At 73.0% G+C, this 53,543-nt stretch carries 54 protein-coding genes and 2 pseudogenes (1 of these 56 cut by a window edge); 25 read left to right on the top strand and 31 right to left on the bottom strand.

All coding sequences use genetic code 11. From position 1 onward, the window contains the following. Positions 1-363: 363 nt before the first annotated feature. From ACFWJB_RS20380 to ACFWJB_RS20370, 3 genes and pseudogenes are all read right to left on the bottom strand, one after another. Positions 364-594 (bottom strand): annotated as a pseudogene (locus ACFWJB_RS20380) (DNA-3-methyladenine glycosylase); the annotation flags it as partial. 38 nt (positions 595-632) lie between these two features. Then, entirely contained in the window at positions 633-1,244 is a 612-nt protein-coding gene (locus tag ACFWJB_RS20375) for a DNA-3-methyladenine glycosylase (protein ID WP_386923779.1), read from the bottom strand. 14 nt (positions 1,245-1,258) lie between these two features. Then, a pseudogene (locus tag ACFWJB_RS20370) lies at positions 1,259-1,504 on the bottom strand (DNA-3-methyladenine glycosylase); the annotation flags it as partial. A 145-nt stretch (positions 1,505-1,649) separates the two neighbouring features. Between ACFWJB_RS20370 and ACFWJB_RS20365 the strand changes: the two are divergent. The 3 genes from ACFWJB_RS20365 (at position 1,650) to ACFWJB_RS20355 (ending at position 3,736) form a co-directional block, all read left to right on the top strand. Beyond that, entirely contained in the window at positions 1,650-2,432 is a 783-nt protein-coding gene (locus ACFWJB_RS20365; protein WP_385467531.1) for a sporulation protein, read from the top strand. Between the two features lie 49 nt (positions 2,433-2,481). After that, on the top strand, positions 2,482-3,021 hold the full coding sequence (locus tag ACFWJB_RS20360; RefSeq protein ID WP_386923777.1) for a YbhB/YbcL family Raf kinase inhibitor-like protein: 540 nt from the start codon (positions 2,482-2,484) through the stop codon (positions 3,019-3,021). Between the two features lie 208 nt (positions 3,022-3,229). Further along, positions 3,230-3,736, top strand: coding sequence for an HNH endonuclease (locus ACFWJB_RS20355; protein WP_385467537.1), 507 nt, complete (start codon positions 3,230-3,232; stop codon positions 3,734-3,736). Positions 3,737-3,867: 131 nt separating this feature from the next. On the opposite strand, the gene ACFWJB_RS20350 is transcribed toward ACFWJB_RS20355, so the two are convergent. The 3 genes from ACFWJB_RS20350 to ACFWJB_RS20340 form a co-directional block, all read right to left on the bottom strand. Then, positions 3,868-4,827: an SPFH domain-containing protein gene (locus ACFWJB_RS20350; protein ID WP_385467539.1), complete on the bottom strand. Its 960-nt coding sequence runs from the start codon at positions 4,825-4,827 to the stop codon at positions 3,868-3,870. 173 nt (positions 4,828-5,000) lie between these two features. Next, entirely contained in the window at positions 5,001-5,432 is a 432-nt protein-coding gene (locus ACFWJB_RS20345; RefSeq protein ID WP_385467542.1) for an NfeD family protein, read from the bottom strand. Between the two features lie 53 nt (positions 5,433-5,485). Continuing rightward, positions 5,486-6,283: an ABC transporter ATP-binding protein gene (locus tag ACFWJB_RS20340; RefSeq protein WP_385467545.1), complete on the bottom strand. Its 798-nt coding sequence runs from the start codon at positions 6,281-6,283 to the stop codon at positions 5,486-5,488. A 152-nt stretch (positions 6,284-6,435) separates the two neighbouring features. Here ACFWJB_RS20340 and ACFWJB_RS20335 point away from each other — a divergent pair, with 152 nt between their 5' ends. Next, the gene (locus tag ACFWJB_RS20335) at positions 6,436-7,224 is read left to right on the top strand and encodes a hypothetical protein (protein WP_386923774.1); all 789 of its coding nucleotides are present in this window, start codon (positions 6,436-6,438) and stop codon (positions 7,222-7,224) included. A gap of 308 nt (positions 7,225-7,532) precedes the next feature. On the opposite strand, the gene chpE is transcribed toward ACFWJB_RS20335, so the two are convergent. From chpE to ACFWJB_RS20320, 3 genes are all read right to left on the bottom strand, one after another. Then, on the bottom strand, positions 7,533-7,778 hold the full coding sequence (chpE, locus tag ACFWJB_RS20330; protein ID WP_386923772.1) for a chaplin ChpE: 246 nt from the start codon (positions 7,776-7,778) through the stop codon (positions 7,533-7,535). Between the two features lie 173 nt (positions 7,779-7,951). Further along, positions 7,952-8,593, bottom strand: coding sequence for a response regulator (locus tag ACFWJB_RS20325; RefSeq protein WP_385467553.1), 642 nt, complete (start codon positions 8,591-8,593; stop codon positions 7,952-7,954). Next, entirely contained in the window at positions 8,586-9,764 is a 1,179-nt protein-coding gene (locus ACFWJB_RS20320) for a GAF domain-containing sensor histidine kinase (RefSeq protein WP_385467556.1), read from the bottom strand. The genes ACFWJB_RS20325 and ACFWJB_RS20320 overlap by 8 nt, the downstream gene beginning before the upstream one ends. A gap of 224 nt (positions 9,765-9,988) precedes the next feature. Between ACFWJB_RS20320 and ACFWJB_RS20315 the strand changes: the two genes are divergently transcribed. From ACFWJB_RS20315 to ACFWJB_RS20305, 3 genes are all read left to right on the top strand, one after another. Further along, positions 9,989-10,687 carry an SDR family NAD(P)-dependent oxidoreductase gene (locus tag ACFWJB_RS20315; protein ID WP_386923770.1) on the top strand — a complete coding sequence of 233 codons (699 nt, stop codon included), beginning with the start codon at positions 9,989-9,991 and terminating at the stop codon, positions 10,685-10,687. Further along, a complete protein-coding gene (locus tag ACFWJB_RS20310; protein WP_386923768.1) occupies positions 10,684-11,796 on the top strand; it encodes an S-adenosylmethionine:tRNA ribosyltransferase-isomerase in 1,113 nt (370 codons plus the stop codon). Before ACFWJB_RS20315 ends, ACFWJB_RS20310 begins: the two co-directional genes overlap by 4 nt. Before the next feature lie 354 nt (positions 11,797-12,150). Continuing rightward, positions 12,151-12,900 carry a transglycosylase SLT domain-containing protein gene (locus ACFWJB_RS20305; RefSeq protein ID WP_385467563.1) on the top strand — a complete coding sequence of 250 codons (750 nt, stop codon included), beginning with the start codon at positions 12,151-12,153 and terminating at the stop codon, positions 12,898-12,900. A gap of 95 nt (positions 12,901-12,995) precedes the next feature. On the opposite strand, the gene ACFWJB_RS20300 is transcribed toward ACFWJB_RS20305, so the two are convergent. Further along, positions 12,996-15,584: an FHA domain-containing protein gene (locus ACFWJB_RS20300; RefSeq protein WP_385467566.1), complete on the bottom strand. Its 2,589-nt coding sequence runs from the start codon at positions 15,582-15,584 to the stop codon at positions 12,996-12,998. 241 nt (positions 15,585-15,825) lie between these two features. Between ACFWJB_RS20300 and ACFWJB_RS20295 the strand changes: the two genes are divergently transcribed. Together ACFWJB_RS20295 and serB are read left to right on the top strand one after the other, a co-directional pair. Further along, entirely contained in the window at positions 15,826-17,637 is a 1,812-nt protein-coding gene (locus ACFWJB_RS20295; RefSeq protein WP_386923765.1) for a streptophobe family protein, read from the top strand. Positions 17,638-17,846: 209 nt separating this feature from the next. After that, positions 17,847-19,088 carry a phosphoserine phosphatase SerB gene (serB, locus tag ACFWJB_RS20290; RefSeq protein WP_386923763.1) on the top strand — a complete coding sequence of 414 codons (1,242 nt, stop codon included), beginning with the start codon at positions 17,847-17,849 and terminating at the stop codon, positions 19,086-19,088. Between the two features lie 101 nt (positions 19,089-19,189). Here serB and ACFWJB_RS20285 read toward each other — a convergent pair whose 3' ends face one another. The 4 genes from ACFWJB_RS20285 to ACFWJB_RS20270 all read right to left on the bottom strand — a co-directional run bounded on the left by ACFWJB_RS20285 (position 19,190) and on the right by ACFWJB_RS20270 (position 21,704). Next, the gene (locus ACFWJB_RS20285; protein WP_385467574.1) at positions 19,190-19,708 is read right to left on the bottom strand and encodes a SixA phosphatase family protein; all 519 of its coding nucleotides are present in this window, start codon (positions 19,706-19,708) and stop codon (positions 19,190-19,192) included. Positions 19,709-19,831: 123 nt separating this feature from the next. Next, positions 19,832-20,038 carry a hypothetical protein gene (locus tag ACFWJB_RS20280; RefSeq protein ID WP_385467577.1) on the bottom strand — a complete coding sequence of 69 codons (207 nt, stop codon included), beginning with the start codon at positions 20,036-20,038 and terminating at the stop codon, positions 19,832-19,834. A gap of 171 nt (positions 20,039-20,209) precedes the next feature. Next, positions 20,210-20,326 (bottom strand): SGM_5486 family transporter-associated protein, encoded by a 117-nt coding sequence (locus ACFWJB_RS20275; RefSeq protein WP_385467579.1) that lies wholly within the window; start codon positions 20,324-20,326, stop codon positions 20,210-20,212. A gap of 34 nt (positions 20,327-20,360) precedes the next feature. Continuing rightward, a complete protein-coding gene (locus ACFWJB_RS20270) occupies positions 20,361-21,704 on the bottom strand; it encodes a CynX/NimT family MFS transporter (RefSeq protein ID WP_385467581.1) in 1,344 nt (447 codons plus the stop codon). Positions 21,705-21,775: 71 nt separating this feature from the next. Between ACFWJB_RS20270 and ACFWJB_RS20265 the strand changes: the two genes are divergently transcribed. Continuing rightward, positions 21,776-22,489: a FadR/GntR family transcriptional regulator gene (locus ACFWJB_RS20265; RefSeq protein ID WP_386923760.1), complete on the top strand. Its 714-nt coding sequence runs from the start codon at positions 21,776-21,778 to the stop codon at positions 22,487-22,489. Between the two features lie 166 nt (positions 22,490-22,655). On the opposite strand, the gene fabI is transcribed toward ACFWJB_RS20265, so the two are convergent. Both fabI and fabG read right to left on the bottom strand, forming a co-directional pair. After that, a complete protein-coding gene (gene fabI / locus ACFWJB_RS20260; RefSeq protein ID WP_350725015.1) occupies positions 22,656-23,423 on the bottom strand; it encodes an enoyl-ACP reductase FabI in 768 nt (255 codons plus the stop codon). A gap of 5 nt (positions 23,424-23,428) precedes the next feature. Beyond that, positions 23,429-24,133 (bottom strand): 3-oxoacyl-[acyl-carrier-protein] reductase, encoded by a 705-nt coding sequence (gene fabG, locus ACFWJB_RS20255; RefSeq protein ID WP_385467588.1) that lies wholly within the window; start codon positions 24,131-24,133, stop codon positions 23,429-23,431. Positions 24,134-24,407: 274 nt separating this feature from the next. On the opposite strand from fabG, the gene ACFWJB_RS20250 reads away from it, so the two are divergent. From ACFWJB_RS20250 to tyrS, 3 genes are all read left to right on the top strand, one after another. Next, the gene (locus ACFWJB_RS20250) at positions 24,408-25,931 is read left to right on the top strand and encodes a TldD/PmbA family protein (RefSeq protein WP_386923757.1); all 1,524 of its coding nucleotides are present in this window, start codon (positions 24,408-24,410) and stop codon (positions 25,929-25,931) included. Positions 25,932-26,099: 168 nt separating this feature from the next. Continuing rightward, a complete protein-coding gene (locus ACFWJB_RS20245; protein ID WP_385467594.1) occupies positions 26,100-27,494 on the top strand; it encodes a metallopeptidase TldD-related protein in 1,395 nt (464 codons plus the stop codon). 43 nt (positions 27,495-27,537) lie between these two features. After that, positions 27,538-28,806: a tyrosine--tRNA ligase gene (tyrS, locus tag ACFWJB_RS20240; protein ID WP_386923755.1), complete on the top strand. Its 1,269-nt coding sequence runs from the start codon at positions 27,538-27,540 to the stop codon at positions 28,804-28,806. A 57-nt stretch (positions 28,807-28,863) separates the two neighbouring features. Here the strand turns inward: tyrS and ACFWJB_RS20235 are convergent, their stop codons facing one another. Then, positions 28,864-29,145, bottom strand: a complete 282-nt coding sequence (locus ACFWJB_RS20235; RefSeq protein ID WP_385467600.1) for a GlsB/YeaQ/YmgE family stress response membrane protein — start codon at positions 29,143-29,145, stop codon at positions 28,864-28,866. Positions 29,146-29,406: 261 nt separating this feature from the next. Here ACFWJB_RS20235 and ACFWJB_RS20230 point away from each other — a divergent pair, with 261 nt between their 5' ends. After that, positions 29,407-29,805 carry a DUF3099 domain-containing protein gene (locus ACFWJB_RS20230; protein WP_385467603.1) on the top strand — a complete coding sequence of 133 codons (399 nt, stop codon included), beginning with the start codon at positions 29,407-29,409 and terminating at the stop codon, positions 29,803-29,805. A 234-nt stretch (positions 29,806-30,039) separates the two neighbouring features. Then, a complete protein-coding gene (locus ACFWJB_RS20225) occupies positions 30,040-30,261 on the top strand; it encodes a hypothetical protein (protein ID WP_385467606.1) in 222 nt (73 codons plus the stop codon). Here ACFWJB_RS20225 and moaA read toward each other — a convergent pair. The 3 genes from moaA to ACFWJB_RS20210 form a co-directional block, all read right to left on the bottom strand. After that, complete coding sequence (gene moaA, locus ACFWJB_RS20220; RefSeq protein WP_385473653.1) at positions 30,258-31,247, bottom strand: GTP 3',8-cyclase MoaA; 990 nt, start codon at positions 31,245-31,247, stop codon at positions 30,258-30,260. The two genes, ACFWJB_RS20225 and moaA, sit on opposite strands and share 4 nt — an antisense overlap. A gap of 157 nt (positions 31,248-31,404) precedes the next feature. Next, positions 31,405-33,039, bottom strand: a complete 1,635-nt coding sequence (locus ACFWJB_RS20215) for a cation acetate symporter (protein ID WP_385469277.1) — start codon at positions 33,037-33,039, stop codon at positions 31,405-31,407. Then, positions 33,036-33,392 (bottom strand): DUF485 domain-containing protein, encoded by a 357-nt coding sequence (locus ACFWJB_RS20210; RefSeq protein WP_386923751.1) that lies wholly within the window; start codon positions 33,390-33,392, stop codon positions 33,036-33,038. The genes ACFWJB_RS20215 and ACFWJB_RS20210 overlap by 4 nt, the downstream gene beginning before the upstream one ends. 441 nt (positions 33,393-33,833) lie before the next feature. Between ACFWJB_RS20210 and ACFWJB_RS20205 the strand changes: the two genes are divergently transcribed. The 8 genes from ACFWJB_RS20205 to ACFWJB_RS20170 all read left to right on the top strand — a co-directional run bounded on the left by ACFWJB_RS20205 (position 33,834) and on the right by ACFWJB_RS20170 (position 42,878). Then, positions 33,834-35,351 (top strand): S8 family serine peptidase, encoded by a 1,518-nt coding sequence (locus ACFWJB_RS20205; protein ID WP_386923748.1) that lies wholly within the window; start codon positions 33,834-33,836, stop codon positions 35,349-35,351. Positions 35,352-35,406: 55 nt separating this feature from the next. After that, a complete protein-coding gene (locus tag ACFWJB_RS20200; RefSeq protein ID WP_386923746.1) occupies positions 35,407-36,789 on the top strand; it encodes a CoA transferase in 1,383 nt (460 codons plus the stop codon). A 56-nt stretch (positions 36,790-36,845) separates the two neighbouring features. After that, on the top strand, positions 36,846-37,853 hold the full coding sequence (locus tag ACFWJB_RS20195; protein WP_386923744.1) for a CopD family protein: 1,008 nt from the start codon (positions 36,846-36,848) through the stop codon (positions 37,851-37,853). 221 nt (positions 37,854-38,074) lie between these two features. Next, positions 38,075-39,088, top strand: a complete 1,014-nt coding sequence (locus tag ACFWJB_RS20190; protein ID WP_385469287.1) for a DEDDh family exonuclease — start codon at positions 38,075-38,077, stop codon at positions 39,086-39,088. Between the two features lie 63 nt (positions 39,089-39,151). Beyond that, a complete protein-coding gene (locus ACFWJB_RS20185; RefSeq protein ID WP_385469289.1) occupies positions 39,152-39,385 on the top strand; it encodes a hypothetical protein in 234 nt (77 codons plus the stop codon). A gap of 88 nt (positions 39,386-39,473) precedes the next feature. Beyond that, positions 39,474-40,265 (top strand): SURF1 family protein, encoded by a 792-nt coding sequence (locus ACFWJB_RS20180; RefSeq protein WP_385469291.1) that lies wholly within the window; start codon positions 39,474-39,476, stop codon positions 40,263-40,265. Between the two features lie 67 nt (positions 40,266-40,332). Continuing rightward, positions 40,333-42,117 carry a glycoside hydrolase family 15 protein gene (locus ACFWJB_RS20175; protein WP_386923741.1) on the top strand — a complete coding sequence of 595 codons (1,785 nt, stop codon included), beginning with the start codon at positions 40,333-40,335 and terminating at the stop codon, positions 42,115-42,117. Between the two features lie 5 nt (positions 42,118-42,122). Beyond that, positions 42,123-42,878, top strand: coding sequence for an SDR family oxidoreductase (locus ACFWJB_RS20170; RefSeq protein ID WP_385469295.1), 756 nt, complete (start codon positions 42,123-42,125; stop codon positions 42,876-42,878). Between the two features lie 42 nt (positions 42,879-42,920). On the opposite strand, the gene amaP is transcribed toward ACFWJB_RS20170, so the two are convergent. Genes amaP through ACFWJB_RS20145 form a run of 5 tightly spaced genes read right to left on the bottom strand, consistent with a single transcriptional unit; the run spans position 42,921 to position 45,207 of the window. Beyond that, positions 42,921-43,508, bottom strand: coding sequence for an alkaline shock response membrane anchor protein AmaP (amaP, locus tag ACFWJB_RS20165; protein ID WP_386923739.1), 588 nt, complete (start codon positions 43,506-43,508; stop codon positions 42,921-42,923). Continuing rightward, positions 43,505-44,155, bottom strand: coding sequence for a DUF6286 domain-containing protein (locus tag ACFWJB_RS20160; protein WP_386923737.1), 651 nt, complete (start codon positions 44,153-44,155; stop codon positions 43,505-43,507). The genes amaP and ACFWJB_RS20160 overlap by 4 nt, the downstream gene beginning before the upstream one ends. Next, positions 44,152-44,535 carry a hypothetical protein gene (locus tag ACFWJB_RS20155; RefSeq protein WP_385469301.1) on the bottom strand — a complete coding sequence of 128 codons (384 nt, stop codon included), beginning with the start codon at positions 44,533-44,535 and terminating at the stop codon, positions 44,152-44,154. The genes ACFWJB_RS20160 and ACFWJB_RS20155 overlap by 4 nt, the downstream gene beginning before the upstream one ends. After that, positions 44,532-44,717, bottom strand: a complete 186-nt coding sequence (locus tag ACFWJB_RS20150) for a hypothetical protein (RefSeq protein WP_356203858.1) — start codon at positions 44,715-44,717, stop codon at positions 44,532-44,534. Before ACFWJB_RS20150 ends, ACFWJB_RS20155 begins: the two co-directional genes overlap by 4 nt. A 28-nt stretch (positions 44,718-44,745) precedes the next feature. Further along, the gene (locus ACFWJB_RS20145; protein WP_385469303.1) at positions 44,746-45,207 is read right to left on the bottom strand and encodes an Asp23/Gls24 family envelope stress response protein; all 462 of its coding nucleotides are present in this window, start codon (positions 45,205-45,207) and stop codon (positions 44,746-44,748) included. Between the two features lie 86 nt (positions 45,208-45,293). Between ACFWJB_RS20145 and ACFWJB_RS20140 the strand changes: the two genes are divergently transcribed. Beyond that, positions 45,294-46,037, top strand: a complete 744-nt coding sequence (locus ACFWJB_RS20140) for a nucleopolyhedrovirus P10 family protein (RefSeq protein WP_386923734.1) — start codon at positions 45,294-45,296, stop codon at positions 46,035-46,037. A 66-nt stretch (positions 46,038-46,103) separates the two neighbouring features. On the opposite strand, the gene ACFWJB_RS20135 is transcribed toward ACFWJB_RS20140, so the two are convergent. The 3 genes from ACFWJB_RS20135 to abc-f all read right to left on the bottom strand — a co-directional run bounded on the left by ACFWJB_RS20135 (position 46,104) and on the right by abc-f (position 49,216). Further along, positions 46,104-46,907 (bottom strand): enoyl-CoA hydratase/isomerase family protein, encoded by an 804-nt coding sequence (locus ACFWJB_RS20135; protein WP_386923732.1) that lies wholly within the window; start codon positions 46,905-46,907, stop codon positions 46,104-46,106. Between the two features lie 154 nt (positions 46,908-47,061). Beyond that, positions 47,062-47,283 (bottom strand): helix-turn-helix domain-containing protein, encoded by a 222-nt coding sequence (locus tag ACFWJB_RS20130; RefSeq protein WP_018567695.1) that lies wholly within the window; start codon positions 47,281-47,283, stop codon positions 47,062-47,064. 334 nt (positions 47,284-47,617) lie between these two features. Beyond that, positions 47,618-49,216, bottom strand: coding sequence for a ribosomal protection-like ABC-F family protein (gene abc-f / locus ACFWJB_RS20125; RefSeq protein ID WP_385469309.1), 1,599 nt, complete (start codon positions 49,214-49,216; stop codon positions 47,618-47,620). A gap of 278 nt (positions 49,217-49,494) precedes the next feature. Between abc-f and ACFWJB_RS20120 the strand changes: the two genes are divergently transcribed. Next, positions 49,495-49,908, top strand: coding sequence for a VOC family protein (locus tag ACFWJB_RS20120; protein ID WP_386923729.1), 414 nt, complete (start codon positions 49,495-49,497; stop codon positions 49,906-49,908). Between the two features lie 38 nt (positions 49,909-49,946). Here the strand turns inward: ACFWJB_RS20120 and ACFWJB_RS20115 are convergent, their stop codons facing one another. From ACFWJB_RS20115 to ACFWJB_RS20105, 3 genes are all read right to left on the bottom strand, one after another. Then, positions 49,947-51,374 carry a hypothetical protein gene (locus ACFWJB_RS20115; RefSeq protein ID WP_385469313.1) on the bottom strand — a complete coding sequence of 476 codons (1,428 nt, stop codon included), beginning with the start codon at positions 51,372-51,374 and terminating at the stop codon, positions 49,947-49,949. Between the two features lie 168 nt (positions 51,375-51,542). Beyond that, positions 51,543-52,673, bottom strand: coding sequence for an alpha/beta hydrolase family protein (locus ACFWJB_RS20110; RefSeq protein ID WP_385469314.1), 1,131 nt, complete (start codon positions 52,671-52,673; stop codon positions 51,543-51,545). 237 nt (positions 52,674-52,910) lie between these two features. After that, on the bottom strand, positions 52,911-53,543 hold the 3' portion of the coding sequence (locus ACFWJB_RS20105) for a class II aldolase/adducin family protein (protein ID WP_386923781.1). 27 nt of this gene lie beyond the right edge of the window; the window shows 633 of its 660 coding nt (coding positions 28-660); its start codon lies beyond the right edge, outside the window; the stop codon is at positions 52,911-52,913.

Genomic DNA, 53,543 nt, shown 5'->3' with positions numbered 1-53,543 from the left:
TGCGTTTCCGACTCTATCAGATCCTTTTCCGATCCGATTTCCTCGGTGCTTTCCAGGTTCCCGCTTTCGCGTTTCCCTTTCCGGCGGTTCCGACTCTATCAGATCTTTTCTGACCCGATTCCCGGTCGGCGGGATTTGTCAAGGACTTCGGGCTTTCGTCCGTCGTCCTTTCGACATTCACTACGTTAGCCGATCTCCCTGCCGACTCATAATCGAGCCGACCGGTTCGAATTCGGACGTGCGAACACGTCGAAATCCGCCCCGCCAGGGGAATCGTTGTAGTGGGTTGGCCGCTCCGGCTGCAGGCGATCGCCGTACCCGGTCCAGCGGCTCGGGCCACGTTACGCGCCTCGGAGGGGAGAGTCAACTCCGGCGGCGCCGGGGCACATGCGCCCGGTACGGACTGACCGTCGGGTCGTCCGCGACCCAGTAGCGCCAGGGGTGGACGCCTCCCTCGCCGGCCACGCCGGTGCGCGGACCGTTGCGTACCCGGCCGCGCGGCACGGGGGCTCCGGTCAGTATCCGTAGCGGGCTGTCGTCGTCGGTGCACGCGTCCGTGCCGTTCAGGGCGCGGTCCACGCCGAGGGCCCGCGCCGACTCACCGGCGAGCCGTGAGCGAGGCGCACAGCGGCTCAGGCTCCCGCGGACGGTTTGGCTCTCGGACTCAGTCGGTACGCCGAGACAGTCGGATCACCGGCAAGGTAGAACCGGTGCTGCCAGTCGTGGGCCTTGCTCACGCCCACCCTAGGACCAACCTGGATGAGCGCGGCAGGTGCAGACTCGCCCTCGGACAACGTGACCGAGGCACCTGCCAGGAGGTCTGCGCCGTTGTGCTCCCCCGTGATGCCGAGTGCCTGGCAGAAGTTCCCCGGCCCTCGGGCAAGGCGTGGACTCTCGACCTTCTCCCCTCGCCGCTCGCGTGCCAGGTTTTCCCCCTCGATGACCCTGCCTGCCCTGATGAGGACGGCCGAGGCGATGCCGTCCGTCCCTGTGACGATGTTGGCGCACCAGTGGAGGCCGTGGGACCGGTAGACGTACAGGTGTCCTGCGGGTCCGAACATGACGGCGTTACGGGGTGTCCGGCCTCGGTAGGCGTGGGAGGCTGGGTCAGCCGTACCGGAGTACGCCTCGGTCTCCGTGACGGCGATGCTCACGGTTCCCTCGGGGGTCTTGCAGGTGAGGACGCTCCCGAGCAGCCTGGGGGCGACCTCTTCGGCAGGATGAGCGAGGACGTCGACGTTCATGCCGACCGCCTTGACATGTAGACGTACACGTGTCCGGGGGGACCGAACATGACGTCGTTACGGGGTGTGCGTCCTCGGTAGGCGTGGGAGCCGGGGTCGTTCTGGCCGTCGTAGGCCTCGACCTCCGTCAGGCGGACGGCGATCGGACCGTCCGGGGTGTTCCGCACGAGGGTGCGGCCCAGGAGGTCGGGGGCCACCTCCAGGACGGGGCGGTCGAAGAATTCCCGGGGCAGGGGCGTACGGTCGGGGGTCGCGATCATGCCGTCCGAGCGTAACGCAGGCGGCCCGGTTCGCAGGGGTGGTCAGCGGGCGCCCGCCTTGTCAGGGTGAGGGGCGCGGAACCGGTCACGGCCGGATCGCGTTTCAGGGATCAAGGGTTCACACACAGCCTGGAGAGGGAGAGACATGGCGTTCAAGAAGCTGCTCGCGAGCCTGGGGGCCGGCGGAGCTTCGGTGGAGACCGTGCTGAGTGAGGTCAACGTCGTTCCGGGCGGTGTCGTCCAGGGTGAGGTGCGGATCCAGGGCGGTTCCGTGGATCAGCGGATCGAGGGTCTCTCGGTCGGTCTGCAGGCCAAGGTCGAGGTCGAGAGCGGCGACCAGGAGTACAAGCAGGACATCGAGTTCACGAAGGTGCGGCTCGGCGGCGCCTTCGAGCTGAAGGCGCAGGCGGTGCATTCGGTGCCGTTCGGGCTGGAGATCCCCTGGGAGACGCCGGTCACGATGATCGACGGGCAGGCGCTGCGCGGGATGAACATCGGGGTCACGACCGAGCTGGAGATCGCTCGTGCCGTGGACTCGGGCGACCTGGACGCGATCAACGTGCACCCGCTGCCGGCGCAGAAGGCGATCCTGGACGCGTTCATCCAGCTGGGCTTCCGCTTCAAGAGCGCGGACATGGAGCGCGGTCACATCCGGGGTACGCGGCAGCAGCTGCCGTTCTACCAGGAGATCGAGTTCTTCCCGCCGCAGCAGTACCGCGGGCTGAACCAGGTCGAGCTGAGCTTCGTTGCCGACGCGCAGGCGATGGACGTCGTGCTGGAGATGGACAAGAAGCCGGGTCTGTTCAGCGAGGGCAGCGACACGTTCCGGTCGTTCAAGGTGGGGCTGAACGACTACCAGGGGACCGACTGGGTGGCGTACCTCAACCAGTGGCTGTCGGAGGTCGGCAGCAAGCGGAACTGGTTCTGAACGATCTAGGCTCGGTCGTCTCAGCACCAAACGATCAGGAGGTACCGAGGTGACCGAGCTCAAGCGGCGTCCGCTCCCCCATGACTTCCACCCGCCCGTGCCGTCGTTCACGGTCACGAGTGACGACGTCCAGGAGGGGGCGGCGCTCAAGGACGCCCAGGTCCACGCGGCCGGCAACACCTCGCCGCACCTGCGGTGGGAGGGCTTCCCCGCCGGGACCAAGAGCTTCGCCGTGACGTGCTACGACCCGGACGCCCCCACGGGCAGCGGCTTCTGGCACTGGGTGGTGTTCGACATCCCGGCCTCGGTGACCGAGCTGCCGGCGGGCGCCGGCAGCGGCTCCTTCGAGGGGCTGCCGAAGGGCGCGGTGCAGGCGCGCAACGACTACGGCAGCAAGGACTTCGGCGGTGCCGCTCCGCCGCCCGGGGACGGCCCGCACCGTTACGTCTTCACCGTGTACGCCGTGGACGAGGAGAAGCTCGGCCCGGACGCCGACGCGACACCGGCCGCCGTGGGCTTCAACCTGCGGTTCCACACGATCGGGCGTGCCCAGCTCGTCGGTGAGTACGAGGTGCCCGCCGGCAGCTGAGCAACCGGGCGTTCATGGAACGTTTGCCCGCCCCTGGTCTTGGAAGTGATCAGGGGCGGGCATTTTTGTTGCCGGGGGCCTGGGAGGGGATGCGGGGACGGCTCTCGTGGTGAGCGGCGGATATTGCGTTGTCCATCCCGGCGTGCCCGGCCAGAGTTGATCCCAGCCCGCCAGGGGGTGGGCCGGTGCACACGGGAGGTGGGCTGGTATGCGGGACACGCTGGTGCTGAACGCGAGCTTCGAGCCGCTGTCGACGGTGACGCTGAATCGAGCCGTCGTTCTGGTGCTCCAGGACAAGGCCGTCGTCGAGCAGGCCCACCCCGAGCTGCGCATGCGCGGAGCCGCGCTGGACATACCGGCGCCCCGGGTCATCAGACTGTGCCAGTACGTGCGGGTGCCCTTCCGAAGACGTGCGCCGTGGTCCAGGCGCGGTGTGCTGGTGCGGGACCGGCACCGCTGCGCGTACTGCGGCCGGCGGGCGACGACCGTGGACCACGTGGTGCCGAGGTCGCACGGCGGGCAGGACACGTGGCTGAACACGGTGGCGTCCTGCGCGGAGGACAACCACCGGAAGGCGAACCGGACTCCGGAGCAAGCGGGCATGCCGCTGCTGCGGACGCCGTTCGAGCCGACACCGGCCGACGCGATGCTGCTGGCGCTGGCGCGGGACGACTTCGCGGCGCTGCCGGAGTGGCTGGTGCTGGACGCGGCGTAGAGCGTCCACCGGGTCGGGCCGCTCTTCGGCTCGCGGTCGCGTGCGGCCGGTCGCGCCTGCGCGGCCCAGCCGGACGTCGACACGCCCCCGCACCTCTGAGCGGTGCGGGGGGCGTCGTTCCAGGAGGTCCGTCAGTCGATGCTCGGCTTCTCGCGGCGTTCCTGGGCGGGGACCGAGCCGCTCGCGGTGCCGCCGCCGCTGCCCGAACCACCGCCCAGGCCGCCGAAGTTGCCCATGGCGCCGGACAGTCCCTTGAGGGCGTCGCCGATCTCGCTGGGGACGATCCAGAGCTTGTTGGCGTCGCCCTCGGCGATCTTCGGCAGCATCTGGAGGTACTGGTAGGAGAGCAGCTTCTGGTCCGGGTCGCCGGCGTGGATCGCCTCGAAGACCGTACGGACGGCCTGGGCCTCGCCCTCGGCGCGCAGCGCCGCGGCCTTGGCCTCACCTTCGGCGCGCAGGATCTGGGACTGCTTCTCGCCCTCGGCGCGCAGGATCTCGGACTGCCGGACACCTTCGGCCTGGAGGATCGCGGCGCGCTTGTCCCGGTCGGCGCGCATCTGCTTCTCCATCGAGTCCTGGATGGAGGTGGGCGGCTCGATGGCCTTGAGCTCGACGCGGTTGACGCGGATGCCCCACTTGCCGGTGGCCTCGTCGAGGACGCCGCGCAGGGCCGCGTTGATCTCCTCACGGGAGGTCAGGGTCCGCTCGAGGTCCATGCCGCCGATGATGTTGCGCAGGGTGGTGACGGTGAGCTGCTCGATCGCCTGGATGTAGCTGGCGACCTCGTACGTCGCGGCGCGGGCGTCGGTCACCTGGTAGTAGATGACGGTGTCGATGTTGACGACCAGGTTGTCCTGGGTGATGACCGGCTGCGGCGGGAAGGGGACGACCTGTTCGCGCAGGTCGATGCGGTTGCGGATGGTGTCGATGAAGGGGACGACGATGTTGAGTCCCGCGTTCAGCGTCCGCGTGTAGCGGCCGAAGCGCTCGACGATGGCGGCGCTGGCCTGTGGAATGACCTGGATGGTCTTGATCAGGGCGATGAAGACCAACACCACCAGGATGATCAGAACGATGATGACCGGTTGCATCGTGGCTCCGCGTCCCCTTCTCCGCCTGGGCGCTTCGGCGGATATCCATGACCCTGTCGGTCCTGGTGACCCTGATGACTGCTGATCCTACGGCTGTTGAAGATCTTGCTGGTCGAGTCTGACAGACCGTCGCACGACTCGGGGTGCGTTCGGTCCGTTTGCGTCGAGCGGGGTCACATGATGATCGCCGTGGCCCCCTCGATGTCCACGACGTCCACTTCCTGGCCTTCCTCGTAGGCGCGGCCGGTGTCGAGTGCGCGTGCCGACCAGACCTCGCCGGCGAGTTTGATCCGGCCGCCGTTGCCGTCGACCCGCTCGAGCACCACGGCCTGTCTGCCCTTCAGGGCGTCGACGCCGGTGGCGAGTTGGGGCCGTTGGGAACGGTGCTTGGCGGCGACGGGCCGCACCACGGCGATGAGGGCTACCGAGACGAGGACGAAGACGAGTACCTGGACGACGAGTCCGGCCCCGACTCCGGAGGCGACGGCGGCCGCGACCGCGCCGACGGCGAGCATCCCGAACTCCGGCATCGCGGTCACCACGAGCGGGATTCCGAGCGCTGCCGCGGCGACGAGCCACCACACCCATGCGTCGATGTCGTTCACGTGGTCATGGTAGGTCCGTGACACGTACGGGGGACAGGGCGCACGGGGGGCGGTCAGGAGAGGGGCAGCCCCTGGGCGGTCCAGCGGTCGCCGACCTGCTCGACGACGAGCGGGAGGCCGAAGCAGAGGGACAGGTTGCGGGAGGTGAGTTCGAGTTCCAGGGGGCCCGCGGCCAGGACCTTGCCCTGACGGATCATCAGGACGTGGGTGAAGCCCGGGGCGATCTCCTCGACATGGTGGGTGACCATGATCATCGAGGGGGCGATGGGGTCGCGGGCGAGGCGGCCGAGGCGGCGGACGAGGTCCTCGCGGCCGCCGAGGTCGAGGCCGGCGGCCGGCTCGTCCAGGAGCAGCAGCTCGGGGTCGGTCATCAGGGCGCGGGCGATCAGCGTGCGCTTGCGCTCGCCCTCGGAGAGGGTGCCGAACCTGCGGTCCAGGTACTCGGTCATGCCGAGGCGGTCGAGGAAGGCGCGGGCGCGCTGCTCGTCGATGTCCTCGTACTCCTCCTGCCAGCCGGCGGTCATGCCGTAGGCGGCGGTCAGCACGGTCTGCAGGACGGTCTGCCGCTTGGGCAGCTTGTCGGCCATGGCGATGCCGGCCATGCCGATGCGCGGGCGCAGCTCGAAGACGTCGGTGCCGGGCCGGCCGAGGGTCTCGCCGAGGATGGTGGCGGTGCCCGTGCTGGGGTAGAGGTAGCTGGACGCGACGTTGAGGAGGGTGGTCTTGCCGGCGCCGTTGGGGCCGAGGATGACCCAGCGCTCGCCCTCCTTGACCGACCAGGAGACCTGGTCCACCAGAGCCCGGCCCTCCCGGACCACGGATACGTCCTGAAGCTCCAGAACATCGCTCATGAGCGCAGTGTCTCCCCTTGCAGTGTGGCCGGTCTCGGCTGTCGCGTACGCCTGTGGCTGGGGCCGCCGCGCCGGTGGGCGCAGGCCCTCCAGGAAATCTACGCCACCGGTCGGCTTCGCTGTTCCATCGGTCCGGTCCTTAGGGTGGGGGCATGCTCTCGGAACCACGCGCAGGCCGCCTTGCCGCCTGGGGAAATGCCCTTCTTGCCGGAATCGTCCCGCCTGATGACGCCGCGGTGGCGATCGTCGGGGAGGACGCGGTGCACCGGGTGGAGGGGCTGCCGGGCGAGGCGGGGCCCGTCGGTCTCACGCTGGCCCTCGGGCGGTTGCGGGCGCTCGGAGCGACCGGGCTGCGGGTCGCGCTGCCCGCGCCTGGGCATCCGCTGGGGCTGAGCGGGCCGCCGGAGTTCAACGCGCGGGCGCTGGAGGCCGAGGAGGCGGTTGTCTGTCACGGGGCCGCGCTGGGGCTGGTGCCGGAGGTGTACGAGGCGGGGCCCTCGGGTGATGTGCACGTCGAGGTGGTCTGGCACTGCCTGCCGGTGCGGGAGGCTCCGCCGGCGGACGTGCCGTCGCTCGGGGAGGCGGAGCGGGAGCTGGCGGAGGCGCTGCGGGACGCGACGGAGGTGCTGACGCGGTTGGACGTCGCCGGGTCGGGTCCGGTGGCGGAGGCGGCGGTGGCGGCGTACCGGGCGCGGGCCGAGCGGGGGCGGGAGGTGCTGGCGCCGGGGTATCCGCCGCGGGCGGTGCGGGTGCTGGAGCTGGCGCAGCGGGTGGGGGCGCTGGTGGCGCTGGCGTACGAGAACGGGCACGGGGGTGCGGTGAGCGCGTCGGAGATGGTGGCGCGGGGGGAGGCGCTGCGGCCGGTGGAGCGGACGGCTCGGCGGGCGCAGGTCGCGGCGTACAACTCCGTTGTGGAGGAGCGGGAGCGGGGGGTGCGGTGACGTCCCTCGGTGGGTGCCTGGCGTCGGTGTGACGCGGGGGTGGGTGCGCGGCCCGGCGCTGACGGGGTGCCGCCTGCGCCCACCCGTGCCGCCCCAGCGGCACGACTGCCCGCAGGCTGGGGGGTGGGTGGGGAGAGCTGCACGACCGCCCGGAGGCTGGGAGGTGGGTGGGCAGAGCACGACTGCCCGCAGGCTGGGGGTGGGTGGGGAGAGCACGACCGCCCGCAGGCTGGGTGGGCGGGACGGCTGACCGCGGGGCCGGGGTGCGTGTGGCCTCCCGGGTGGGGCGGGAGGCCGGGGGCGTGGGGTCAGCGGTTGAGGCCCAGGTTGCCGAAGGCCGGGTTCAGCAGGCCGATGACGTTGATGCTGTTGCCGACGGCGTTCACCGGGATGTGGACCGGTGCCTGGATCACGTTGCCCGAGACGACGCCCGGGGAACCGACGGCCCGACCGTGGGCGTGGGAGCCGTCGGTGGCGGAGGCCATGCCCGCGCCGGCGGCGATCAGCCCGCCGGCCACCATCGTCACGGCCGCTGCCTTCTTCAGGTTCTTCACGTGCGAAACCCTCCCTAGCGATGGCCGCGGCGCTCGCCGCGGCACGCACTGGAGAACGGCCCGGCGCGCAGAAGGATGCGCCATGTGGGTGACATTCCCACGACGGTATGAATCTCCGACCGGAGGGGAACCCTCCAGGCCGCCGCGGCGTACCGGCCGGGCCGTCAGGCAGGTCAGCCGGCCACACCGTGGCGTACGGCCCACAGCGCGGCCTGGGTGCGGTCCGCCAGGTCGAGTTTCATCAGGATGTTCGAGACGTGGGTCTTCACGGTCTTCTCGGAGAGGACCAGCGCCCGGGCGATCTCCCGGTTGGACCGGCCGTCCGCTATCAGGCCCAGCACCTCCCGCTCCCGCTCGGTGAGGGAATTCCCTCTCCCCTGGCCGGAGCCGCCCTCCTCCTGGGACAGGAGGGCGCCCGCGATCTCGGGCTGGAGCAGGATGTGCCCGGCGCGGACGGAGCGGATGGCGCCGGCCAGCGCGTCGGGGTCGACGTCCTTGTAGACGTAGCCCGCCGCGCCCGCCCGCAGGGCCGGGACGACGGTGCGCTGCTCGGTGAAGCTGGTGACGATCAGCACGCGCGCGGGGTTGTCCAGCTCGCGGAGCCGGCGCAGCGCCTCGACGCCGTCCATGCCCGGCATCTTGACGTCCATGAGGATCACGTCGGGTTTGAGCTGCTCGGCGCGTTCGACGCCCTCGGCGCCGTCGGCGGCCTCGCCCACGACCACGATGTCGTCCTGCACCTCCAGGAACGTGCGCAGCCCCCGGCGGACCACTTGGTGGTCGTCGACGAGCAGCACCTTGATCGCATCAGCCACCGGGAACCTCCATCTCGATCGTGGTGCCCCGGCCGGGGGCCGACTCCACGGTCAGCCTGCCGCCGGCGCCGTTCGCCCGGTCCCGCATCGAGACGAGGCCGAGGTGTCGTCCCGCGCGGCGCACCGCGCGCGGGTCGAAGCCGCCGCCGTCGTCGGTGACCCGCAGCACGGCTCCGGGGCCGCGCCGGTCCAGGGTCACGCCGACGTGTTCCGCTCCGGAGTGGCGCAGCGCGTTGTGCAGCGCCTCCTGGGCGACGCGCAGCACGGCCTCCTCCTGGGCGGCGGGCAGTGCCTTCACCCCGTGTCCGGCGAAGGTCACGCGCGCGGTGTGGGCCCGGTCGAGGACCTGGATCTGGGTACGGAGGGTGGCGACGAGCCCGTCCTCGTCCAGGGCCGCGGGGCGCAGCTCCACGACGGCGGCGCGCAGCTCGTCGGCGGCCTCCGCGGCGAGCGCGGCGACCTGCTGGAGCTCGCCCTTGGCGCGTGCGGGGTCGCGGTCGACCAGGGTGGCGGCGGCCTGGGCGGTCAGGCGCAGCGAGAACAGCTTCTGGCTGACGGCGTCGTGCAGGTCGTGGGCGAGGCGGGAGCGTTCCTCGGCGATGGTCAGCTCGCGGCTGCGCTCGTAGAGGCGGGCGTTGGTGAGGGCGATCGCGGCGTGCTGGGCGAGGATGCCGAGCAGCTCCTCGTCCTCCTCGGTGAAGCCGCAGCCGCCCCGGGGCTTCTCGCACGGGGGGTGTGGGGGGTGTCCCCCCGCAGGGCGCAGCTTGTTCGCCAGGAACAGGGCGCCGATGACCTCGTCGCCGTCCCGGATCGGCAGTCCCAGGAAGTCGGCCAGGTCGGGGTGGGCGGACGGCCAGCCCTCGAAGCGGGGGTCCTTGCGGACGTCGGCGAGGCGCTCGGGGCGGGCCTCGCGCAGCATCGCGGCGAGGATGCCGTGCTGGCGCGGGAGGGGCCCGATGGCCTTCCACTGCTCGTCGCTGACGCCGTCGACCACGAACTGCGCGAAGCCGCCGTGGTCGTCGGGGACGCCGAGGGCCGCGTACTGGGCGTCGAGCAGTTCGCGGGCCGAGGCGACGATCGTCTTGAGGACGTCGCGCACCTCGAGATGCCTGCTCATGGCCAGCAGCGCGGAACTCACCGCGGCGAGGCCGGACCGGGGGCCGTGACTCATGTCCTCACGGTACCGGCGGGCCGTGACGGCGCGGATCGGACCCGTGACGGCTTCCGCCCGGGGCTCCGGACCTAGGTCTTCGGGTCCAGGACCGGGGTCCGGGCCGCGGGGCCTAGGGCGAAGGGCCCCGCGCGGTTGCGGCCCGTGCCCGAGGCGGTCGCCGCGGTCCGGTTCCTAGGTTGGGCCACGCCGATCAGGAGGCACCGACGACGAGGGGACGGGTCATGCCGGTAGCGATCATCACAGGGGCCTCGAAGGGACTGGGCCGGGCGCTCGCCGAGGCCCTGGCGGAGCGGGGCTGGGACCTGGTGCTCGACGCCAGGACGCCGGCGGTGCTCGAGGGGACGGCGGCGGCGCTGGCGTCGTACGGCACGCGGGTGACGGCGCTGCCCGGCGACGTCACGGAGGCCCGGCACCGGGCGGAGCTGGTGGCGGCGGCGTGGCGGCTGGGCGGGGTGGACCTGCTGGTCAGCAACGCCAGTGCGCTGGGCGCGGAGCCGCTGGTGCGGCTGGAGGAGCTGCCGCTGGACGGGCTGCGCCGGGCGCTGGAGGTGAACACGGTGGCCGCGCTGGGTCTGGTGCAGGAGGCGCTGCCGCTGCTGCGGTCGGCCGCGGCGGGCGCGGTGGTCACGGTCAGCTCGGACGCCGCCGTCGAGGCGTACGGGACGTGGGGCGGCTACGGGGCGTCCAAGGCGGCCCTGGACCGGCTGGCGGCGGTGCTGGCCGCCGAGGAGCCGGGGCTGCGGGTGTGGGCGGTGGACCCCGGGGACATGGCGACGGACCTGTACGTGGCGGCCGTACCGGACGACGACGGTCCGCGGCCCGACCCGGCGGAGGTCGTCCCGGCGCTGCTGCGGCTGCTGGACGAGCGGCCGGCGAGCGGGCGCTACGCGGCTCAGGCGCTGCTGGAGGGACGGCGGTGACGCCGTCGACGGGGTTCCCCGCGCGCGGGCCGGTACGGGCGTGGGGGAAGGTGCCCGAGGAGCTGTCGGCGCGGCTGCCGGCCGAGCAGCGGGGCCCCGGGCGGGGCCGGGACGACGTGCGGCTGCTGGTGTCACGGGGCACGGAGGTGTCGCACCACCGCTTCCCGGAGCTGCCGGGGCTGCTGCGGTCCGGGGACCTGCTGATCGTGAACACGTCGGCCACGCTGGCCGCGGCCGTGGACGGGCGGGTGGGCGACGCGCGCGTGGTGGTGCACTTCTCCACGCGCGGGGACGACGGCAGGTGGGCCGTGGAGCTGCGGGAGCCGGACGGGCGGGGGACCACGCGCGCGCGTGCGGGAGCGGAAGGTGAGGCGCCGTCCCGGCGGGGAGGCCGGCTCGCGGGGACGCGGGTGCGGCTGCCGGGCGGCGGGCGGCTGGTGCTGGAGGAGCCGCTGAGCGCCCGCGGGGACCGGCTGTGGTGGGCGCGGGTGGCCGGGGTGGACGTCGCCGCCGTGCTGCGGGAGCACGGGCGGCCCATTCGCTACTCCTATACGGAGCGGGACCAGCCGTTGTCCGTGTACCAGACCGTGTTCGCGCTGCCGTCCGCCGACGGGACGGGCAGTGCGGAGATGCCGAGTGCCGCCCGTCCCTTCACGGCGCGGCTGGTGGCGGAGCTGGTGGGCCGGGGGGTGCGGTTCGCGCCGGTGACGCTGCACACGGGGGTGGCGTCGGCGGAGGCGCACGAGCCGCCGTATCCGGAGCGGTTCCGCGTGCCGGAGGCCTCGGCGCGGCTGATCAACGCCGCGCGGGCGGGTGGCCGGCGGGTGGTGGCCGTGGGGACGACGGCCGTGCGGGCGGTGGAGTCGGCGGCCGGTGACGACGGGGTCGTACGGGCCCGGGAGGGGTGGACCGGTCTGGTCGTCACCCCGGAGCGCGGGGTGCGGGTGGTGGACGGGCTGCTGACCGGGCTGCACGAGCCGGAGGCGTCGCATCTGCTGATGCTGGAGGCGGTGGCGGGACGTGCGGCGATCGACCGCGGGTACGAGGCGGCGCTGGCGGGGCGCTACCTGTGGCACGAGTTCGGAGACGTCCACCTCCTCCTGCCGTAGGAGGGGCCCGGAAAACCCCTCACCCATCGCATTGCTCAAGCAACTGGCAGTGAGATGGCTGTGCCCCCGATGTGAGCCCCCGCATAGGGTGCACGTCACGTACGAAGCGGAGTAGGAGAACGACTCGTCCGTTTTGAGCGGGGCATACAGTCCTGTCTGCCCTGTTTTGCCGGACCCTGATCCACTACCCGGGATCGTACGTCACACCTTTGCCTCCCGATTTTGCGGCCGCTAAGAATTGCTCTCGTCGCTCAGCGCGGCGGGTTTGGTCCCGCAGCGCTTGTGCCCCGGAAGCACCCCTGTCCCCACCGGACGAGAGCGACCTCCGCGCTACTCGAAGAGGTCTATCCCGCCATGCCCAAGAACATCCTCACCCGTGGTTATCGTCGTTCCCTGGACCGCGTTCAGCAGCTGAACCGCGCCCAGAAGGCAGCGGTCGCCGGCGTCGGCACGCTCGGCGTCACCGCCGTCGCCCTCGCCGCGTTCCCGGCCGGCGCGCAGACGACGACCACGAGCGAGGCCGCTCCGGCGGCCAAGGTGGCGTACAGCAGCCAGCAGCAGATCAAGGACGTGCACGCCGGCGTCGCCGATCAGCTCGCCGGTGCCAGCCAGAAGGTCGCGGCGATCGAGGCGAAGAAGGAGGCGGCCGCGAAGCAGGTCGCCGCCCAGCAGAAGGCGGCCGCCGCGAAGAAGGCCGCTGCGAAGAAGGCCGCCGCCCAGCGCGAGGCGAAGGAGACCGCGAGCCGGTCCGCCAAGCGCACCGAGGTCAAGAAGGTCTCCTACCCGAACAACCTCGACGGCTGGATCCGCGAGGCCAAGTCCATCATGGCCAAGCACGACATCCCGGGCACCTACAGCGGCATCCACCGCAACATCATCCGGGAGTCCTCCGGCAACCCGAAGGCCATCAACGACTGGGACATCAACGCCATCAACGGCATCCCGTCGAAGGGCCTGCTCCAGGTCATCCCGCCGACGTTCAAGGCCTACCACGTGCCCGGTACGTCCTGGGACATCTACGACCCGGTCGCCAACATCGCCGCGGCCTGCAACTACGCCGCGGACAAGTACGGCTCGATGGACAACGTCAACAGCGCGTACTGAGGTCGGCGCGGACCTCTTCACGCCGACGCTCCGCCGAACGCCGAAGGGCGGCACCCTCCTGACGGGGTGCCGCCCTTCGGGGCGTGAGGCCGGATCTACTTGCGCATGACCTCGGGCTCGTGGCGGCGCAGGAAGCGCGCCACGAAGAAGCCGCAGATCACGCCGAGGGCGATCAGCGCGGCCATGTCCAGGCCCCAGGCGCCGACGGAGTGCTCCCACAGCGGGTCGGTCCCGGCGCCCTCCTCGGGCGGGCTGATCCGGTTGAAGTCCAGCGTGGCACCGGCGGCGGCGACCGCCCAGCGGGACGGCATCAGGTACGAGAACTGGTTGACGCCGACCGCGCCGTTCAGGGCGAAGAGACAGCCGGTGAAGACGACCTGGATGATAGCGAACATGACCAGCAGCGGCATGGTCTTCTCCGCGGTCTTCACCAGCGACGAAATGATCAGGCCGAACATCATCGAGGTGAAGCCCAGCGCCATGATCGGCAGCGAGAGCTCGACCATCGTGGCGCTGCCGAGGATCAGGCCCTCCTGCGGGATCTCCCGGCTGGCGAACCCGATCACGCCGACCAGCAGACCCTGGAAGACGGTGATCACGCCGAGCACGAACACCTTCGACATCAGGTACGCGGAGCGTGACAGGCCGGTCGCACGCTCCCGCTCGTAGATGACCCGTTCCTTGATCAGCTCACGGACGGAGTTCGCGGCGCCGGCGAAGCAGGCGCCGACCGCGAGGATCAGCAGGACGGTGGTGGCGGTGCCGTTCGGGATGATCCGGCCGGTCTTCGGGTTGGCCGGGTTGGGCAGCAGGCCCTTGTCCGCGTCGATGAGCAGGCTCACCGCGCCGAGCACGGCCGGCAGGATCACCATCAGGGCGAGGAAGCCCTTGTCGGAGGCGATCACCGAGGTGTAGCGGCGCACCAGCGTGACGAACTGCGACATCCAGCCCTGCGGCTTCGGCGGCTTCATCGCCTGCATCGGCGGGACCTGTACGGACTGCGGCGCGACCGCGTCGATGTCCGCGGCGTACATCTGGTAGTGCTGCGAGCCCTTCCAGCGGCCCGCCCAGTCGTAGTCGCGGTAGTTCTCGAAGGCGGAGAAGACGTCGGCCCAGGTGTCGTAGCCGAAGAAGTTCAGCGCCTCCTCGGGCGGGCCGAAGTAGGCGACGGAACCGCCGGGCGCCATCACCAGCAGCTTGTCGCAGATCGCCAGCTCGGCCACCGAGTGGGTGACGACGAGGACGGTGCGGCCGTCGTCGGCGAGTCCGCGCAGCAGCTGCATGACGTCGCGGTCCATGCCCGGGTCGAGGCCCGAGGTGGGCTCGTCCAGGAAGATCAGCGACGGCTTGGTCAGCAGCTCCAGGGCGACGGACACGCGCTTGCGCTGGCCGCCGGACAGGGAGGTGACCTTCTTGTCCTTGTGGATGTCGAGCTTGAGCTCGCGCAGCACCTCGTCGATGCGGGCGTCGCGCTCCGCACCGGTGGTGTCGGCCGGGAAGCGCAGCTTGGCCGCGTACTTCAGGGCCTTCTTGACGGTCAGCTCCTTGTGCAGGATGTCGTCCTGCGGGACCAGTCCGATGCGCTGACGCAGCTCGGCGAACTGCTTGTACAGGTTCCGGTTGTCGTAGAGGACCTCTCCCTGGTCGGCGGGCCGGTAGCCGGTGAGCGCCTTGAGCAGGGTCGACTTGCCGGAGCCGGACGGGCCGATGACCGCGATCAGCGACTTCTCGGGGACGCCGAAGGATACGTCCTTGAGGATCTGCTTGCCGCCGTCGACCGTGACGGTCAGGTGGCGGGCGGAGAAGGACACCTCACCGGTGTCGACGAACTCCTCGAGCCGGTCGCCGACGATGCGGAACGTCGAGTGGCCGACGCCGACGATGTCGGTCGGGCCGAGCAGCTGGGAGCCGCCCTTGGTGATCGGCTGGCCGTTGACGTACGTGCCGTTGTGCGAACCGAGGTCGCGGATCTCCATGCGGCCGTCGGGCGTCGCGTGGAACTCGGCGTGGTTGCGGGAGACCTGGAGGTCGGAGACGACCAGGTCGTTCTCCAGGGCACGGCCGATGCGCATGACGCGGCCGAGCGAGAACTGGTGGAACGTGGTCGGGCTGCGGTCCCCGTACACCGGCGGCGCCCCCGCCGCGCCGCCGGGTACGTGCTGCTGGGGGAAGTGCGCCGCGGCCTGCTGCGGCTGCGGTGCGGGCTGCTGCGGTGCGGCCTGTTGCGGCTGCTGCCAGCCGGCCTGGTGCGGCACCTGCGCCTGCTGCGGCGGGGTCTGCTGCCGCGGCGGCTCCTGCACGGGTGCCTGCTGCGCCCAGCCCGCGTTCGCGCCCTGCGCGGCGTACGGCTGGTGCTGCTGCGGCTGGGCCTGCGGCGTGCCGGCGGCGGACTGAGCGGCGGTCAGGCTCAGGCGCGGTCCGTCGGTCGCGTTGCCCAGGTTCACCACCGTGCCGGCGCCGAGCTCCATGTGCTGGATCCGCCGGCCGTGCACGAACGTGCCGTTGGTGCTGCCGTGGTCCTCCACGACCCAACTGCGGCCGTTGAAGGTGATTGTGGCGTGTCGCCAGGACACCCTGGCGTCGTCGAAGACGAGCTCCCCCTGCGGATCGCGCCCGAGCGCGTAGGACCGGGACGGATCGAGCGTCCAGGTCCGTCCATTTGATTCCAGTACGAGTTCCGGCACTCCATGCCCCACTGAGTTGTCCCCCGAATTGCCCCCGTCGCGGGGAGTCTAGGGATGTCGAACATCGGGGGGAACTATTCCAGGCCCGGCCCTCTGACCGAAAGTCGGGCCTTGTGAAAACCGCGCGCAGGCCCACCGGCCGTTTCCGTTGACGGGGTTGAAACCTGCCCGGAGAGTGGTAATCCACGCGAGGGGGGACATGCGCGGCAACCCCGCCGCGCCGCGGATCGGGGGGTCTGCCATGAGCGCGTCCACGAGCGCCGGGAACGAGGGGTACGGCACGAGGATGCCGTGGGCGGACGTGGCGCTGTCCGCGATCGCCTCCGTGAGCTGGGCGTTGATCGGCATGGCCGGGACTGCGGCGCTCGGCCTGCATCTACTGGACGCGGATACGGAGGGCGCCCTGGGCCCGATGACGGCGGCGGCCGTGGCGCTCGGCGCAGGTGGGTCGGTCACGCCGTCCGGCGATGTGTCCGCCTTCGGACTGAAAGGCGCCGAGGCGCACACGGCCATCGAGATCACGCCACTGGGCGTGGGTCTCGTCGGTGCGGTGCTGCTGTCGTTCTTCTTCCTGCGTTCCCTGCGGGCGGCGGGAGTCGTGGTCGCGCCCGCCGAACTGCTGGCCCGCGCGGGCGCGGTGACGGCCCTGTTCGTGGCGATGCTGGGCGGGCTGGCCTGGGCGGGGCACGACGTCGTCACGATCGACGGCGGCTCGCTCGGGCTCGACGACCTGCCCGGTGGCGGGGGCGGCGGGGTGGAGATCCCGGGGCTCGGTGACCTCGGGGACGTGGGCGGGCTGCTGCCCGACCGGGTCGGTGACCTCGTCGGTGCCGAGGCCGCGGTCGGGTTCCGCGTCGAGACCGCGCCGACGCTGCTGGGCGGGCTGGTCTGGTGCGCCGGCGTCCTGCTGATCGCGCTGCTCGCCTCGCGCCGCACTCCCCTGCCGCGCGGGTGGCAGGCCGTGCACCGGGTGGTGCGGCCGGCGGTGTCCGCCCTGGTCACGGTGGCGCTGACGGCGGTGGCGGCGGGGTACGCGGCGGCGGCGTACGCGGCGGTCGGCGACGACCGTCCCCGCCGGATCGCGGGGGCCGCGCTGCTGGGGGCGCCCAACGGTGTCTGGCTGGGCGTGCCGATCGGCCTGTTCGTGCCGTGGGACGGGCGGGCGACCGGTCCGCTGACCCGGTTCCTGCCGGACCCGCTGGACGAGTTGCTGCGCACCGGTGCCGACGAGCCGGTCACGCTCGGACGGCTGGCGGAGCTGGACGGGCGGGTGTGGCTGCTCGGCGTGGCGGCGGTGTCGCTGATGCTGCTGGCGGGGGTGCTGACGGCGGTACGGACGCCCGTCGCTCCGTCCGCCGCCCGCGCCCCGGGTCTCGCCGGGTGGTGCGCGCTGCGGCTGGGGATCGCCACCGCGGTGGCGCTGCCGCTGCTGGCCCGGCTGACGGAGGTGTCCGTGGACGCCTCGCTGTCGGTGCTCGGCATCGACGCGTTCGGTGCCGGCGTCGCCCTGCACGGGGACACCGGCGCGGCGCTGCTCCTGGGCGCCGCATGGGGCGCGGGCGCGGGCGCCGCCGGGGCGCTGCTGGCCCGGGTGAGCGGAGCGACGGGACGCCGGGCGACCCCACTGGCACGGGATGCCACGAGGGCGGGCCCCACCGGGGCACCGGGGAGCGCGGGGACGGGGCATGGCGGGGCCGACGGGCGCCACGGGGACCGCGGGGCGGGGCCGTACGGGCCGGGGCCGGGCGGGGTGCCGTATCGGCCGCCGCACCCGGACACCAACCCCTACCTGCGCACGCCGGAGGACGCCCGGCCCGCGGACGCGGACGCGGGGGCGGCCGCGCCGGGCGAGCGGCCGGCCGACGACGGGGACGACCTGTACGGCGCCGAGACCGTGGTCGGCCCGCTGGACCCGTCCCCGCGTCGCCCTGGGCGGCCACCGCGCCCCGGGGAACGGCCCGGGGACCGTCCGTCGTCCCGGTGGGGCGAAGGCCCCCCGCCGCCGCAGCCCCCGCCGCCGGCGCCGCCACGGGGGCCGAGGGGCGGGCAGTGATTCGCCGCCCGCGCCCGGACGGGGAGGCCGGGACGACCGGCGGACGTCTCCCGGACCGGGCGGCGGTGCCGGCGGGGCGTCGGTTCTCGCGGCCCGCGGCCGTGCGGTCCGGTCACCTCCGGTCCACCCGTGCGTCGCCGATTGTTCCGTGTCCGCCAGGCGGACCTCGCAGGCGGAAGGCACCGCGTGCCGGATACGGTAAGAGCACCATGAGCGCTACGCAGACCTCTGACGTTCCCACTCTTCTCGTCAAGATCTTCGGCAAGGACCGGCCGGGCATCACGGCCGGCCTGTTCGACACCCTCGCCGCCTTCTCCGTCGACGTCGTCGACATCGAGCAGGTCGTCACCCGTGGCCGGATCGTGCTGTGCGCGCTCGTGACCGAGCCGCCCGGGGCGCTGGAGGGTGATCTGCGGGCGACCGTCCACAGCTGGGCGGAGTCGATGAAGATGCAGGCGGAGATCATCTCCGGCCTCGGCGACAACCGGCCGCGCGGCCTCGGCCGCTCCCTGGTGACCGTGCTGGGCCACCCGCTGACCGCGGAGGCGACGGCCGCCATAGCGGCCCGGATCACCGGGACCGGCAGCAACATCGACCGCATCTTCCGGCTCGCCAAGTACCCGGTGACCGCCGTCGAGTTCGCGGTGTCAGGGGTGGAGACCGAGCCCCTGCGCACCGCCCTGGCCACCGAGGCCGCGGCGCTCGGCGTGGACGTCGCGGTGGTCGCGGCCGGCCTGCACCGGCGGGCGCAGCGCCTGGTGGTGATGGACGTGGACTCCACCCTGATCCAGGACGAGGTCATCGAGCTGTTCGCGGCGCACGCGGGCTGCGAGGACAAGGTCGCCGAGGTGACGGCCGCCGCGATGCGCGGGGAACTGGACTTCGAGCAGTCGCTGCACGCGCGCGTGGCGCTGCTGGCGGGGCTGGACGCCTCGGTGGTGGAGAAGGTGCGCGCCGAGGTGCGGCTGACGCCGGGTGCCCGCACCCTGATCCGCACCCTGAAGCGGCTCGGGTACCAGGTGGGGGTCGTCTCCGGCGGCTTCACCCAGGTCACCGACGATCTGAAGGAGCGGCTGGGGCTGGACTTCGCCCAGGCCAACACGCTGGAGATCGTCGACGGCCTGCTGACGGGCCGGGTCACCGGGGAGATCGTGGACCGGGCGGGCAAGGCGCGGCTGCTGCGCCGGTTCGCCGCCGAGGCGGGCGTGCCGCTGTCGCAGACCGTGGCGATCGGTGACGGCGCCAACGACCTGGACATGCTGAACGCGGCCGGGCTCGGGGTCGCCTTCAACGCCAAGCCGGTGGTGCGCGAGGCGGCGCACACCGCGGTGAACGTGCCGTTCCTGGACACGGTCCTGTACCTGCTGGGCATCACGCGCGAGGAGGTCGAGGCGGCGGACACGCTGGACGACGGCCCCGCCGACGGCCGGGACCCGCTCGACCGGGTCTGACACGCACCGGCCCCTCGTGAGGCCGGAGGGCGGCCTGCCCGCCGGTACCGCGAGGGTCCGGAACCCGCGCGGATGCCGGGCCCTCGCCGCGTCGGGCCGGGTCAGTCGGTCGGCGCCCAGTAGTCGTCCAGCGAGGCCATGCCCGGCTCCACGGTCTTCCAGGAGCCGGTGAAGGACAGGACGGCGAAGGCGGCGGCCGGGAAGCCGCGGCGGCCCATCCGCTCGCGGACGTCGTCCTCGGCCGAGCCGGCCAGGACCTCGGTGAGCCCCTCCATGCCCGGGTTGTGGCCGATCACCAGCACGTTCCGCAGGTCGTCCGGGGTCTCGTTGAGCAGGGCGATCAGCTCGCCGGGCGAGGCCTCGTAGATCCGCTCCTCGTAGACGGTTTTCGGCCGGTGCGGGAACTCCGCGACGGCGAGCTTCCAGGTCTCGCGGGTCCGCAGCGAGGTGGAGCACAGGGCCTGATCGACGGAGATGCCGGTGTCGGCGAGCCGGCGTCCGGCCTCTGCGGCCTCCTTTCGGCCCCGATCGGCGAGCGGTCGCTCGTGGTCGGACACCTGTGGCCAGTCGGCTTTCGCATGCCGGAAGAGGATGATCCTGCGGGGTTCTGCGACGCTCATGGCATCCAGCTTCGCACGAAACAGGCCACGGGGCGCAGGGAGTTGACATGGGGATTCACCGGGGGAACGCACGACCGGGAGGTGTCGCCGGCCGGTCGCGTGCTCCGGGCCCGCCGTGCGGCGTCAGCGGGCGGTCAGGTGCCGCATCCGCTCCAGGAGGTGCGCGATCACCGGCTCGCCGCCGGCCGCGTGGGCGTCCGAGGGATTGAGCATCAGCAGGAGCAGCGTGACGAAGGCGAGCGCGGGCAGGGCGAGCGCCCACCAGGGCAGCCGCATGTCGAGTCGGCCCCGGGTCGCCGGGTGGGGCCGGGTGTACGTAGGGGCCGGCATGAGTGCCTCCGCTGGTCTTCGGACGTCCCTGGTCCGTGCTCCGCGATCCGCCTGTCGCGGTCACATCCCGAAGCTACGGAAATCGGGGCGCCCGGCCCATCCGGAGGTCCACCCACTCGACCCTGACCCTTGCCCCCTAGGGGACGGGGGGTTAACCCCACCCCCGGCGGGTCACGGCGAGGCGATCGTCGCCACGACGCCGATGACCACGAAGATCGCGAGGATGGCGCCGAAGACGAGCAGCAACTTCTTCTGGCCTTGCTGGGGGTTCGGGTCCAGGACTGGCATGGCCCCAGTCTCGCACCCCGGCCCGGCGCCGCGGTCAGCGGGCCGCCTCCTCCTCCACGGTGCGGTCGCGCCCGGCGAGGACGCCGACCACCATCTGCGGCACCATCAGGGTGGCCATCAACGCGATCGGCAGCCCCCAGCCGCCGCTGTGCTGGTACAGCACGCCCACCAGGAGCGGCCCCGGGATGGAGATGAGGTAGCCGGTGCTCTGGGCGAAGGCCGAGAGCTGGGCGACGCCCGCGCCGCTCCTGGCCCGCATCCCGACCATGGTCAGGGCGAGCGGGAAGGCGCAGTTGGAGACGCCGAGCAGCAGCGCCCAGGCCCAGGCGCCGCCGGCCGGGGCGAGGTACAGGCCGGCGTATCCGGCGAGTCCGCACAGGCCGAGGACGACCACGATGGGGCCCTGCTGGGGCAGGCGGGTGGCGACGCGCGGGATGACGAAGGCCAGCGGGACGCCCATCACCATGATGACGGCCAGCAGCAGACCGGAGGTGCCGGCGGACACTCCCGCGTCGCGGAAGATCTGCGCCGCCCAGCCCATCGTGATGTAGGCGGCGGTGGCCTGGAGGCCGAAGAAGACGGCGAGCGCCCAGGCGGTACGGCTGCGGGTGATCCGCAGGACGGGCTGCCCGGCCGGCCCGTCCGTGCCCGCGGGGGCGGTGCCGCCGGCGGTCTCCCGGGCGGCGGGGGCCTTCCGGTCCCGCACGAACGGCAGCCACGGCAGGACGGCCACGGCGGCCAGCGCGGCCCACACGGCGAGCCCGGGCTGCCAGTCCCCGCCCAGCGCGTTCGTGACGGGCACGGTCGCCGCGGCGGCGATCGAGGTGCCGAAGGCGAGGGCCATCGAGTACAGGCCGGTCATGGAGCCGACGCGGTCGGGGAAGAAGCGCTTGACGATGACCGGCATCAGGACGTTGCTGACGGCGATGCCCATGAGCGCGAGGGCGCTGGCGGCCAGGAAGCCCGCCGTGCCGCCGGCGTACGGGCGTATCAGGAGACCCGCGGCGATGGCGGCCATGCCCGCGCACACCACCGCGCCGGGTCCGAAGCGGCGGGCGAGCCGCGGGGCGGTGACGCCGAAGACGGCGAAGCAGAGCGGCGGGACGGAGGTGAGCAGCCCGGCCACGCTTCCGCTCATGCCGAGCCCGTCGCGGACCTCCTCCAGGAGCGCGCCCAGGCTGGTGATGGCCGGGCGCAGGTTGAGCGCGGCCAGGACGATGCCGAGCGTGAGCAGGCGGGTCGTCCACGTCGTCCACGCGCGCGTGCCGGGGTGCCCCGGTTCCGCGGAGCCGCCGGGGCCCCGGGCGTCGGGTGCGGCCGGCTCTCCGACGGTCGTGGCGTCCGGCGTCCGGGTTTCCTCACTAGCCATGAAGCCCATCATAGAATCATGGGATGATTGGTTGTCCACCGCGGCTGGTCCGCCGCGGGATCCGCGTGCGAAGGTGAGCCATGCCCCTGAGCCATCCCCGTCGTTCGGCACTGTCCGAACAGGTCATCACGGCGTTGCGGCAGCAGATCGCCTCGGGCGAGTGGCCGGTCGGCTCGCGCATCCCGACGGAGCCCGAGCTGGTCGAGCAGCTCGGTGTCGCCCGGAACACGGTCCGTGAGGCCGTCCGCGCCCTGGCCCACAACGGGCTGCTGGACATCCGCCAGGGCTCCGGCACCTACGTCGTGGCGACCAGCGAGCTGGCCGGCGTGATGCACCGCCGCTTCGCCGACGCCGACCCGCGGCACATCGCCGAGCTGCGCTCCACGCTGGAGTCGTCGGCCGCCAGACTCGCGGCCGAGCGGCGCACGGAGAAGGACCTCAAGCAGCTCGACGCGCTCCTGGTGCGCCGGGAGGAGGCGTGGGAGTCGGGCGACACCGAGGCGTTCGTGACCGCGGACGCCACCTTCCACCTGGCCGTGGTGGCGGCCTCGCACAACGACGTGATGACCGCGATGTACGCGGATCTCGGCGAGGTGCTGCGGGACTGGCTGCGCGAGGACGTGGGCAGCGAGCTGACGCCGGAGACGCACATGGACCACACACGGCTGGTCGACGCGATCCGCGCGTCGGACGCGGCGACGGCCGGTCGGGAGGCGGCGGGCTATCCGTTCCTGTGCCGCCCCGGCCGGATCGGCCCGCCCGCCGGTGATGCCGGCCCACCCGCCGGTGGCTGACCCAGGCCGCCCGTACGCCTCCGGCACCGCCCGTCCGGCCGCACGGTCCGCGCGGGCCCGGCCCCGACCGCCGTCCGTCGCCGTCGAGGTCCCGCCGGCAGGCGTGCTCGGGACATGCCACGGGCCCGCGCCCCGGGAGGGGACACGGGCCCGTGAGGGGGCTCCGTCAGGCGCCGACGGCGTGCAGACCGCCGTCGACGTGGACGATCTCACCCGTGGTCTTCGGGAACCAGTCGCTCAGCAGGGCGACGACGCCCTTGCCGGCCGGCTCCGGGTCCTTCAGGTCCCACTCCAGCGGGGCGCGGTTGTCCCACACCGAGGCGAGCTCGGCGAAGCCCGGGATGGACTTGGCGGCCATGGAGCCGATCGGGCCGGCCGAGACCAGGTTGCAGCGGATGTTCTGCTTGCCGAGGTCACGGGCCATGTAGCGGCTGGTGGCCTCCAGGGCGGCCTTGGCCGGGCCCATCCAGTCGTACTGCGGCCAGGCGTACTGGGCGTCGAAGGTGAGGCCGACGACCGAGCCGCCGTTCTGCATCAGCGGCAGGCAGGCCATGGTGAGCGACTTCAGGGAGTACGCCGAGACGTGCATGGCGGTGGCGACCGACTCGAACGGCGTGTTCAGGAAGTTGCCGCCGAGCGCGTCCTGGGGAGCGAAGCCGATGGAGTGCACGACGCCGTCCAGGCCGCCGAGCTCCTCGCCGACGACGTCGGCGAGGCGGCCGAGGTGCTCGTCGTTGGTGACGTCGAGCTCGATGACCTTGGTGGGCTTCGGCAGCTTCTTGGCGATGCGCTCGGTCAGCGTGGGCCGCGGGAACGCGGTCAGGATGATCTCGGCGCCCTGCTCCTGAGCCAGCTTGGCGGTGTGGAAGGCGATGGAGGACTCCATCAGCACACCGGTGATCAGGACGCGCTTGCCCTCGAGGATTCCGCTCATGGTGTTCAGTGACCCATTCCCAGTCCGCCGTCAACGGGGATGACGGCTCCAGTGATGTACGACGCGTCGTCGGAGGCGAGGAACCGCACCGCCGCGGCGATCTCCTCCGGCTGCGCGTACCGGCCGAGCGGCACCTGCGACACGATGCCGGCCCGCTGCTCGTCGGTGAGCACCTTGGTCATGTCGGTGTCGACGAAGCCGGGCGCGACGACGTTGAAGGTGATGTTGCGCGACCCCAGCTCACGGGCGAGGGACCGGGCGAAGCCGACCAGGCCGGCCTTGGAGGCGGCGTAGTTCGCCTGCCCCGCGGAGCCGAGCAGCCCGACCACCGACGAGATCAGCACGACGCGGCCCTTCTTGGCGCGCAGCATGCCGCGGTTGGCGCGCTTGACGACCCGGAAGGTGCCGGTGAGGTTGGTGTCGACGACGGAGGTGAAGTCCTCCTCGGACATGCGCATCAGGAGCTGGTCCTTGGTGACACCGGCGTTGGCCACGAGCACCTCGACGGTGCCGTGCGCCTCCTCGATCTCCTTGTAGGCCTGCTCCACCTGCTCGCTGTCGGTGATGTCGCACCTGACGGCGAGGAAGCCCTCCGGCGGCTCACCCGAGCGGTACGTGATGGCGACCTTGTCGCCGGCGTCGGCGAACGCGCGGGCGATGGCGAGGCCGATGCCCCGGTTGCCTCCGGTGACGAGAACCGAGCGGCTCAACGGATCACCCTTTCAATTGCGGTCTGGTGTCCGCCCACCACCCGGTCGACGGGCGGCGATGACAGGCGGCTTCCCCGAAAACCTATCGGTCCCCGCCCCCTCGCGGGGAATCGGGCACCCACAGTGGCTCACCGCACTCACTGTCGGATCCCTACAGAAAAGCACCGGCCGCGGACGGAAAGGTGTGGCCCCCGTACCGGCCGACGCGACATGATGCGGCGCAGCCCCCGGTGCCGCCGCGGACGACCGGTCACGTCGACAGAAAGAGACGCAGGTGCCTCATAGCATCGACGAAGCCTTCACGGCACTGCCCCTACGCGCCCTCGCCGACGCCGCGCTCGCGCGGGCGCGTTCGCTGGGCGCCGAGCACGCGGACTTCCGGCTGGAGCGGGTGCGCAGCGCCTCCTGGCGGCTGCGGGACGCCAAGCCCGCCGGGTCCTCGGACACCACCGACCTCGGGTACGCGGTGCGCGTGGTACACGGCGGGACCTGGGGTTTCGCGTCCGGTGTGGACCTCACGCTCGACGCGGCCGCCAGGGTCGCCTCGCAGGCGGTGGCGATGGCGAAGCTGTCCGCGCAGGTCATCAAGGCGGCGGGGTCGGACGAGCGGGTGGAGCTGGCCGACGAGCCCGTGCACGCCGACCGGACGTGGATCTCGTCGTACGAGATCGACCCCTTCACCGTGCCCGGCGAGGAGAAGGCGGCCCTGCTGGCCGACTGGAGCGCGCGGCTGCTGGCGGCCGACGGGGTCGACCACGTGGACGCCTCCCTGCTCACCGTGCACGAGAACAAGTTCTACGCCGACACCGCCGGGACCGTGACCACGCAGCAGCGGGTCCGGCTGCACCCGGTGCTCACGGCCGTGTCGGTGGACGACTCCAGCGGCGAGTTCGACTCGATGCGCACCCTGGCGCCGCCGGCCGGGCGGGGCTGGGAGTACCTGACCGGGACCGGCTGGGACTGGGACGCGGAGCTGGCCGGGATCCCGGAGCTGCTGGCGGAGAAGATGCGCGCGCCGAGCGTCGAGGCGGGGCTGTACGACCTGGTCGTCGACCCGTCGAACCTGTGGCTCACCATCCACGAGTCCGTCGGGCACGCCACCGAGCTGGACCGCGCCCTCGGGTACGAGGCGGCCTACGCCGGTACGTCCTTCGCGACCTTCGACCGGCTCGGCAAGCTGCGGTACGGCTCGGAGCTGATGAACGTCACCGGCGACCGCACCGCCGAGCACGGGCTCGCCACGATCGGATACGACGACGAGGGCGTCGAGGGCCAGTCCTGGGACCTGGTGAAGGACGGCACGCTGGTCGGCTACCAGCTCGACCGGCGCATCGCTCGGCTCACCGGGTTCGAGCGGTCCAACGGCTGCGCGTACGCCGACTCCCCCGGCCACGTGCCCGTGCAGCGCATGGCCAACGTCTCGCTGCGGCCGGATCCGGCCGGGATGTCCACGGAGGACCTGATCGGGAGCGTGGACCGCGGCATCTACGTCGTCGGGGACCGGTCCTGGTCGATCGACATGCAGCGGTACAACTTCCAGTTCACCGGCCAGCGCTTCTTCCGGATCGAGAACGGTCGGCTCGCCGGTCAGCTGCGGGACGTGGCCTACCAGGCGACGACCACCGACTTCTGGGGGTCCATGGCGGCCGTCGGCGGCCCGCAGACGTACGTCCTGGGCGGCGCCTTCAACTGCGGCAAGGCCCAGCCGGGACAGGTCGCGGCCGTCTCCCACGGCTGCCCGTCCGCCCTGTTCAAGGGAGTCAACATCCTCAACACCACGCAGGAGGCCGGCCGATGAGCGTCCGCACCGGGACCGGCCGGGGGTCCGGGGGTCGTCCCCCGGGTCAGCACAGTCTCGACACCACGCAGGAGGCCGGCCGATGAGCGTCCGCACCGGGACCGGCCGGGGGTCCGGGGGTCGTCCCCCGGGTCAGCACAGTCTCAACACCACGCAGGAGGCCGGCCGATGAGCGCGCGCAGGAGCAAGCCGCACGAGATCGTCGAGCGGGCGCTGGAGCTGTCCCGGGCGGACGGGTGCGTGGTCATCGCCGACGAGGAGTCGACCGCCAACCTGCGCTGGGCGGGCAACGCGCTCACCACCAACGGCGTCACCCGCGGGCGCACGCTCACCGTCGTCGCGACCGTCGACGGGCAGCGGGGCACGGCGTCCGGGGTCGTCTCGCGCTCGGCGGTGACCGTGGACGAGCTGGAACCGCTGGTGCGGGCCGCCGAGGCCGCCGCGCGCGGCGCCGGTCCCGCCGAGGACGCGCAGCCGCTGGTCACGGGCGTCCCCGCCTCGCCCGACTTCACCGACGCGCCCGCCGAGACGTCGTCGGCCGTGTTCGCCGACTTCGCACCGGCCCTCGGGGAGGCGTTCGCCCGCGCGCGGACGGGCGGCCGGGAACTGTACGGCTTCGCCCGCCACGAACTGACGTCGACGTACCTGGGCACGTCCACGGGGCTGCGGCTGCGGCACGACCAGCCCACCGGGACGCTGGAGCTGAACGCCAAGTCCCCGGACCGCACCCGGTCGGCGTGGGCGGGGCGTTCCACGCGGGACTTCAAGGACGTCGACCCGGCGGCGCTCGACGCCGAGCTGGCCGTGCGGCTCGGCTGGGCCGAGCGGCGGGTGGAGCTGCCCGCCGGCCGGTACGAGACGCTGCTGCCGCCGACCGCGGTCGCCGACCTGCTGATCTACCAGCTCTGGTCGTCCTCGGGCCGGGACGCCGCCGAGGGCCGCACCGTGTTCTCGAAGCCGGGCGGCGGCACGCGCGTCGGTGAGCGGCTCGGCGAGCTGCCGCTCACCCTGCGCAGCGACCCGCACGAGCCGGGCCTGGAGAGCGCGCCGTTCGTGATCGCGCACTCCTCCGGCGGCGACCAGTCGGTGTTCGACAACGGGCTGCCGGTGACGGCGACGGACTGGATCCGCGCGGGAGAGCTGAACCGGCTGACCACCACGCGGCACAGTGCCGGACTGACCGGGCTGCCGGTGGCCCCGGCGGCCGACAACCTCGTCCTGGAGGGCGGCACCGGCCGCTCCCTGGAGGAGATGGTCGCCGGCACCGGGCGGGGGCTGCTGCTGACCTGCCTGTGGTACATCCGCGAGGTCGACCCGGCGACGCTGCTGCTGACCGGCCTGACCCGGGACGGCGTCTACCTCGTCGAGGACGGCGAGGTCGTCGGCGAGGTGAACAACTTCCGGTTCAACGAGTCGCCGGTCTCGCTGCTGGGCCGGGCCACGGAGGCCGGGCGCACGGAGAAGACGCTGCCCAGGGAGTGGGGCGACTGGTTCACCAGGGCCGCGATGCCCGCGCTGAGGGTGCCGGACTTCAATATGAGCTCCGTCAGCCAGGGCGTATAACCTCGTACCTGATTACGAGCCCACCCGAGGAGACAAGAGAACCGTGACGGACATCGTCGACGAGCTGAAGTGGCGCGGGCTGTTCGCCCAGTCCACCGACGAGGACGCTTTGCGCAAGGCGCTCGCGGACGGTCCCGTCACGTTCTATTGCGGTTTCGACCCGACCGCGCCGTCGCTGCACGTGGGGCACCTGGTGCAGGTGCTCACCCTGCGCCGGCTCCAGCAGGCCGGTCACCGGCCGCTGGCGCTGGTCGGCGGCGCGACGGGCCAGATCGGCGACCCGCGCCCGACCGCGGAGCGCACGCTGAACTCGCCGGAGACCGTCGCGGGCTGGGTCGAGCGGCTGCGCGGCCAGATCGAGCCGTTCCTGACCTTCGAGGGCGAGAACGCGGCCACGATGGTCAACAACCTCGACTGGACGCAGAACCTCTCCGCGATCGAGTTCCTGCGGGACATCGGCAAGCACTTCCGCGTCAACAAGATGCTGACCAAGGACTCCGTCGCCCGGCGCCTGGAGTCCTCCGAGGGCATCAGCTACACGGAGTTCAGCTACCAGCTGCTCCAGGCCATGGACTTCCTCCAGCTCTACCGGCGTCACGGCTGCACGCTCCAGCAGGGCGGCAGCGACCAGTGGGGCAACCTCACGGCGGGCCTGGACCTGATCCACCGCCTGGAGCCGGACGCCGCCGTCCACGCGTACGCGACGCCGCTGATGACCAAGGCGGACGGCACGAAGTTCGGCAAGACCGAGGGCGGCGCCGTCTGGCTGGACCCGGAGATGACCACGCCGTACGCCTTCTACCAGTTCTGGCTGAACGTGGACGACCGGGACATCTCGAGGTACATGCGCATCCTGTCCTTCCGGTCCCGGGAGGAGCTGGAGGAGCTGGAGCGGCAGACCGAGGAGCGTCCGCAGGCCCGGGCGGCGCAGCGCGCGCTGGCGGAGGAGCTGACGACGCTGGTGCACGGCGCCGGCCAGACGGACGCGGTGATCGCCGCGTCCAAGGCCCTGTTCGGCCAGGGCGACCTGGCCGGGCTCGACGACCGGACGCTGGCCGCGGCCCTCTCCGAGCTGCCGCACGTGAAGGTCGCCGAGCTGGGCCCGGTCGTCGACCTGTTCGCCGAGGTCGGCCTGGTGGCCAGCAAGTCCGCCGCGCGCCGCACCGTCAAGGAGGGCGGCGCGTACGTGAACAACGTCAAGGTCGGCGGCGAGGACGCGGTCCCCGTCGCCGAGGACCTGCTGCACGGGCGCTGGCTGGTGCTGCGCCGCGGCAAGAAGAACCTGGCCGCGGTGGAGGTCACCGGCGCCTGAGCGCGCGTACGAGGGGCGGTTCCCGGTGCCCGGGTGCCGCCTCTTCGCCGTACGGTGTCAGGCGCGTTCGCGTCGCCTGTTGCCCCGCACCGCCATGTAGGCCGCGTCGCCGACGGCGACGATGATGATCGCGGCCACCAGCTGGAACAGGTGCCGCCACCAGTCGATGCCGGAGGTGGCCTCGACACCGACCCCGCGTGCGACCGCGTTGCCCGCGATGGCGCCCAGCATGCCGAAGATGGTGGTCAGCCACAGGGGGCTGTGCTGCTTCCCCGGAATGATCGCCTTGGCGATCAGACCGAGCACGAATCCGACGATGATCGCCCACAACCAGCCCATGGCTGCCTCCCTCTGACGGCTCCACGCGAGCATTGCCGCCAGTCTTCGGCCGTACCGCGAACGGCGCATGCCGGGTACGGCCGAACGAGGCGTCCGCCTACGCGGCGCGGCGCACGCCGGGCGCGCGCACCGGGGCCGACCCGGCCTCGTGGGAGGCCGGGACGCGGCGTAACGTGGAGTCCGTCCGGGACCGGGGTCCCCGAGCGGCCGCGGACGGAAGCGGGGCGGGGACGGACCGATGCGGGCGGTTGGTGGAACGTGATGCGGAAGATGGGCGCCGGGCAGAAGACCGAGGTGTTCCGGATCACCGGAGCCCGTACGGGTCTCCAGGAGGACGTGCGCGGGCGGCAGCGCCGCTACATCATCTCGATGTCGGTCCGTACGGTTTCGGTCATCCTCGCGGCCTGCCTGTGGAACGTGGAACGGCACGTCGCGATCGTGGCGCTGGTGCTCGGCGCGGTCCTGCCCTACATCGCCGTCGTGATCGCGAACGCCGGTCGGGAGAACGCGCCGTCGCTGCCGTCGACGTTCGTGACGGTGCCCACCCCGCCGATGATCACGCCCCCACGGGCGGACGACGGCCGTGCGGAACCGGATTCGGAGGACGCCGCAGGGGACGCGGCGCCGGGCCCTGCGGGTGAGCCGAACGGCCGGCCGTGACCACCGGAAGGGCCGCGACCACGGGTCCGGCGGCCGGCCGGGGCGGGCGTCGATTCCGCGCCAGGCTCAAGAGAACCTCAGATCAATCACGTTGTTCCGGTGCCAGGCGGCGGGTGACCCGTGACATACTTCGTACGCGCTCCGCATCCCCCGTCGGAGCGACGGACCGACGCCGGGCAGCTCCCCCCGTGGCTGCTCGGCGTCGCCTTTTTCCGTGAGTTGTGAGACGAACCTGTGAGTGACGAACCGACCCCCATCTGCTCCGCCAAGGGCTGCCGCAGTGCCGCCGTGTGGGTGCTGGCGTGGAACAACCCGAAGGTGCACACGCCGGAGCGCCGCAAGACGTGGCTCGCCTGCGAGGAGCACCGGGAGCACCTGTCCCAGTTCCTCGGGGTGCGGGGCTTCCTGAAGGACGTCGCCCGGTTCGAGGACTGGCAGGCGGCCGAGCACTCCTAGCCTCCGATCGCCGACATCGGCCGGTCCGGCTGGACGAACGACGGGTCGTCGAGGCCCGCGCCCGCCTTCTTGCCCCACATGGCGAGCTTCCAGATGCGGGCGATCTCCTCGTCGGGGGCGTCCGAACGCAGGGCGGCGCGCAGGTCGGTCTCCTCGGTGGCGAACAGGCAGGTGCGCACCTGGCCGTCGGCCGTCAGGCGGGTGCGGTCGCAGGCCGCGCAGAACGGCCGGGTGACGGAGGCGATGACGCCGACGCGGTGCGGCCCGCCGTCCACGAGCCAGCGCTCGGCGGGGGCCGAGCCGCGCTCCTCCGCGCCCTCGGCGGTCAGCTCGAAGCGGGTGCGCAGGGAGGCCAGGATGTCACCCGCGGTGACCATGCCCTCGCGCTTCCAGCCGTGCTGGGCGTCCAGCGGCATCTGCTCGATGAAGCGCAGCTCGTAGTCGTGCTCGACGGCCCAGGCCAGCAGGTCGGGGGCCTCGTCGTCGTTGAGCCCCGGCATCAGGACGCTGTTGACCTTGACGGGGGTGAGCCCGGCCTCGCGGGCGGCCTGCAGACCCTCCAGGACGTCCTTGTGGCGGTCCCGGCGGGTGAGGGTCTTGAAGACGTCCGGGCGCAGGGTGTCCAGTGAGACGTTGACCCGGTCCAGGCCCGCGGCCTTCAGGGCCGCCGCCGTGCGCCTGAGGCCGATGCCGTTGGTGGTGAGGGACATCCGGGGGCGCGACTCCAGGGCGGCGACGCGCTCGACGATGCCGGTCAGGCCGGGGCGCAGCAGGGGCTCCCCGCCGGTGAAGCGGACCTCCTCGATGCCGAGGGAGGTGACCGCGATGCCGATGAGGCGGACGATCTCGTCGTCCGTGAGCAGATCGGGCTTGGCCAGCCACTGCAGGCCCTCTTCCGGCATGCAGTACGTGCAGCGCAGGTTGCAGCGGTCGGTCAGCGAGACCCTCAGGTCGGTGGCCACTCGGCCGTAGGTGTCGATGAGCACGTGGGCCCCCTCCCTCGACGCGGATCGACGGAGCGTTTCGCTCCTCCGACACCTGCGAGCCTACGTGAACCCGCCGACATCGACAGCGGCCCGATCCCTACGACGTACGCCGCGGCCCCGTCGTAGGGATCTACGACGGGGCCGCGGCGGGACGGGATCAGTGGGCGCCCGTGCCGGTCAGCGACCGGACCTCGAGCTCCGCGTACTTCGCCTTGTCGGGCTCCTCCTTCGACAGGACCGTGCCGAGCCAGCCCATGAGGAAGCCGAACGGGATGGAGATGATGCCCGGGTTCTTCAGCGGGAACCAGGCGAAGTCGACGTCCGGGAACATCGCCTTGGGGTCGCCGGAGACGACGGGCGAGAACAGCACCAGGCCGACGGCGACGATCAGGCCGCCGTAGATCGACCAGAGCGCGCCCTGCGTGGTGAACCGCTTCCAGAACAGGCTGTACAGGATCGTCGGCAGGTTGGCGGAGGCCGCGACCGCGAAGGCCAGGGCGACCAGACCGGCCACGTTCAGGTCGCGGGCCAGGGCGCCGAGCGCGATGGAGACGATGCCGATGAAGACGGTCGCCCAGCGGGCCGCGCGCATCTCCTCCTTCTCGGTCGCCTGCCCCTTGCGGATGACGTTGGCGTAGATGTCGTGCGCGAAGGAGGACGACGAGGCGAGGGTGAGGCCGGCGACCACCGCGAGGATGGTCGCGAAGGCCACCGCCGAGATCGTGGCGAGCAGGATCGCGCCCCACGCCGAGTCCACTCCGCCGACGTGCAGCGCGAGCAGTGGCGCGGCCGTGTTGCCGGACGGGTTGGACGCGATGATCTCGTCCTGCCCGATGAGCGCGGCGGCGCCGAAGCCGAGCGCGATGGTCATCAGGTAGAAGGCGCCGATGATGCCGATCGCCCAGTTCACGGACTTACGGGCGGCCTTGGCGTTGGGCACGGTGTAGAAGCGGATCAGGATGTGCGGCAGGCCGGCCGTGCCGAGCACCAGGGCGATGCCGAGGGAGATGAAGTCCAGCTTGGAGGTGCCCGTCGCACCGTACTGGAGGCCGGGCTCCAGGAAGGCGGAGCCCTTGCCGCTGTTCTCGGCGGCCTTGCCGAGCAGGTCGGAGATGTTGAAGTCGAACTTCAGCAGCACCAGGAAGGTGATCAGGATGGTGCCGCCGATCAGCAGCACGGCCTTGACCATCTGGACCCAGGTGGTGCCCTTCATGCCGCCGATGGTGACGTACACGATCATCAGGACGCCGACGAGGGCGACGATGAGGATCTTGCCCGCGTCGGAGGTGATGCCGAGCAGCAGGGAGACGAGGACGCCCGCGCCGGCCATCTGGGCCAGCAGGTAGAAGATCGACACGACGATCGTGGAGGTGCCGGCGGCGGTGCGCACGGGGCGCTGACGCATGCGGTAGGCGAGGACGTCGCCCATCGTGTAGCGGCCGGAGTTCCGCAGCGGCTCGGCCACCAGCAGCAGGGCGACCAGCCAGGCGACCAGGAAGCCGATGGAGTACAGGAAGCCGTCGTAGCCGAAGAGGGCGATGGCGCCGGCGATGCCGAGGAAGGACGCGGCCGACATGTAGTCGCCGGAGACGGCGAGGCCGTTCTGGAAGGCGCTGAACTGGCGGCCGCCCGCGTAGAAGTCGGCGGCGTCCTTGGTCTGCCGGCCCGCCCACACGGTGATGCCGAGCGTCGCGAGGACGAAGACCGCGAAGAGCGTGATGATGAGCGGCCGGTGCTCGCTGGCCTCGTTGGCGGCCAGTTCGGCGGCGATGACGGTCTGTGCGGGGCTCATGCGCCGTTCTCCATCCGGGACTTGATGGCCTCTGCCTTGGGGTCGAGCTTCGCGGCGGCGTGCCGCGAGTACCACCAGGCGATGAGGAACGTGGTGACGAACTGGGCGAGACCGAGGACGAGGGCGACGTTGATGTTGCCGAACAGCTTGGTGCCCATGAAGCCGCCGGCGAAGTTCGACAGCAGCACGTACAGCAGGTACCAGGCGACGAACGCGATCGTCAGCGGGAAGGCGAAGGAGCGGAAGGAGCGGCGCAGTTCGGCGAACTCCGCGCTCTGCTGCACCTCGGAGAACTCCTCGGTGGAGGGGAGTCGGTGTTCCTCTTTCGAGGGGGGCGGTGCGTCGGTGGCCACGGAGTCTCCTCGTACGACGGACATGACGGCTTTGATCTCGGTGTTCTCGCGGGGGCCTGGTCGGGCCCGGGCTCCCTGTCCAACGACACGGCGCCTCACGGGGACCGGTTCAACGCCCGCGGCACTTTCCCAAGTCACTTGTGGGAAGTCATTGCTGGCCAGCGACTTCGGGAGATAGCTTCGCCCTGCACCACTGCGTCATGTACCTGCCCGAGCACGACCAGTGTCCCGGGCCGGTCTCGTGTCCGGATGATGTGGAGACCCCATGATTCATCTGCGTTCCAGACGGCGGCCCGTTCCCGCCGTACCCGTCGTGCTGTCGCCGGCCGGGTCGCTCGGCTTCCCGCCGGGGGCCGCGGGGTCGGGGACGCGCTGCGCGCGGTGAAACGACCCGCTCCGCTCGTCCCTTCCCCTTTCTCTCACGAACTGGAGACCCCGCACATGACAGCGCCCCACTCCCGTCGCCGCCGCGCCGTCGCGATCCCGGCCGGCATGGCCCTCGCCACGGCCCTCGCGTTCCTGCCCAACATCCAGGCCTCCGCCGCCGAGGCCGCCCCGGACGCGGGCGCCGAGGCCACCTCGCTCAGCTACGTCGTCAACGTGCAGCCCGGGCACGGGCCTTCGGCGCAGGTGAAGCGTGCGATAGCCAAGGCCGGCGGCACGATCGTGACGTCGTACGACCGGATCGGCGTGATCGTCGTCCACTCGGCCGACCCGGACTTCGCCAGGACCGTGCGCAAGGCGCACGGCGTGCAGTCGGCCGGTGCCACCCGCACCGCGCCGCTGCCCTCGGCGTCGACGACCGACGTCGGCACGCCGAAGGTGCTCACCGCGCAGGAGGCCGCCGCCGCTCAGGCCGTCCAGGGCCAGGACCCGCTCGAGTCCCTCCAGTGGGACCTGCCCGCCATCAAGGCGGACAAGGCGCACGAGAAGTCCCTGGGCAGCAGCAGGGTGACCGTCGCGGTGATCGACACCGGCGTCGACGACACGCACCCGGACATCGCGCCGAACTTCGACCGGCAGGCGTCGGTCAACTGCGTGGCGGGCAAGCCGGACACCGCCGACGGCGCCTGGCGGCCGGGCGCGGCGGAGAGCCCGCACGGCACCCACGTGGCCGGGGAGATCGCCGCCGCCAAGAACGGCGTCGGCATGACCGGCGTGGCGCCCGGCGTGAAGGTGGCGGGCATCAAGGTGTCCAACCCGGACGGCTTCTTCTACACCGAGGCCGTGGTCTGCGGCTTCATGTGGGCGGCCGAGCACGGCGTCGACGTGACCAACAACAGCTACTACACCGACCCGTGGTACTTCAACTGCAAGAACGACCCGGACCAGAAGGCGCTCGTCGAGGCCGTCTCGCGCGCCTCGCGGTACGCGGAGAAGAAGGGCGCGGTCAACGTCGCCGCGGCCGGCAACGAGAACTACGACCTCGCCTCCGACGAGATCCTCGACCCGTCCTCCCCCAACGACACCACGCCCGGCGACCGGGTCGTCGACCCGTCGAAGTGCTACGACATCCCGACCCAGCTGCCGGGTGTCGTCACGGTCGCGGCGACCGGTGCGAAGGGCCTGAAGTCGTCCTTCTCGAACCACGGTCTGGGCGTCATCGACATCGCCGCGCCCGGCGGCGACTCGACCGCCTACCAGACCCCGGCGCCGCCGGCCACCAGCGGACTGATCCTGGGCACCCTGCCCGGCGGCAAGTGGGGCTACATGGCCGGTACGTCGATGGCGTCGCCGCACGTCGCCGGTGTCGCCGCGCTGATCAAGTCGACGCACCCGCACGCCACCCCGGCCATGGTCAAGGCGCTGCTGTACGCGCAGGCCGACGCCACGGCGTGCACCAAGCCGTACGACATCGACGGCGACGGCAAGGTGGACGCGGTGTGCGAGGGGTCGAAGAACCGCAACGGCTTCTACGGCTGGGGCATGGCCGACGCGCTGGACGCGGTGACCCGGTAGGGAAACCGCCGCACCGGCGGACATGTTGATCCGGTCAATGCTGCATGGTGCCGTCATGACCGACTTCGAGTTCGCCTGGTCCGCCCTGGGCGGTGATCCCGCCCTCCTCCGGCGCGTGACGGCCACCGTGCGGGAAGGTGCCCTTGTGGGGCACCTTCCCGTACGGGAGTCCGCCCGGATCTGCGTCGGCGTGTGCGCGCTGGCCGCCGCCGAGCTGGCGGCGCGTCGCGAGGGGCTCGCGCGCGTGCCCGGGGTACGGGTGGACGACGGAGCCGTCGCCACCGCGTTCACCAGCGAGCGGCACCTGCGCGTCGCCGGACGCGAGCCGGTGTCGTTCGCCCCGCTGTCCCGGTTCTGGCGCACCGCCGACGGCTGGCTGCGCACCCACGCGAACTATCCGCACCACCGGCGGCGCCTGCTGGCCGCCCTGGACCTGCCCGACGACCCCGCGCGCGTCGCGGCGGCGCTCGGCGAACGGTCCGCGCCGGACACAGAGGAGGCCGTGTACGCGGCCGGCGGCCTCGCGGTCGCGCTGCGCACTCCGGCGCAGTGGGCGGCGCACGAGCAGGGCGCCGCGGTGGCCCGGCGCCCCCTCGTCGAACACGAGCGGCTGGACTCGGCACCCGCGCGGGCACTCGCGCCCGCCCCGGGGAGCCTCGCCTCGCCCGCCGCCGGGCTGCGCGTCCTGGACCTGACCCGGGTCGTCGCGGGCCCGGTCGCCACCCGCACGCTCGCGCTGCTCGGTGCGGACGTCCTGCGCTTGGACCCGCCCGGACTGCCCGAACTCCCCGACCAGCACGCCGACACGGGCTTCGGCAAGCGGTCGGCCGCGCTGGACCTGACGTCCGGCCGGGCGGAGTTCGAGGAGCTGCTGGCCCGGGCCGACGTCGTCGTCACCGGGTACCGGCCGGGCGCCCTGGACCGGTTCGGGCTGTCCCCCCGCGCCCTGGCCGGCCGCCGGCCCGGACTGGTCGTGGCCGAGCTGTCGGCGTGGGGCGCGGACGGCCCGTGGGCGGGGCGGCGCGGCTTCGACAGCCTGGTGCAGGCGGCCACCGGCATCGCCCTCGTCGAGGGGTCGGCCGAGCGGCCCGGGGCCCTGCCCGCACAGGCCCTCGACCACGGCACCGGTCACCTGCTGGCGGCCGCCGTGCTGCGGTCCCTGACCGACCGGGCGCGGGAGGGCGGCGGCCGGCTCGTGCGGCTGTCCCTGGCACGGACCGCCGCCTGGCTCATGGACGAGGTCCGGCCGGACCGCGCCGGGCCGGCGCGGCGTGAGCCTGCGCAGGCGTACCCGGGGCCGGAGCCCTGGCTCGCCGAGCGGGACAGCCGGCTCGGTCGGCTGCGGTACGCCCTGCCGCCGGTTTCCTACGCCGGCGGCCCGGCCGACTGGGCGCGTCCGCCGGGCCCCTGGGGTGCGGACGCCGCGGCGTGGCGGTGACGCCGCCGAGGGCCCTGGACTTGCCCGGTTCTGGGGCAGTTGGTGAAGATCTCGACGTGACCTCCACAGAACCTCCGTCCCGGTCCGCCGGCACCGGGCGGCACGCGCGGGCCTCCGGCACCGGCCGGGCCGCGGCCGTGCTCGTGCTGGTGGCGCTGGCCGCGCTGATACCCGTGCTCGGCCCCTCCCCCGCCCTGCACGGCACCGGAGAGGCCGAAGCGCCCGGCACCGGCGGCATCGCCCTGCTGCGCACGGTGCTGTTCGCGGCGCTGAGCATCCCGGTCGGTGAACTCTTCGTGCACCGGCTGACCCGGTCCCTCCCCGGTGCTCCACCGGACCGGCCCCGCAGTTGGTCCCCCTGGGCCAACGCCGCCGCGTTCGCCGCCGCGCTGGGCCTGGCGTCGGTCGTGGCCACCGGCAACCTGGTGCCGGGCGGCATCGCCGAGATCGACGTCGGCGGCCTCTACGAGTCCCGGGACGGCAAGCTCGCGCTGCTCGAGGTCAACGCCTTCCTGGTGGCGGGCCTGTGCGCCGTCTCGCGGCGGCCGGGCACCCAGGTCTGGCCCCTGGCCGCGGTGGTCGTCGCGGAGGCCCTGCGCGCGCATCCCACCACCGAGTACAGCCCCCTGATCGGCTCCGGCCTGACACTGGTGCACCTGACGTGCGCGTCCCTGTGGGTGGGCGGCCTGCTGTACGCGCTGCGGATCCTGCGGGTGTGGCGGGGCGCCGCGGCGGGCCCGGCCCTGCTCGGTCTCTACGCGCGCGTGGCGGTCGTCCTGCTCGCCGTCATCACGGCGACGGGCGTGTGCAGTTCGCTGCGCCGGATGCCTGCGGGCACGGTCCTGGACCAGTTGACGGACACGGCGTACGGCAGGGTCCTGCTCGCCAAGGTGGTCCTGGTGGCGGCCGTCGCCGCCCTCGCCCTGTGGGCCCGGGTCCGGCTGGGCCGCGCCACCGACCCGCTGTCCGCCTGCTCGCCCGCACGCGGGGAGGTCGTCGCCCTCGGCGCGGTGGTCGCGGTGTCCGGCCTGCTGACGGCGCTTCCGGTGCCGATCCGCTGGTGAGACCGGGCCGGCGGGGCCCCGGTGCGCGTGGGTTCCGTCACACGGGGAGGGCGTCGTGCGTGGTTCCGGGGCGGCCCCGCCCGCGTGCCGCGGCCGTCCCGGCGAGCCCGGCCGCCGCAATCACCGTACGGCCGTCCGGACTTGACGCGGCGGCGGCCCGCGGGCCCGGAGGGGCACCTGCGGGGCGGGACTGTCGGTCGTGGCCCGTATCCTCATGGACCATGCTCGAAGACCGCACGACCGCAGCGTCGCCCGCCACCGCGTGGCCGGCCGCGTATCCGCAGGGGTACGCGGTCGTTGACGTGGAGACCACCGGCCTGGCCCGCGACGACCGCATCATCTCCGCGGCCGTCTACCGGCTGGACGCGCGCGGAGAGGTCGAGGACCACTGGTACACGCTGGTCAATCCGGAGCGGGACCCGGGACCGGTGTGGATACACGGACTGACGAGCGAGGTGCTCGAGGGGGCCCCGCTGTTCCGGGACGTCGCCCAGGAGTTCGCCGCCCGGCTCGACGGGCGGGTGCTCGTCGCGCACAACGCCGTCTTCGACTGGCAGATGATCGCCCGGGAGTACGCGCGCGCGGAGGGTGCGGCCCCGGTGCGTCAACGGCTGTGCACCATCGCGCTCTCCAAGGAGCTGGCGCTGCCGCTGCCCAATCACAAGCTGGAGTCGCTGGCCGCGCACTTCGGCGTCGTGCAGCAGCGGGCGCACCACGCGCTGGACGACGCGCGCGTGCTGGCGGAGGCGTTCCGGCCGAGCCTGCGCGCCGCGGCGGCGAGCGGCCTGCGGCTGCCGCTGCACGAGTGCCGGCCGCTGACGGAGTGGTCGGACCGGCCCGCGCCCCGGATCGGGCGGCAGGCCGGCTACGGCGGCTCCCGGCCGACCAGTTGGCGCCCCGCCCGCAAAAGGCCCGCATGCCCCTATCCCAACCCGGGCCGGTACGAAGAGGGCAAACGCCTCAAGCAGGGCATGCGGGTCGCCTTCTCGGGTGACACCTCGACCGAGCGGGACCTGCTGGAGGACCGCGCGACCGAGGCCGGGCTGCACGTCGCCGGCAGCCTGTCCCGGCTGACCAGCCTGCTGGTCACCAACGACCCGGACTCGGGCACGTCGAAGGTGGTCAAGGCCCGGCAGTACGGCACGCCGGTGGTGGACGAGGCGGCCTTCGGGCAGCTGCTGCGGGACGTGGAGCCGGCGGACGGCGAGCCGGGCGCGAGCCGTACGGACGGGTGATTGCCGGGCGACTCGCCCGGCGCCCGCTCGCCCGTGCCGCGCCGACGGCTCACCCTGTGGCGCATGGCGACATGCGAAGTCTGCGGCAACAACTACGGAATGACGTTCGAGGTCCACGCGCAGGGGGCGGTGCACGTCTTCGACTGCTTCTCCTGCGCGATCCACCGGATGGCCCCCATCTGCGAGCACTGCCGGGTGCAGATCATCGGCCAGGGCGTGGAGGCCGACGGCCACTGGTACTGCGGCGCCCACTGCGCCCGCGCCGAGGGGAGGGCGGGCATCGTCGACAGGGCCTGAGGCCGGACGGGCCCACCGGCGGCGAGGGCCGCGGCCCTCGCCCGGACCCTCCGGCGAGGACCGCGTTTCGGCAAGGTACCGTCGATGCGTGTACCGCTTCCTGTTGTCCCGCCAGTGGGTGATCCTCACGCTGGTCGCCCTGCTGCTCATCCCGACGATGATCGAGCTGGGCTTCTGGCAGATGCACCGCTACGAGGAACGCACCGCCCGGAACGACCTGGTGGCCGACGCGCTCGGCGCGGAGCCGGTGCCGGTGGAGTCGCTGACCGCTCCCGGCAGGAAGATCACCACGCACGAGCGGTACCGCGGCGTGACCGCGAAGGGCCGCTTCGACACGGAGCACGAGGTCGTCGTCCGCCGGCGCACGAACGCCCAGGACAAGATCGGCTACCACGTGCTGACCCCGTTCGTCCTCACGGACGGCAGGGTCCTGCTCGTCAACCGGGGCTGGATCCCCGCGGACGGCCCCAGTCAGACCGAGTACCCCGAGGTCCCCGCACCGCCCCGGGGGGAGATCACCGTGACCGGGCGGATGATGCCCGACGAGACGACCGCCGCGAGCGGCATCAAGGACCTCCAGGGCCTCCCGGACCGGCAGATCATGCTCATCAACAGCGAGCAGGAGGCCGCCCGTCTGGACGCCCGGGTGCTCGGCGGGTACGTCGTCCTGACGGCGCCGGAGCCCACGGGCGGCACCCCCGAGCCGATCGGCCGGCCCGGCAACGAGGACGCGGCGCTGAACTTCGCGTACGCGATCCAGTGGTGGCTGTTCTCCGCGGCCGTCCCGGTCGGCTGGTGGATCCTGGTCCGCCGCGAGCGGCGCGACCGGGAGGCCGCCGAGGACGCGCCGGCCCCGGAGGCGGAACCCGCCACCGTGTAGCGGCGGTCCGCGCGGGCCGCCGGTGCGGAGCCGATTGCTCCGTCACCGGCCGGGCAGACGGACATCCGTGCATCCCCAGATAGAGGACTACGCGCTCATCGGCGACCAGCAGACCGCGGCCCTGGTCGGCACGGACGGCTCCGTGGACTGGCTGTGCCTGCCCCGCTTCGACTCCGCCGCCTGCTTCGCCAGGCTGCTCGGCGACGAGGACAACGGCCACTGGCGCATCGCCCCCGTGGGCGCCGAGCGCTGCACCCGGCGCGCCTACCGTCCCGACACCCTCGTCCTGGACACCGAGTGGGAGACCGCCGACGGCGCCGTCCGGGTCACCGACTTCATGCCCCAGCGCGACCGCGCCCCCGACCTGGTGCGCGTCGTCGAGGGCCTGCGCGGTGAGGTCACCGTGCACAGCGCGCTGCGGCTGCGCTTCGACTACGGCTCCGTCGTGCCGTGGGTGCGCCGGTCCGACGGTCACCGGGTGGCCGTCGCCGGGCCGGACTCCGCGTGGCTGCGCAGTGAGCCGGAGGTGCGCAGCTGGGGTCAGGACTTCGGGACGCACGCGGAGTTCACGGTCGCCGAGGGCGAGAAGGTCGCGTTCGTCCTCACCTGGCACCCCTCGCACGAGCCGCGTCCGCGGCTGGTGGACCCGTACGAGTCGCTGGAGCACAGCGTCGAGGACTGGCGCGCCTGGGCCGCCCACTGCCGCTACGACGGTCCGCACCGGGACGCCGTGGTCCGCTCCCTGATCACGCTGAAGGCACTCACCTACCGGCCGACCGGCGGCATCGTGGCCGCCCCCACCACCTCGCTGCCCGAGGAACCGGGCGGCGTCCGCAACTGGGACTACCGCTTCTGCTGGCTGCGCGACTCCACGCTCACCCTGGGCGCCCTGCTGTCGGCCGGGTACCTGGAGGAGGCCGAGGCCTGGCGCGACTGGCTGCTGCGCGCGGTCGCGGGCGACCCGGCCGACCTGCAGATCATGTACGGCCTGGCGGGCGAGCGGCGGCTGCCCGAGTTCGAGCTGCCGTGGCTGTCCGGCTTCGCCGGGTCGGCGCCGGTGCGGGTCGGCAACGACGCGGTGAGCCAGCTCCAGCTGGACGTGTACGGCGAGGTCATGGACTCCCTGTCACTGGCCCGGCTGGCGGGCATGCGTCCCAAGCCGCAGATGTGGGAGCTCCAGTGTGCGCTGATGGACTTCCTGACCACGGCGTGGCGGCAGCCGGACGAGGGGCTGTGGGAGGTGCGCGGCGGACGCCGGCAGTTCGTGCACTCCAAGGTGATGGCCTGGGTGGCCGCCGACCGGGCGGTGCGCACCCTGGAGAGCAGCCCGGAGCTGGGCGGTGACCTGGACGGCTGGCGCGCGCTGCGCGAGGAGGTGCACCGGGAGGTGTGCGAGAAGGGCTACGACCCGGAGCGCAACACCTTCACCCAGTCCTACGGTTCGGCGGAGCTCGACGCCGCGCTGCTCCTCCTCCCCCGGGTGGGTTTCCTGCCCGCGGACGATCCGCGGGTCGTCGGCACGGTCGACGCGATCGGCAAGGAGCTGACCCGGGACGGCCTGGTGCGCCGCTACAGCACCGAGGGCCCGGCCGTGGACGGACTGCCGGGCGGCGAGGGCACGTTCCTGGTGTGCTCGTTCTGGTACGCGGACGCGCTGCACGCGACCGGCCGGACCGAGGAGGCCCGGGAGCTGTTCGAGCGGCTGGTGGGGCTCGCCAACGACGTGGGTCTGCTGGCCGAGGAGTACGACCCGGTGGCGGGCCACCAGCTCGGCAACTTCCCGCAGGCGTTCAGCCACGTCGGCCTGGTGAACACCGCCCTCGCCCTGTTCGGGGACGAGGGGGCAGGATAGGAACCATGGATCTTGGACTGAAGGACCGGGTGTACGTCGTCACCGGAGCCACCCGTGGCCTGGGCAACGCCACCGCGCGCGCACTGGTCGCCGACGGCGCGAAGGTGGTCGTCACGGGGCGGGACGGGAAGAGCGTCGAGGACGCCGCGTCCGCGCTGGGCCCCGACGCGGTGGGCGTGGCCGCCGACAACGCCGACCCCGGGGCCGCCGCGCGGCTGGTCGCGACCGCCCGCGAGCGCTTCGGGCGCTTCGACGGCGTGCTGATCAGCGTGGGCGGGCCGCCGCCCGGCTTCGTCGCCGACAACACCGACGAGCAGTGGCAGGCCGCGTTCGAGTCGGTGTTCCTCGGCGCGGTGCGGCTGGCCCGCACCGCGGCCGCCGAGCTGGAGGACGGCGGTGTCATCGGCTTCGTGCTGTCGGGTTCCGTGCACGAGCCGATCCCGGGCCTGACCATCTCCAACGGCCTGCGGCCGGGACTGGCGGGCCTCGCCAAGTCCCTCGCCGACGAGCTGGGCCCGCGCGGCATCCGCGTCGTCGGCCTGCTGCCGGGCCGGATCGACACCGACCGGGTGCGCGAGCTGGACGGCCGGTCCGCCGACCCGGAGGCGACCAGGGCGGCGAGCGAGTCCCGCATCCCGCTGCGCCGCTACGGCACCCCGGAGGAGTTCGGCCGCGCGGCGGCGTTCCTGCTGTCGCCCGCGGCGTCGTACGTGACGGGCGTGATGCTGCCGGTGGACGGCGGGAGCCGGCACGGCTTCTGAGGCCTGGCGCCGGTCCCGGTCGGCCAGGGGGCAACGGCCGGGTCAGCTGACCCGTTCGGCGTGGTGCTTGACGCCGTGGAGGCGTACCTCCGCCGGGAGGGCGGCGAGGCCGGCCGAGTCGCGGGCGTGGGTGAGGGCGCGCGCGGTGAGGTCGTCGAGCGCGGTGCCGGGGTCCACGTGCGGGGCCAGCAGCAGCCGGACGCGGGCCCGCGGGGCGTCGCGCCGTCCGGTGAGCCGGACACCGACCCGTTCGACCCCGTCCACCCGGTCCGTCTCCTGGGCGAGGGCGCCCTCCAGGGCCCGGCCGCGCAGCACCGCGCCCTCGCCGTCGCCGGTCCGGACGAGGACCTCGGAGAGCCGGCGGCGGCGCAGAACCGCGACGAGCCACCACAGGGCGAGCAGCAGCAGGACGGCGAGCGCGGCGATGACGACCGGCCACCACCAGCCGGAGTCCCGCCAGCGGGTCCGCTCGGCATTGCTGAGCAGCACGTCGTGCGGCCCCTGGTGCACCCACCAGGAGGGCGGCGACACGCCGTACGACACCGCGAGCACGGCGCCGCCCACGGCGATCAGCACCAGGCCCACGAGTCCCAGCAGTACCCGGTCGACGGTCCTGAGCACGTTCGTCACCCCTTCCGTCCCGGCCGCGCCACCCGGACCGACACGGCGGGCGTCCGGGCCAGCCCGAGCCCGCGCACGGCGTCGTCGAGCACGCCGTCCAGGTCGCTCCGTACGTCGTCCAGCTCCCTGAAGTGCGCGAGCGCGCGCACCCGGACCTTCCCGCGTCGCATCCGCACGTGCGCCGACTGCACGCCGGCCACCTCCACGGCCCGGTCGCGCAGCACCGCGGAGGCGGCGTCCCGGTGCAGTCCCGCGCGTACGTCCGGACGGGTGCGCCGCATCGGCAGCATCCTGCGCAGGCCGGGCGTGACCGCCAGCACGAGCAGCCAGAGCCCGAGGGCGGCGGCGACGCCCGCGCCGACCCGGACCCAGATGTCGTCGAGGGGGCGCTGGGCGAGCTGCCGGGCCAGTTCCCGGCGCCAGCCCAGGGCGGAGCGGCCGGCGCGGACGGCGACGACGTCGTAGAGGAAGGCGCCGGCGGCGATCAGCAGCAGGAGGGCGACGATGCCCGCGGGGACGCGGCGCGCCGACCAGAAGCGGCCGCGTGGTCCGCGCTCGCCCTCGGCCGGGGGCCGCTGCGGGGGGCCGGTGCCGGCCGGCTTCTCCATGACGGGCAGGCCCCGCGTGCTGCCCTCGGTGCTCCGGGGCTCGCTCATCGCGTCCTCCGCTGCCGCGCGCCGTACTCCGCCGCCAGGTGCAGCCGCTCCACCTGGACGCCGACCTCCGGCACCGCCATGCCCGCCAGCCCGCCGACCCGCTGGACGACCCGGTGGCGCACCTGCCCGCAGCGGGCACCGATGTCGCAGGGGTAGTCGAGTTCGACGTGGACGCGTACGCGGGCGATGTCGTGATGGACGACGACGGAGGCGTGCGGGCGCTCGGCGTCCGGATGGAGCACGCCGACCGCCTCCCGTGCCGCCTGGGCGGCGATCTTGGCCACGACCCGGTCGGCGATCCGCGTGGCTCCGCGCTCGCCCGCGGGGACCGGCGTCAGGGCGTCGCGGACCTCACCGGGCGCCTCGCTCACTCCGGTCACCGCCGCCGGTCGTCACGGGCGCGGAACAGGTCGCCGAGGTCCATGTCCCCCTCAAGGAACCGGCCGACGACGAACCCGACGGCGCCCAGGGCCGCCACCAGCACGAAGGCCCCGAAGCCGCCGAAGTACCCGGCGAACCCCAACGCCATCCCGGCGATCATGCCGACCACCGCCATGTTCATGGTGCGCTCTCCTCAGTCCGTCGTCCCGTCACCTGATCCGCGGTTCGGCCGGCTCCTCGTCCTCCTCGTCCGGCAGCTTCACGTCGCTCACCGCGATGTTGACCTCGACGACCTCGAGGCCGGTCATCCGCTCCACCGCCGCCACCACGTTCTCCCGTACGTCCCGGGCCACGTCGCTGATCGACACGCCGTACTCGACGACGATCTCCAGATCGAGCGCGGTCTGCTTCTCGCCGACCTCGGCCTTCACGCCGCGCGTCACCGACTTGGACCCGCCGGGCACGCGGTCCCGCACGGCTCCGAAGGTACGCGCCATCCCGCTGCCCAGGGCGTGGACACCCGAGACGTCGCGTGCCGCCATTCCGGTGATTTTCTCGACGACGCCGTCGGCGATGGTGGTCCGGCCACGGGTGCCGGGGTCGCCGCCGCCGCGCCGGACCGCCTGCGCCCTCCCGGTCTCCGGTGTGTCCTTTTCCGTCAAGTCGCTCATGTCCGCACATCCCTCCAGTCGTCGCTTATTCACCACGGTAAGCACGGCGACGCGATTGCGCGCCGGGGATGCGGCAGGCTGAAGCAATGACAACGCCTGATCGGTGGACGCGGACGGTACGGGAGCAGCTGGGGCTCGGCAGGCTGCTGCCCCTGGGCGGGCCGCGGGACGGCGCGTGGATCGCCGAGCGCGCGGCGCGGGAGGCGCTGCTGGCCGCGGTCCGGGACGTGCCGGGCGTGCGCCCGGGGCGCCTGCGCATCACCCTCGCCGCCCCGCAGGAGGCTCCGGAGCCGGTCGTGCCGGCGCCGCCGAGCGCCCTGCCGCCCGGTCCGCTGAGGGTGTCGGCCGACTTCGCGGCGTCGGCGGCCGAGCCCGTGCCGGCCGCGGCCGACCGTCTGCGCGCCGCCCTGGCCGACGCGGCGGCGCGGCGGATCGGCCTGACCGTGACGGACGTCGATCTGCGGGCGACGGACCTGCTGGACGCGGCACCCGAGCCGGCGCCGGGTCCCGTCCCGGAGCCGGAGCCCGGGACCTCGGGCGGCCCGCCGGCCCGGGAGGAGGCGGACGACACGGACGAGGGCCGGGTGGCGGGCGCCGCGCTCGCGGTCCCCGGCGTCAGGGGGCTGACCGGCACGCTGGGCCGCCCGGTGCACATCACGGTGCCGGACGCGCGGCTGGAGGCCGCCCTGCCGCGTCGCCACGTACGGGTGGAGCTGGCGGTCGGCGCGGACCGGCCGGCCGCGGAGGTGGCCCGGCGGGTCAGGGCAGCGGTGACCGAGGCCCTGCCGGACCACCCCACGGTGGCCGTACTGGTGACGGCGATCGGCTGAACCCACGGGCCGGACCACGCCCGTCGTCACGGCGCCGGCCGGGTGGGCCGGCCGGCCGTCGGGGGCTCAGTCCCCGAGTCCGGCCAGGTCGCGCAGCCGACGGCCCTGGGCGGCGCGCTCCGCGGCGCGCTGGGCCTCGTAGTCCCGGTTCTGGGCGCCCTGGAGCAGCGCCTTGGTCTCGACGACGGCGTCGCGCGGCGGGGAGAGGATCGCGGACACCAGGTCGTGCACGGCGCCGTCGAGCTGCTCCCCGGGCACGGCGAGGTTGGCGAGGCCGGTGTTCACGGCCTCCTCGGCCGTGACGAAGCGCCCGGTCGCGCAGATCTCCAGCGCGCGGGCGTATCCGACCAGGGACACCAGCGGATGCGTGCCCGTGAGGTCGGGCACGAGGCCGAGGCTGGTCTCGCGCATGGCGAACTGCACGTCGTCCGCGACGACCCGCAGGTCGCAGGCGAGGGCCAGCTGGAAGCCGGCCCCGATGGCGTGCCCCTGCACGGCGGCGACGGACACGAGGTCGCTGCGCCGCCACCAGGTGAACGCCTCCTGGTACTCGGCGATGGTCCCGTCCAGCTCGGCGTCGCCGCCCCGGGCGAGGTCGATGAACGACGGTTCGCCGTCGAAGCCCTCGGGCGTGAACGCCTGCCGGTCGAGGCCGGCCGAGAAGGACTTGCCCTCGGCCCGCAGCACGACGACCCGGACGGAGCCCGGCAGCAGCCGGCCGGCCTCGGTGAGCGCTCGCCACAGAGCGGGGCTCTGCGCGTTGCGCTTGGCGGGGTTGGTCAGGGTCACCGTGGCGATCGCGTCGTCGACGGTGAGCCGCACGCCGTCCTTGTCGAGTGCGGGACCGGGGTCGTGGGCGGGCGAAGCCATGGAGCGCCTCCGAAGGGTGCGGTCGTCGTCCCTGCCGTGCGCCGACTGCCTCGCCGTGCCGCGACAGAGCTAAGTGACTGCACAGTAACCACCCGGCCGGCCGGACGACCGACCGGGTGGCCACCATCGGAGCCGAGGGGCCACCCGGGGTGGATCAGGCCGATGCGGCCTTCTTGCCCCGGGTCGCCCCGCCACGCCCTCGCAGCGTGACGCCCGACTCGCTGAGCATGCGGTGCACGAAGCCATACGAGCGGCCGGTTTCCTCGGCCAACGCCCGGATGCTCGCACCGGCGTCGTACTTCTTCTTCAGGTCTGCCGCGAGCTTGTCGCGCGCGGCGCCGGTCACCCGGCTGCCCTTCTTCAGAGTCTCGGCCACCCGTGCCTCCTCATGGGAAGTGCGCTCTGGTCTCCTCATGATCACCCCTCATGGGCCTCATGGCCACCCATTCGGCAAGGTCGATGAGACAGGGATGTGACGACAGGAGCGCGTCCCCACATCCGGAATGCGCAATTCCAAAGCGTCGGGCGACGACAGCCGCGCGGATCTCCCGGCGAAAGCGCAGGTCAGAAAGGCGACGCGGCCGGGGCCCCCAGAATGGGGCCCCGGCCGCGAAATCGATGTAGGACACACCTCATGATGAGGAGATCTCACACAGATGGTGGATCACGGATCGGCCGAATGATCCATACCCAGTGGATCATCCGTTCGATCAAGCGAGGGCGACGAGGTCCGCGTAGCCGGCGCCCCACAGGTCCTCGACGCCGTCCGGGAGCAGGATGATCCGCTCCGGCTGGAGCGCCTCGACCGCGCCCTCGTCGTGGGTGACGAGCACGACCGCGCCCTTGTAGGTGCGCAGCGCGCCGAGGATCTCCTCCCGGCTGGCCGGGTCGAGGTTGTTCGTCGGCTCGTCGAGGAGCAGCACGTTCGCCGAGGAGACCACGAGGGTGGCCAGCGCGAGGCGGGTCTTCTCGCCGCCGGAGAGGACACCGGCCGGCTTGTCGACGTCGTCGCCGGAGAACAGGAACGAGCCGAGCACCTTGCGGACCTCGACGAGGTCCATGTCGGGCGCGGCGGACCGCATGTTCTCCAGGACGGTGCGCTCGGGGTCGAGGGTCTCGTGCTCCTGCGCGTAGTAGCCGAGCTTGAGGCCGTGGCCCTCGACGACCTCGCCCGTGTCGGGCTTCTCCACGCCGCCGAGCAGGCGCAGCAGGGTCGTCTTGCCGGCGCCGTTGAGACCGAGGATGACGACGCGGGAGCCCTTGTCGATGGCCAGGTCGACGTCGGTGAAGATCTCCAGGGAGCCGTAGGACTTGGACAGGCCCTCCGCGGTCAGCGGGGTCTTGCCGCAGGGCGCCGGCTCGGGGAAGCGGAGCTTGGCGACCTTGTCGGACTGGCGGACGGCCTCCAGGCCGGACAGCAGCTTGTCGGCGCGGCGGGCCATGTTCTGCGCCGCGACGGTCTTGGTGGCCTTGGCGCGCATCTTGTCGGCCTGCGAGTGCAGGGCGGCGGCCTTCTTCTCGGCGTTGGCGCGCTCGCGCTTGCGCCGCTTCTCGTCGGCCTCGCGCTGCTGCTGGTAGAGCTTCCAGCCCATGTTGTAGACGTCGATCTGGGAGCGGTTGGCGTCCAGGTAGAACACCTTGTTGACGACCGTCTCCACCAGGTCGACGTCGTGGGAGATCACGATGAAGCCGCCGCGGTAGGTCTTCAGGTAGTCGCGCAGCCAGACGATCGAGTCGGCGTCGAGGTGGTTGGTCGGCTCGTCGAGCAGCAGCGTGTCCGCGTCGGAGAACAGGATCCGGGCCAGCTCGACACGGCGGCGCTGACCGCCGGAGAGCGTGTGCAGGGGCTGGCCGAGCACGCGGTCGGGCAGGTTGAGCGCGGCGGCGATGGTGGCGGCCTCGGCCTCGGCGGCGTATCCGCCCTTGGTGAGGAACTCCGTCTCTTGCCGCTCGTACTGCCTGAGCGCCTTCTCGCGGGTGGCGCCCTGGCCGTTCGCGATGCGCTGCTCGTTCTCGCGCATCTTGCGGATCAGGGTGTCGAGGCCGCGGGCGGAGAGGATGCGGTCGCGGGCCAGCACGTCGAGGTCGCCGGTGCGCGGGTCCTGCGGGAGGTAGCCGACCTCGCCGGAGCGGGTGACGGTACCCCCGGCGGGGATGCCCTCGCCGGCGAGGACCTTGGTGAGGGTGGTCTTGCCGGCGCCGTTGCGGCCGACCAGGCCGATGCGGTCGCCCTTGGCGATGCGGAAGGTGGCGCTCTCGATGAGGACGCGGGCACCGGCGCGCAGCTCGATGCCGGAGGCGGAGATCACGGTCAGACTCCAGGGCGGGTGGGTGACGGGATGGGCGGCTGAGGACGTTTCCCGCCGTCTAATGCGCGAGGAGAATGGCCATGGGGCCAGTCTAACGGGGCCGTGCAACCGCTTTTCCCGGGTGCCGGTCCCCGCGGCCGTCCGTCCGGGGTTCCACCGTTCGCGGGGCGCGGATCGCGGGCACTGAGGGTGGCCGGTGCGAAACTGGGCGCCGGGCCGGATTCCGGGACTTTCCCGGCGTCCGGTCACCGGTACCGGCTCACGAGGGAGTGATCGGCATGGCAGGCACGGACGGCGGCCGCCCGAGCGTCTTCCCGACGCTGCTGTACGCGGACGCCAAGGCGGCGGTCCGCCAGCTCACGCGGGCCTTCGGCTTCACGGAACTGGCCGTGTACGAGGGCGAGGACGGCTCGGTCGCGCACGCGGAGCTGGCCCAGGGCAACGGCGCGGTGATGCTCGGTTCCAGGGGCACGGGCAGCCGCTTCGACGAGGCGATGGGGAACGCGGGCACGACGGGGGTGTACGTCGTGGTGGACGACGTCGACGCACACCACCGGCGGGCCGTGGAGCACGGCGCGGAGATCCTGATGCCCCCGACGGACCAGGACTACGGGTCCCGGGACTACATGGCCCGGGACCTCGAGGGCAACGTCTGGAGCTTCGGGACGTACGCGCCCGATGTCCGCGGCTGACGTCCGCCGCCGGCTGACGTCCGCCGGCCGGTCTCCGGTCAGCTGCCCCCGGTGTGCACCTGGAACGCGGCCCGGCGTACGGCCTTGGCCAGGGCCGGGTCGGGGTGGGCCGCGGCGAGGGCGACCAGGACCTGCACGGTGCGCGGGTGCCCGACGGCGCGGACCTCGTCGAGGAGCGCCGGGACGGTGGGCTGCACGGCGGACTCCAGGTGCCGCACCAGCAGTGGGGCCTCGCCGTGGTCGGCGACGGCGGCGGCCGTGTCGACCCACAGCCAGGTGGCCTCCTGGCGGGTGAGGACCTCGTGGGCGTCCTCGGGGTCGGCGCCGTCGTGCTCGGCCAGCCACAGCAGGGCGTACGGGCGCAGCGTGGGCTCGCCGAGCACGGCGCGGACGTCGGGCTCGGCGGGGGCGCCGACGACGCGCAGCGCCTCGAAGGCGAGGCCGCGCAGCAGGGCGTCCTCGCCGCGGGCGGCGGCGAGCAGCTCGGTGACGGCGCTGCCGACGGGGCGGGCGGCGAGCCAGGCGCGGTACTCGGCGCGGGCCGCGTTGGGGCGGAGCCGGCCGCAGCCGCGGAGCATGGCCTCGGCCGACTGCTCGATGTTCCCGGCGGGGCTCTGCGCGGCCACGCAGATCTGCTCCAGCTTGACCCAGACCGCCCAGCTGCCCAGCGGGGTGAGGGTGGCCTGCCCGTCGCCGCAGGTGAGGGCACCGACGGAGGCCAGGGCGTGCAGGGCCCAGTCGAGCAGGGGGGCGAGGGGGGTGCCGTCGGTGCCGTCCGCGGCCTGCGGGGGCTGCGGGGCCTCGGGGGTGCCCGGTTCGAGCCGGGGGCCGTAGGGGACCTCGCAGCGCTCGGTGCGCAGTTCGGTGACGCGCTGCTCCAGCAGGTCGAGGAGCTGCGCGACGGGCACCGGTCCGGCCGAGAGCTGGAGGAAGGAGAGCACCTGCGGCATCGCGGAGACGACCTCGGCGACGGCGGCGGGCTCCTGCCCGTCGGGCTCCGGGTGGGCGAGCGACCAGGCGTCGAAGAGGGCGACCCAGCCGCGCAGTACGGCGCTGTCGTCGCGGTTCCAGGCGCGCAGGCGCCAGCCGGGGCGGGCGGTGTCGCCGTGGACCTCGATCAGTCCGGCGAGGCGGGCGGTGTCCCAGTCGGCGCGGATCTCGGCCGGGGTCAGGCCCAGTTCGCGGGCCGCGTGTTCGGCGGTCGCGTCGGAGAGGGTGGCCTTGCCATCGGCGGTCGCGCTGCCGCGGCCGGGGCCGAGGGCGGCGTCGGCCCAGCGGGCGATGCGGGCGGCGCCGGACAGGCCGGAACGCGCCATTCGGGCCAGTTCCGACCGGGCCGGTGTGCCCTCCGGGGGGCGCGGTGCGGCGCGGTGCGCGCGCCGCTGGTTGATCGCTCTGGGGGCGGCGGCCAGGGGTCGCGGACGGACGAGTCGAAGCCTGGAGTCGCGCGGGATACGGGACGTCACGGGTGCAGTCTTCCGGTTGACGGTCCGAAAACCCAAACGGAATGCCCGGGGTGGCGGCGAGGAGGGTCTGTGCGGGGCCTCGGCAGGCGGCCCGGGCGGTGGATCCGGCCATGGGTACGGCCCTGAACGGAACCTGAGCGGCGCACGGCGGGGCGGGGCCCGCCGGGGTCACACCAGGGGGGTCATGAAGCGGCGGAGGGTCTCCTGGTAGGTGTCCGGGTCGGCGTTCCACATGGCGCCGTGCGGGGCGCCCTCGACGGTGTGGAGGGAGACGAGCCGGGGGTGGGCGTCGGCGAAGCGGCGGGTGAACCGCCAGGGGGCGACCGTGTCGTCGGGGCCGTGGAAGACCAGGGTCGGCACCGAGAGGGCCTCGTGTCCGGCCGGTTCGGCGCCGCCGTCGGCGTGCAGTCCGGCGCGGCCCTGCGCGGCGCGGACCGCGAGCGGCAGCAGTACGCCGGGCGTGCGGCGGGCGGCGGCCAGGGCGCGCAGGGTGGTCTCCCAGCTGAGGACCGGGGAGTCCAGGACGAGCCCCGCGATGCGGTCGCGGGCGGTGGAGCGCGCGGCGGTGCGCAGGGCCATGGTGGCGCCGGTGGACCAGCCGAGCAGGACGACCTGGCGGGCACCGTGGTCGAGGGCGTAGTGGACGGCGGCGTCCACGTCGTGCCACTCGGTCTCGCCGAAGTGGTGCAGTCCGTCCGGCGAGGGCGGGGCGCCGGCGTCGCCGCGGTGGGTGGGGACCAGTACCGGGACGTGCCGTTCGTGCAGGGGCGCCATGAGGTTCAGGGCGTGCTCGCGGGTGGCTCCGAGGCCGTGCACGGCGATGATCCAGGTGGGGCGGGCGCCGGTCACGAACCAGGCCGGGAGCGGGCCGAGTTCGCCGGGGACGTCGACGTCGGTGTAGTCCAGGCCGAGGGCGGTGCCGGGGGTGCCGACGTACAGGTTGGGGGTGAACCAGGCCCGGTCGCCGGCGTCGAAGGAGCCGTGGGTGACGCCTTCGAGGCGGCGCACGACGGTGTCGGCGCCGTGCTGGGCGCCGTCGAGCACCGGGCCGACGACGGCGTGCGACGCGTCGCCCGCGAGGCCGTAGCGGCCGGGGCGGAGCGCGGCGAGGTCCCGGGTGAGGGTGATCTGCCCGGCGGCGGCCCCGTGCACGGTGAGCCGGGGTTCGGTGGGCAGGGGGCGGCCGGGGGGCGCCTTGAGCGCGGCGTCGCTGGCCAGTCGGCCGGCGGCGACGCTCGCTGCGCCGGCCGCCGCCAGGGCTGCGGTGACTGCGGCGGCCGTTGCTGTGACAGTGCGCATGAGGCCAGTCTCCCGGTGGGGTCCGTGGGCGGCCAGCGGGCGGACGACACGGAGTGACGGCGCCCGGCCGGGCCCGGTGCCGTGGGCCGACTCGACTGCCGGTACCCCGGAAGCCGCCCGGTAACCTCTCCGGCCACCCGCCGGCGGGACCCGGCCGGCCCGCGGGTGCCCGGCGACAGGCAGCTCCCGTCCCACCTCGCGGCTCGCCGCGGGCCGTCGCCCGCCGGAACGTGCCGGTCAGGTCGGCTGGCCGTAGCCGTGCAGGCGCTGCGTCACCTCGTCCAGCTGGGCCGGTGTCAGCAGGGACGGGGTGCGGCCGGGGACCGAGGAGGCCGTGAGCCACAGGCGGCACATCCACTCCAGCTGGGCGGTGCGGTCGTAGGCCTGGTCGAGGGTGGCGCCGTAGGTGACCGTGCCGTGGTTGCGCAGGAGGCAGCCGGTGCGGCCGGCGAGGGCGGCCAGCATGTGGCGGGCGAGTTCGCCGGTGCCGTAGGCCGCGTAGGGGGCGACCCTGACGGGGCCGCCGAGCGCGGCGGCCATGTAGTGGACCAGCGGGAGCTCGGGGACGAGCAGGGAGACCGCCGTGGCGTGCACGGCGTGGGTGTGGACGACGGCCCGGGCGTCGGTGGTGCGGTACACGGCGAGGTGCATGGGCAGCTCGCTGGTGGGGACCAGCGCGCCCAGCACCTGCCGGCCGTCCAGGGCGACGCCGGTCACGTCACCGGGGGCCAGCCGGTCGTAGGGCACGCCCGACGGGGTGACCAGCACCGTGTCGCCGACCCGCACCGAGACGTTGCCTGAGGTGCCGACCACCAGCCCGTCGGAGACCGTCCGCCGGGCCGTCGCGACGAGTGCCTCCCACGCCTCGGA

This window comes from Streptomyces sp. NPDC127100 (genome assembly GCF_042724095.1).
Taxonomy (GTDB): Bacteria; Actinomycetota; Actinomycetes; order Streptomycetales; family Streptomycetaceae; genus Streptomyces.
This window is presented reverse-complemented; position numbering and strand designations above follow the sequence as displayed.

Bases quoted from the DNA above. Each gene is read 5' to 3' on its own strand.
- ACFWJB_RS20280 (WP_385467577.1), bottom strand. From the start codon at position 20,038: ATGCCGGCCCCTACGTACACCCGGCCCCACCCGGCGACCCGGGGCCGA.
- ACFWJB_RS20275 (WP_385467579.1), bottom strand. From the start codon at position 20,326: ATGCCAGTCCTGGACCCGAACCCCCAGCAAGGCCAGAAGAAGTTGCTG.
- ACFWJB_RS20285 (WP_385467574.1), bottom strand. From the start codon at position 19,708: ATGAGCGTCGCAGAACCCCGCAGGATCATCCTCTTCCGGCATGCGAAA.
- ACFWJB_RS20320 (WP_385467556.1), bottom strand. From the start codon at position 9,764: ATGAGTCACGGCCCCCGGTCCGGCCTCGCCGCGGTGAGTTCCGCGCTG.
- ACFWJB_RS20270 (WP_385467581.1), bottom strand. From the start codon at position 21,704: ATGGGCTTCATGGCTAGTGAGGAAACCCGGACGCCGGACGCCACGACC.
- fabI (WP_350725015.1), bottom strand. From the start codon at position 23,423: ATGAGCGGAATCCTCGAGGGCAAGCGCGTCCTGATCACCGGTGTGCTG.
- ACFWJB_RS20340 (WP_385467545.1), bottom strand. From the start codon at position 6,283: ATGAGCGATGTTCTGGAGCTTCAGGACGTATCCGTGGTCCGGGAGGGC.
- ACFWJB_RS20305 (WP_385467563.1), top strand. From the start codon at position 12,151: ATGCCCAAGAACATCCTCACCCGTGGTTATCGTCGTTCCCTGGACCGC.
- ACFWJB_RS20230 (WP_385467603.1), top strand. From the start codon at position 29,407: ATGCGGAAGATGGGCGCCGGGCAGAAGACCGAGGTGTTCCGGATCACC.
- serB (WP_386923763.1), top strand. From the start codon at position 17,847: ATGAGCGCTACGCAGACCTCTGACGTTCCCACTCTTCTCGTCAAGATC.
- ACFWJB_RS20205 (WP_386923748.1), top strand. From the start codon at position 33,834: ATGACAGCGCCCCACTCCCGTCGCCGCCGCGCCGTCGCGATCCCGGCC.
- ACFWJB_RS20355 (WP_385467537.1), top strand. From the start codon at position 3,230: ATGCGGGACACGCTGGTGCTGAACGCGAGCTTCGAGCCGCTGTCGACG.
- ACFWJB_RS20190 (WP_385469287.1), top strand. From the start codon at position 38,075: ATGCTCGAAGACCGCACGACCGCAGCGTCGCCCGCCACCGCGTGGCCG.
- ACFWJB_RS20170 (WP_385469295.1), top strand. From the start codon at position 42,123: ATGGATCTTGGACTGAAGGACCGGGTGTACGTCGTCACCGGAGCCACC.
- ACFWJB_RS20215 (WP_385469277.1), bottom strand. From the start codon at position 33,039: ATGAGCCCCGCACAGACCGTCATCGCCGCCGAACTGGCCGCCAACGAG.
- ACFWJB_RS20245 (WP_385467594.1), top strand. From the start codon at position 26,100: ATGAGCGCGCGCAGGAGCAAGCCGCACGAGATCGTCGAGCGGGCGCTG.
- ACFWJB_RS20350 (WP_385467539.1), bottom strand. From the start codon at position 4,827: ATGCAACCGGTCATCATCGTTCTGATCATCCTGGTGGTGTTGGTCTTC.
- ACFWJB_RS20150 (WP_356203858.1), bottom strand. From the start codon at position 44,717: ATGAACATGGCGGTGGTCGGCATGATCGCCGGGATGGCGTTGGGGTTC.
- ACFWJB_RS20160 (WP_386923737.1), bottom strand. From the start codon at position 44,155: ATGAGCGAGCCCCGGAGCACCGAGGGCAGCACGCGGGGCCTGCCCGTC.
- ACFWJB_RS20140 (WP_386923734.1), top strand. From the start codon at position 45,294: ATGACAACGCCTGATCGGTGGACGCGGACGGTACGGGAGCAGCTGGGG.
- ACFWJB_RS20185 (WP_385469289.1), top strand. From the start codon at position 39,152: ATGGCGACATGCGAAGTCTGCGGCAACAACTACGGAATGACGTTCGAG.
- ACFWJB_RS20365 (WP_385467531.1), top strand. From the start codon at position 1,650: ATGGCGTTCAAGAAGCTGCTCGCGAGCCTGGGGGCCGGCGGAGCTTCG.
- ACFWJB_RS20295 (WP_386923765.1), top strand. From the start codon at position 15,826: ATGAGCGCGTCCACGAGCGCCGGGAACGAGGGGTACGGCACGAGGATG.
- ACFWJB_RS20235 (WP_385467600.1), bottom strand. From the start codon at position 29,145: ATGGGCTGGTTGTGGGCGATCATCGTCGGATTCGTGCTCGGTCTGATC.
- ACFWJB_RS20375 (WP_386923779.1), bottom strand. From the start codon at position 1,244: ATGAACGTCGACGTCCTCGCTCATCCTGCCGAAGAGGTCGCCCCCAGG.
- ACFWJB_RS20120 (WP_386923729.1), top strand. From the start codon at position 49,495: ATGGCAGGCACGGACGGCGGCCGCCCGAGCGTCTTCCCGACGCTGCTG.
- ACFWJB_RS20200 (WP_386923746.1), top strand. From the start codon at position 35,407: ATGACCGACTTCGAGTTCGCCTGGTCCGCCCTGGGCGGTGATCCCGCC.
- ACFWJB_RS20145 (WP_385469303.1), bottom strand. From the start codon at position 45,207: ATGAGCGACTTGACGGAAAAGGACACACCGGAGACCGGGAGGGCGCAG.
- ACFWJB_RS20315 (WP_386923770.1), top strand. From the start codon at position 9,989: ATGCCGGTAGCGATCATCACAGGGGCCTCGAAGGGACTGGGCCGGGCG.
- ACFWJB_RS20135 (WP_386923732.1), bottom strand. From the start codon at position 46,907: ATGGCTTCGCCCGCCCACGACCCCGGTCCCGCACTCGACAAGGACGGC.
- ACFWJB_RS20265 (WP_386923760.1), top strand. From the start codon at position 21,776: ATGCCCCTGAGCCATCCCCGTCGTTCGGCACTGTCCGAACAGGTCATC.
- ACFWJB_RS20110 (WP_385469314.1), bottom strand. From the start codon at position 52,673: ATGCGCACTGTCACAGCAACGGCCGCCGCAGTCACCGCAGCCCTGGCG.
- ACFWJB_RS20335 (WP_386923774.1), top strand. From the start codon at position 6,436: ATGCTCTCGGAACCACGCGCAGGCCGCCTTGCCGCCTGGGGAAATGCC.